A 57,671-nucleotide genomic window follows, 5' to 3' on the forward strand; every position below is an offset into this window, starting at 1 on the left:
GTGCTTCGCGCGCCTTTCCGCCGACTGGCATCGCCGGTCATGCGCGCGTGTTCGTTAAACGTATGACGTTGCTCGCCTTTATGCAAATGACAGAAATGAAAACGGTCCGTTTCAGATCGATACGGCCAGCAGCCAGTCACGCAACGCCGCGCTTGGTCCATGGTCGCCGATCGCTGACGGCGACAGCAGATGATAGGCCGTACCGTCTTCGATAAATCCGCATGGCGCGGCCAGGATGCCATTGTCGATATCGTCGCGGACGAGTTGCCAAGGCCCGATCGCCACGCCGATCCCGGCGATGGCCGCCTGAAGGCTGATATAGAAATGCTCGAAGACTTGGCCGCGCTGTTCGGGTGCGGCGCGGCCTGCCGTCGTCCCCCAGGTCTCCCACGCATTTGGCCGCGTTCGCGTATGCAAGGGGATCGCATCCTTGCGCAATTGAGGCAAAGAGCCGGCCTCAGCCTCGTTAAAAAACAGGGCGATTTTGTCCGTTCGGCAGACCGGACCTATTCGCTCCGGAAAGAGCGGCACGGCATGAGTGCCGCCCGATCGAGGAAAATCATCGCGTCGGATCGCCAGATCGATGCCACGGCCCAAGGACACCGGCCCACCTCCGGCAACGAGGTGGATAGACACCTCCGGATGCCGCGCCTGGAAATCAGGAAGGCGCGGTATCAGCCAGCGCATCAGAAGGGTCGGCTCGCAGGACACCACCAGCGCCGGCGTTCGCGCCACGTCCCTGATCTCCCGGACGGCACTCTCCACCAGACCGAAACCTTCGCGCACGGCCGCCGCCAGCTTTCGCCCCGCTTCCGTCAGGAAGACACGCCGGCTGCGGCGCTCGAACAGCGCCACGCCGAGTTCGTCTTCGATAAGCCGGACCGCGCGACTGATCGCGCCGTGCGTCAGAAGGAGCGCGTCCGCGGCGCGACTGAAGCTCTCGAGTCTGGCCGCCGCCTCGAAACAGCGCAGCGCCGCCAGCGGCGGAAGCCGCGTCGCCGACGTCTGTGAGTGCAGCTCACCAAAATGGTCAGAACTCATCGTTAGTCGCTTCTCATCGATCAAGTTATTTAGACATTAATGAAAGAGACGAACGGGAAAGACAATGACTGAACTGTTAGCTGTAGTAACCATTACAATCTTTGCCGTCATCAGTCCGGGACCGGATTTCGCGATGGTGACACGCAACAGCCTGCTTTTGTCGCGGCGGGCCGGCGTCCTGACGGCGCTCGGTATCGCCGCCGGCGTCTGGGTCCATGTCGCCTACACTTTGCTCGGCGTCGGCCTCTTGATTCGCCAGTCGCTATTTCTCTTCACAGTTCTGAAGTTCGTCGGCGCCGCCTATCTGATCTGGCTTGGCATCAGGATGCTACGCACCAAGCCAGCCGAAACGACGGGCTTGGCCGCACATCCCGCCCTCTCCGACATCGGTGCGCTGCGTGTGGGGTTTCTCACCAACGCGCTCAACCCCAAAACGACGATCTTTGTCGTCAGCCTGTTCATGCAAGTCGTCGGGCCGACCACGGCTCTGCCCGTCCAGATGGGTTACGGCGCGTTTATCTCTGCCGCACATCTGATCTGGTTCGCAATCGTTGCCCTGTTCTTTTCCTCCGGCACGGTACGGCTTCGTCTTATCGCGCTTCGCCATTGGATCGATCGCACCTTCGGCGCCCTGCTCGTCGGCTTCGGCGCGTTGCTTGCAACGGCAAGCGTGACACGCTAGGCGACGCTTGGTCGCGGGCGCGCCGCTGCATTCCCACTGTTAACACTTGCCCTCAATCGGATAACCATGCAATATCCATACAATTAGCATGAGGTAATCGCGATGACGGACGTGCGCTTGGGAATTTCGTGGCAACCGGTAATCCGTAAATCGGATGGACCGCTTTATCTCGCGATCGCCGACGCCATCGCTGCCGATATCAGCGAAGGGCGCCTTTCCGAGGGGATGCGTCTGCCGCCGCAGCGCACGCTTGCCGAGGCGCTGGGGATCGACTTCACCACCGTCAGTCGCGCCTATAACGAAGCCCGGCATCGCGGCCTCGTCGAGGGCCGAGTCGGCCAGGGCACCTACGTGAAAACGCGACGCATCCGAACCGGCCGTACGCCGGCAGGCGGCCTCATCGACATGAGCATGAACTTGCCGCCGTTGTTCGACGACCCGATGCTCGCCGCTCGGCTCTGGGACGACATGGCGGCGCTGCAGGCCGAGCATGGGCTCGAACTCCTGATGCGATACCAGCCGCCGGGCGGCACCCTGCACAACCGTGCTGCAGGCGCCGCATGGCTGAAATCCAGGCTGGGCGAGGTTCCGGCTGAGCGCGTTCTGATTGCCGCTGGCGCGCAAGGGGCTCTGCTTGCCACGCTTGGCAGCCTGACCAAGGCCGGTGACATGATTTGCGCCGAGGCAATCACCTACCCCGGCCTGCGCGCGCTCGCAGCACATCTCGGCATCAGACTGCACGGCCTCGCCATGGATCGAGAGGGCCTCCTGCCCGAAGCATTCGAAGAACTCTGCGCGAAGGAAACGCCGAAAGCGCTCTATTGTAATCCGACGCTTCACAATCCGACGACAACGACACTTTCGCTCGAACGGCGCCAGGCGATCGTCACAATTGCCCGGCGGCACGACGTAGCGATCATCGAAGACGATGCCTATGGCGCCCTTCCCGTTTCGACGCCGCGCCCGTTGGCGGCGCTGGCGCCTGACCTCGTCTACTATGTCGGCGGCCTTGCGAAATGCCTGTCGCCGGCCTTGCGCATCGCTTATCTTGTCGTGCCGGACAGCCGAAGCTCTGTCCGCGTCGAAGGCGCGATCCGCGCCACGGTCGGCATGGCGTCCCCTCTTGCGGCCGCTATCGCCACGCGCTGGATCGAGGACGGGACGGCTGACGCCGTGCTCGCAGCCATACGTAGAGAGACGGCGGCGCGACAGCGCATCGTCTCCGAGCTTCTTCCAGCCGGCGTCGCACAAACGCATCCGCACGCCTTTCACGCCTGGCTGCAGCTGCCGCCGCCCTGGACACGCGGCGAACTGAGCGCGCGATTGCAGGCAGCCGGCATCAGTGTCGTTGCAAGCGACGCCTTTGCGCTCGGCGCGCCACCGGAAGCCGTCCGCCTCGGCCTGGGCGCGGCTGCCGGCCACGCGGAGCTGCGACGCAGTCTTCTTGTCATCAACGACCTCATCGGCCAGCCCCCCGCCGCCTCAAGCTTCGTGGTGTAAATGGTCGGCGGGCGAAATTGTCGCAGACATGTATGCATACAATAAATTGACAATGTATGTTTTTCGGCGCCTAATCTTGGCGAGCCTGATGCGGCCCCAAGAAGAAGAAGCGGCCGCATATCCAGGCAATCTCGGCGCAAAACTCCAGCGCCAACCGGAACGCCTGAAAGGAACAAACATGTCTTCCGATAGTGATTGGCCGCCGATCCCGCCCATGCAGACTGGCTTGCGCGGCCGCTGCCCGCGCTGCGGGCAAGGGCACTTGTTCAACGGCTTCCTGAAGATGCGCAAGGAATGCGAAGTCTGTGGCCTCGATTACTCCTTTGCCGATCCGGCCGATGGCCCCGCTTTCTTCGTCATCTGCTTTGCCTGCGTACCGAGTGTTTTCCTTGGCGTCTGGCTGGAAGTTCAATACAGCGCACCGCTCTGGATACACCTACTGGTGACCGGGCCCTTCATGCTGCTGACCTGCATTCCGCCGCTTCGCCCCCTGAAGGGCTGGCTCGTCTCAAGTCAGTTTTTCTACAAGGCTGAGGAAGGCAAGGTCGTAAGGCGAAACGCCGAGCCGCCGGTGGCGACGCAGTAGATCTTCGAAGGCTCACTTCTGAGCGAAAGAGAAGCCCAAAGCCTCCGTGTATACCCCTAAAAAATAATTGCGCCGCCAACTGTTGATAGTTGACGGCGCTTTCACCGGAAGCCTCTCTTCTCAAAGGCCGGCTCTACGTAAAATAACAAAATCAAGACGTCAACGTGCAAACTGTGAAGTTTTTATGAGAGCATTTTGTCATATAAAGGCTTCGCTTTTAATATAATTCGGATTCATTACTATCATTCGTAAGATAAACTTATTTTAGAAATATATGATAGTTGCCGATGTGCAACAGTTTATAGTAATAGATGTTCACAAACGCTCGAAACGCGTTTGTTGCGTAACTGTCTTGTTTTTTGTGATAGCGGTGTCGCCGCTGCCCGCTGCGAGTCATCGCAGTGGTTCATTTCGTAGCAGCGCGAGCGAGGTAACCGATAAATCTCTGGGGGACACCAGGGGCGGGCCTTGTTGACCTTGATAACCATTAGAGAGATCGATCGAATGACTATCAAAAGCCTTCTTCTCGGCTCCGCTGCTGCTCTCGCAGCAGTTTCCGGCGCTCAGGCTGCCGACGCCATCGTTGCAGCCGAGCCGGAGCCCATGGAATACGTTCGCGTTTGCGACGCTTTCGGCACTGGCTACTTCTACATCCCGGGCACCGAAACCTGCCTCAAGATCGGCGGCTTCGCCGCTGATAGCCGCTACAATCAGGAAAAGTTCGGCGGCCAGTCTACATCTGACTGGGATTCCTTCTCGCGCGCTTACATCTCGTTCGACGCCAAGAGCGACACCGAATACGGCACGCTCACTGGCTTCTTCGCTGCTGAATTCAACGCCGACAACGACACCGACGCTGGCGACAGCCTGATCGACGTCGATGAAGCCTACATCCAGCTCGGTGGCCTCAAGGCCGGCTTCTTCTACAGCTGGTGGGATAAGGGCCTGAACGGCGAAACCGACTCGATCGGCAACGTCACCGAATTCAACTCGATCGCCTACCTCTATGACGGCGGTTCGTTCCAGGCCGGTATCGCCGTTGACGAACTTGAAGGCACCTCGACCAAGTCGAACGGCGTTGGTGTTGAAGCCATCGTTTCGGCTACGCTCGGTGGCGTTTCCTTCGACCTGCTCGGCGGCTACGACTCTGAATACGAAGAAGGCGCCATCCGCGCTCTGCTCTCGGCCGACCTCGGCCCGGGTGTCTTCCAGGTCGCCGGTGTTTGGGCTTCGAACCCGAACGCATACTGGAACGCTTCGGAGTGGACCGTTGCTGCTTCGTACGCCTTCAAGGCAACCGACAAGCTGAAGATCACCCCCGGCGTTCAGTACTGGGATAGCCTGCGCACGGGCAACGACTTCAACAACGACCTCTCCAAGTGGCGCGCTGGCGTAACGCTCGACTACGCGATCACCGAAGGCCTCGCGACCCGCGTATCGGTTCAGTACGAAGACACCGACAAGGTTGGTGGCGGTTCGGACGACCAGGTTCTCGGCTTCGTCCGTCTGCAGCGTAACTTCTAATCCGAATAAACTCGGATGAAAGAAGCCCGCAACATCGTAAGACGTTGCGGGCATTTTCTATGGTGGCAGTAAAATTGGCCGCTGTTCTTGTGCCACTCTTCAGAAAAGCCGAATTACTTCGATCGAAGCCGGCATGAGCGCTTTGCGCGATTGAAATTGTTCTGGAGTGCCTGCCGCTTTCTGACTGCAAACAATCGCCGCGGGTTCTGTTTCGGCCGCTCACAGGTTCGAGATGGGTCAGGTGACGCGCATGCAAAAGCCCGCAAGATCTCGATCTTGCGGGCTCGCCTATGTCTGGCGTCGGTTGCGACCGACCGCGTGTGCGGCTCAGTTTGCCGGCGTTGGCTCTCCAAGTGAGAGCATCAGCCGGTTTGCCCAATTGAAGAAGGCGGCACCATGGATGACGTCGGCGACCTCTAGTTCGTCTAGGCCTGCTGCCGAAAGTCGGCCGATGTGCTCCTCCCCAAAGGTAGGCGGGGTCGCCGTCAACGCCACAGAAGCGGCGACGATTGCATTCCAGCGTTCGCCGAGATCGGTTTCGACGCCCTCGTCGAGGAGCTTCTGCACATCCTCTGTGCGCTTTGAGTGATGCGAAGCGAAGCGCGAATGTACCGAGGCGCAGAAGATGCAGCCGTTATATCTAGACGCGGCGGTCGCCGCCAGTTCGCGCTCGGCGCGCGTCAGGCCCGAGCGGGTGTTATAGAAGATGTCCTTGTCAGTTTTCGTGCGCGCTTCAAGCACTTCCGGATCGCGCACGAGCAGGCGGAAGTAGGGCGACTTTGCGCGCCCAGCCTCGACCAGGCCTTTGAGGTGACGCTCCGTCAGCTCTTCCTCAGGCAAGGGCTGCAGCCACGGTGTCCAGCCGATCTCGGCCTGCGTGAAGGTAACAGGCGGATTTTCAACGATCGGGATGATGGCATGTTCGGTCATTCGCAGGTCCTCTTGAGTTCTTAAGCCGCAGCGCGCTTCGTGGCGGTCGACAGCAAGCCAAGACCGGTGATGACGCGGATCTGAAACGTAACGAAGGAAATCAGCTGCGACAGGGTCACGACACCATTTGTCGTCCAGCCAGCGTCGAGCAAGGCTTGCAACGCCTGCGGGCTGGCATCACGCAAATGGAAGACGAGCAGGTGGGCGTGCTCCAGCGCGGCGGACAGCTTACGGCCGAGCACCTCGCGGCTTGACCGTGATACTTGATAGAGTGGGCCGGCTTCATTCTCTCCATTAAGGGGCCCGTCCGGATAGTTGCCGTATGGCCCTGTTGCCCGTCCTGCCCCGATCTCGGCCTTGATAACCTCGATCAACCAGCGATCGTTGTCGCTATCCTCGAAAGGACTGCTGTAAAATTCGAAAATGTCCGGCTGACGGTGCAGGCCGGCAACGAAACTTGCGACCGCATGCCGCTCCGCCGCCGACACGTCGCCGAAATCCGCGGGCTGAAAGAGTGCAAGATAGCTTTTCTGCGCCTGTTCGCGGGTTTCCGGCCGTTGGGCGCGAATGCGGTCGAGCGCCGACCCGGCGGTGATGCCGGCCAGCAGATCGATGATATCCGGTGACGTGGTGGTCATGACGTCGTCTCCTTTGAAAAATGGAACCAGCTGTCCGTTTCAACCGACGGCGCCGAAACGCCGGGCATGGAATTTCTCCTGTGGCGACCAGCCGAGCGCCGGAGCGACCTTGGTGGCGATGAGCTCGATGGAGCGCAGAATCAATGGGTGCGGCGGATCAACGGAATGAACCTGGAACACCAGATCGGTGACACGCTCCAGCGTCTCATCTGCGCTGAGACTGGCGATGACATCGTCAACGGAGCCGACATGCACGTCGAAGGCCGCAATCAGATCGGCAAGTGAATTGCCGGGAACTGTATGACCGCTAGCGATCAGTCGTTCCGCACCCCGTCTCAACCCAACCTCGGCAAGCCGCAACGCTTCGGCGCGGCTGTCGGCAACGAACAGGCTGCGAGAACCGAGGATACGCGGCGCGCGGCCGGAAGGAAGCGCATGCAGATAGGCGTCGATGATCGGGTTTTGCAACGCCGCCAGCGAAGCGTGCGGATTGTCTTCTGGCCGCGGTTGGGTGCGTGACAACATCAGGCCGTCGCCGGCCCGCCCTGCCCGCTCGCCACCCGCCACCGAAAAGGTTGCCTGCCAGATACGGCCGAGGAGTTGCGGCGCTGACGGGTAGAGGCGATCTCCGCCTGGAAGGCCACGACCTGCCCAAGCGTCGAGAACCGTTTGGAGATGCCTGCCGAAGATCGCGCCGCGATCGGCGCTTTCCAAGCCAAAGGCCGTGAAGGAGGACGGCGTGCCGCCGGTCCCGAACCCGACCTCCAGTCGCCCGCCGGAGAGCAGATCGAAAACGGCGGCGTCCTCGGCCACCCGGATCGGATTTTCGAGCGGCAGCGTAATGACACCGGTTCCAAGACGGATGCGCGTCGTCTCCGCGGCGACATGGGCAAGGAAAACCAGGGGCGCCGGAAGGCCGCCTTCGTCCGCGTGGAAATGGTGCTGCGCGACCCAGGCCGTGTCGAAGCCGAAACGCTCGGCGGTGACGATCTGCTCCTTTGCGTAGTGGTAGCGGGTGCCCGCCGGAACGTCGTCGAGCAGTCGGGTAAAAAAGCCGAGGCGTTTGCGTGGCGTCGTCTCAATCATGGTCGGTCCTGTCTGTAGTCCGCTGCTTCAGGCCGCAGCCCGGCGGTTGCGTCCGGGAATGGCATTGATCAGCTCACGGGTGTAATCGCTGCGAGGGTTTTCGAAGACGTCGGAAACGGTTCCGCCGTCGACCAGCCGCCCATCCTTCAGAACCGAAACGGTGTCCGAGATCTGACGCACCACGGCGAGGTCGTGGGAAACGAAGAGGTAGGTGAGCCCGAGGTCGCCCTGCAGTTCGTCCAAGAGGTCGAGAATGCGGGCCTGCACGCTGACGTCGAGTGCGGAAACCGCTTCGTCGAGCACAACCAGTTGCGGATCGAGCACGAGCGCCCGGGCGATGGCAACACGCTGGCGCTGGCCGCCGGAAAGCGCATGGGGCCGTCGTGCAAATGCGTCCTCGGGCAAACCGACGCGGCCAAGGATCGCCCTTGCCTTCTCCTCGCGATCAGAACGCAGGAGCCCCGGGTAATTCGTCAGCGGCTCGGTCACGATCTGCAGCACGCTTTGGCGCGGGTCCAGCGAGCCGTAGGGATTCTGGTAAACGAGCTGGACCTTGCGGCGGAACTGCCGAAGCCCCTCTCCGGTCAGGCCCGAGACATTGGTGCCGTCGATCTCAATCCGCCCGGCCGTCGGCCTGTCAAAGCCGACGATGTTGCGGATCGTCGTCGTCTTCCCAGACCCGGATTCCCCGACGATTGCATGGGTCGTTCCGCGCCGGACGCGAAAGCTCAGTTCGTCGACGGCGCGTAGCGGGGACCCGCCGTCCTTGCGAACGAATTCGCGGACAAGGCCCTCGACGACGACGATATCGTCCGGAGCCTCCGCAACGGGTGGTCGAACCGTTGCCAACCTCGGGGGGGCGGTAAAGGATGGCGCGTCCGAAAGCAGTTGTTTCGTGTAGGGACTGCGTGGTGCGGCCAGAACAGCGCCCGTTGCGCCCTGCTCCTGAATCCGGCCGCCCTGTAGGACGACGATCCGATCGGCCCGGTCGGCGGCAACACCGAGATCGTGGGTCACCAGAAGCACGGCCGTACCATACTCCGTTCGCAACTCGTCGATGAGATCAAGAATGCGCTTCTGGACCGTGACGTCGAGCGCGCTCGTCGGCTCGTCGGCGATGATCAGCTGCGGCTTCAGCGCAATCGCAATCGCAATCAAGACCCTTTGGCGCATGCCGCCCGACAGTTCATGCGGATACTGCCGCGCCCGAAGTGCCGGCTCGCTCAAGCCGACGCGGGCCAGAAGAGAGAGCACCTGGGCCTCGATCTCGTCGGATCTCAGCGCGCCGTGGATGCGGAACATCTCGCCGAGTTGCGAGCCGATCGTCTTGACCGGGTTGAGCGAACTTCCCGGATCCTGAGGCACGAGGCTGATCCTCGCGCCGCGCACCGTATCCAGTTGCCGATCCGTCCAGCAGGCAATGTCGGTTCCATTCAGCTTGATGGTTCCGCGTTCCACTCGGCCATTCGCAGCGAGCAGACCGATGATCGACTGTGCGGTCGTCGTCTTGCCGGAACCGGATTCACCGACAAGGGCCACAACCTCACCTGGATTGATGCGAAACGAAACGTCATGAACGGCGCGGCGTTCGCCGCTGCTGTCAGCGTAGGCAATGCAAAGATCCTCGACCTCAAGGACGGGGGGAAAAGGTCCAGGTATGACGGTCATGCTGCGGCCCTTCCGAAAGATTGGCTGACGCGATTGGCAGCCAGCACGACGAGGACAACTACGATGCCGGGCGCGGTGGTCAGCCACCATGCGGTCGAAATGTAATTGCGCCCCTCGGCGATCAGCAGCCCCCATTCCGGGGTCGGCGGCGGCGCGCCGTAGCCGAGAAATCCAAGCGTCGAAATCTGCAGTACGGCCGATCCGAATTGCAGCGCGGCAAAGGCGACGACCGAGGTTAAGGAATTCGGCAGAATATGGCGCCACAGAACCGAGGCGAAGGTCCCGCCACTGCCGAAGGCCGCCTCGACATAATCGCTGCGACGCACGCGCACGACTTCCGCCCGCGCCAGCCGGGCAAAGCCTGCGACCGAGGTGACCCCAACAGCGATTGCCGCGTTCACAGTTCCAAAGCCGAGCAGGATAATGATGCTGAGCGAAAGCAGCAGCGGAGGGATCGACAGGAGCACGTCGACAACGCGCATGATCGCATCGTCGAAGCGACGCCGCACCGAACCAGCGACGACGCCGAGACCGGTGCCAACCGCAAGTCCCAGCCCAACGGCGACAAAAGCACCTGTCAGGGAATGAACGGCCCCGTAGACGATGCGCGCATAGAGATCGCGCCCGAGCGCATCGGTTCCGAGCAGATGATCAGCGCTCGGCCGCTGCAACTGCGCGCCACCGACGCCCTCAAGCGGGTTGTAGCCTGTGAAGAACGAGGGGGCGACCGCCCAGAGGAAAACAGCACCGAGGATAAGCCAGGAAAGGGCCAGTCCTACGGGTACACGGCGCAGCCGCGATGCCGCGCCAGAACGCCGCTCGCTCTTTGCCCTTGGCGCCGCAATAGCGTCATCGCGAAGCGTATCGAAGGTCGTCATGCAACGGCTCCCGTTTTGGTCCTGAGGCGTGGGTCGAGCACCGGATAGAGCAGGTCCACAGCGAGATTGATGATCACGAAGGCCAGCGCAGAAAGAACGACGATCGCCTGAAGCACGGCTGCGTCCTGGCTGCCCACGGCGCGTTCGGTCAGTCCGCCGATGCCGTTCAGCCCGAAGACGGTCTCGGTCACCACCGCCCCGGCAATCAGTTCGCCGAACAACACGCCGGCAATCGTCAGCGTCGGAAGCAGCGCGTTCTTCGCGACGTGCCGCCAGAGAACCCAAAGGCGAGTGGCGCCCTTAGCCCGCGCCACGGCGACGAAGGGGCGCGTCAACACCTCGTCGATATTGCGAACGAGCACCTGCGCCAGTGGCGCGGAAATCGGCACGGCAAGTGTTGCAACCGGCAGGATCAATTCCTGCCAGGGACCAGGGTTGATGACGGGCACGAGTTTCAGGCGGAAGGAGAAGATCTGGATGAGCATGATGCCGAGCCAGAAGGTCGGGATAGAAATGAGAAGCGACGGAACCGACTGCAGCGCGCCACGCAGCCACCCAAACGGCGCGAGACTGGAGAGGAAAGCGATGACGGTCGCCAGGATCGCAGCTAGCAAGAAGCCGAGCCCCGCGAGCTTCAGCGTTGCCGGCAGATGCGCAGCAAGCAGACTTGAAACCGGAACACCGGCTTGAACCGAGTAGCCGAAGTTGCCGGCCAGGAACTTGCCGATAGTCCGCGCGTATTGCACCGGCACGGAGCTGTCGACTGCATAAGAGGCGCGGATTTCGGCGACCTGTTCGGCGGTCAGGCCGAGATCGGGGTTCTGGAACTTAATGAGGATCGCATCGCCGGGCATTGCCTGCAGCAGCACGAAAGAGATCGTGAATGCGGCCCAAAGCACAAACAGAGCCTGAGCAACACGATTGAACAAATAGGCGGACATGATCCGTTCCTCGCAGGCGGATTTCAGAGACGACGGCCACCGACGTTGCGGTGGCCGCCGAACCGATCAATGTTCAGCAAGCCAGGTGCTGTAGAAGCTTGGACGCCCGACGGCCTCGAATGCCACGCCCTGGACGTAGGGCGCACCTGCATAGGCCTGCGGCTCCTCGAAGATCGGGATCGCATAGGCTTGATCGACGACGTAATCCTGAACCTCGCCGGCAATCGCGAGGCGCTTCTGGCGATCCGGCTCGGACGCGAGCGCATCGAGCAGACCATTCAGCTTGGTATCGACGAAGCTCTGGACCTTGTCGCTAAGCCCGCCCTTCTGGCGCAGCACATCGCGGTTCTTCGGATAGTACTGGCTCTTGATCACATCGGGATCGGCACGGCCGACCATGGCAGGCGACACCGGCGTCTTCAGCGGATCGAGATCATCCACCGTCTTGCTGCCGCTATCGCCGGCAAGGACGCTCAGCTTGACGCCCACCTTTCCCCACTGCTGCGCGACCAGTTGCAGCGTTTCCTTGTTCTGCGGCTGTGGCAGCGATTCATAAGCCGTCAGCACCAGTTCCTTGCCGTCCTTCTGGCGCAGACCGTTGGCGGCGACCGACCAGCCCGCTTCATCGAGCAGGGCCTTGGCCTTCGCCGGATCAAAAGCGAGCTTGGCCGAGATATCCTTGTAGCCGAGGGCCGACGACGCGATGATCGAGGTTGCCTGCGGATAATTGGCAGAAAACAATGTGGTGACGATTTCCTTGGTGTCGGTCGCATGCAGCAGCGCCTGACGCACCCTGATGTCGGACACCAACGGGTTGTCCGGGCGGAAGACGACACTGTTGTTCACCCCGCGGGTGGAAGGCGCGTAGATCTGATAGTCCTGCGCCTCGACTTGGCCCTCGTCATAGGCCTGGACCTGGCGGATGAAATCCGCCTGCCCTGCGAGCAGCGCACCGATGCGCACGCTGTCCTCGCCGGTGATGATGTACTTGATGCCGTCGAGATAGGCGCGGCCCTGGTGTTCGAGCTTGGCCGGGCCCCAGTTGTATTCGTCGCGCGCCGTCAGGTTCAGTTCCTTGCCGATCGTCTCGCTCTCGACGACGAATGGGCCGGAGCCGATGATTTTCGTGGCGTCGCCGAGTTCTTCGAAGGGCAGCGCCAGCGTGCTTGCCGCGACCAGGCCCGAGCCGATCACGGACGTTCCCTGAAGGAACCCCGGCGACGGTTTCTTGAAGTAGAATTTGACCGTCAGCGGATCGACGACTTCGCTGCGCTCGTAGTTGTTGATCACCTCGGAGACCGGCTGCTTCAGGGCTTTGTTGCCAAGACCGAAGACGTCGTAGTTCTTGGCAACCGCAGCCGCGTCAAGCGGCGAGCCATCGGAGAACGTCACGCCTGGACGGATCTTGAACGTATATTCGGTCGCATTCGCGTTGACCGTCCAGGATTCAGCGATCCAGGGCTCGATCTCGAGTGTCTTCGGGTTCTGATAGGTCAGCTTGTCGGTGATCTGGTTGAGGATGCCACCGTTCGGATAAAAGCCGCCGGCCGGCGGGTAGAGGTTCGTATGGGCCTGCTGCTCAAGATAGATCAGCGTACCGCCCTTGACCGGATCTGCCGCTTGCGCCTGCGCGTCGCTCAGATCCAGGCCAGTGGTCACAAGTGTGGCGAGCGTCAGTGCCAAGCTTTTCAGTTTCGTCGTCATGAGAGCCTTCCTTCAGAAATCTGGAGGCTATGGTACGACTGCGGCCGGCATAATCAATTAAATCTAGTAAATTAATATGCTATATGTTTTACCCGAACCGAAAGAAGCATCTAGCGCGACGTCGCCGGGGAGATAATTGTCCCTTCCCGCATTTTTCCCACCAATTTTGAAGGGCCGGGATCGACGGAAGTGTGGAAAGAAGCCCGCTGGTAACCACCGCCACATACGCGACATGGACACGTGCTTGATTGCGCGCGGCATTGACACCATTGTCGTCATCCGTTGAAGAATCTTGGCAATTTCTCTGAACCTCCCAAGGATCGTAAGCATCATGGAAAGCAATAAAGTCCTCGTCGTCGGCGGTGCCGGCTACATCGGCTCGCATACGTGCCTCGAACTCGCCAACAAGGGTTTCGAGCCTGTCGTTTACGACAACCTTTCGAACGGCCACGAAGAATTCGTCAAATGGGGCGTGCTGGAAAAGGGTGATATCCGCGACCGAAAGCGGCTCGACGAAGTCCTTGCCCGTCACAAGCCACGCGCCATCCTGCATTTTGCCGCGATGATCGAGGTGGGTGAATCGGTGAAAGACCCGGTTTCCTTCTACGACAACAATGTGATCGGCACGCTGACCTTGCTTTCGGCTGCCCTTGCCGCGGGCGTCGAAGCTTTCGTCTTCTCTTCGACCTGCGCCACCTATGGCCTGCCGGAGAGCGTGCCGATCGACGAACAGCACCGCCAGGCGCCGATCAACCCTTACGGCCGGACCAAATGGGTGTGCGAACAGGCACTGAAGGACTACGGGCAGTACAAGGGCCTGCGCTCAGTGATCCTGCGCTACTTCAACGCCGCTGGCGCCGATCCGGAAGGCCGCATCGGCGAGTGGCACGAGCCGGAGACGCATGCCATCCCGCTCGCCATCGACGCGGCCCTCGGCCGACGCCAGAGTTTCAAGATCTTCGGCACGGACTACGACACCCGCGACGGCACCTGCGTGCGCGACTACATCCACGTGCTTGATCTTGCCGACGCCCATGTGCGCGCGGTTGAACACCTGCTTTCGGGCGGCGACAGCGTCGAGCTCAACCTCGGCACAGGCACCGGCACGACCGTCAAGGAACTCTTGACGGCGATTTCCGAGGTTTCGGGACGCGAATTCCAGGTCGATCTCGTCGACCGCCGCGAAGGGGATTCGACCACCCTGGTCGCCAACAACGACAAGGCGCGCGACATTCTCGGCTGGGTTCCGAAATACGGTCTCACCGACATCACGCGCACGGCCTGGAACTGGCATTCCCGTCGTAATCAGGGTGTCTGAGATACAGACCACGTCTGGCGCGGCGGTGATCGCCGCGCCAGACGGCTCCGATTTGTCAGGCCGTGTGCTGCACCGGCCTTGAGAAAAAGCCCGAGCGCAGCCGTGTGGCCAGCGGCTTCTCGATCAGAAGATAGGCGAAAACGCCAAGCGCAGTCCCTGCAATGACCGCCAGCAGCGCCGTTGTGAGCAGCCCTATACCCATCATTCCACAAGCCTTGACCACGACCGAAATCGCAAAGGTGTGCCAGAGGTAGATCGAGTAGGATGCGTCGCCGAGCATCATCGGCAGCCTGCTGGGGCGGAACCAGCCCTGCGCTTCGAGCGCCAGCGTTCCCAAGACGAGCATGACGGCCAAAGGCCCGAGGATGAATTCGTCGAAAGGCAGGCGAAGCACGGCGACCGCCGCAAATCCTGAAAACGCGCCGGCGACAAGCATAAGGCCGGACTTTGCGCCGGGCACCCTGCCTCTCAGCCACAACTCGGCGACGACCATGCCTGCCACAAATTCAAGAATAATCGGCCGCGTATAGGTGACGAAGAGCGCGTTGTCGCTGTCGACGGCAAAGCCGATGGCAACCAGCGCCGAGAAACAGCCAGCGATCGCCGGCAACCGGCTCGACCGCGGCAACAGCAGTGTCAAGGCGAAGATCGCATAGAAGAACATCTCGTAGTTCAGCGTCCAACCCTGCACCAGCACTGGCCAGATTTCGCCGCTGCTTGGCGATCGCATGGGAATGAACAGCAGCGAGGAAAGCACATGCGCGTTGCTCAAGACCAGATTGGGAAACAGGCCAACAACGCCGCCGATGACCATGACCGCGGTTGCGAGCCAGTAGATCGGCGCGATCCTCTGAATGCGATCACGGAGGAAGGCGAGCGCTGACACCGGCCGCCGTTCGCTGATCACCCACATGATGAAGCCGCTGATGACAAAGAAGACGTCTACGCCGGCAGCACCAATTGCGAAGTGGTGCCCGGTGCGCTCGGCGGCATGAAAGACGACGACCCCGAGCGCTGCGACGGCCCGCAGATACTGAATGCCATAGATCGTCGTCGTCGGGGCGCTGATCATTGATACCTCAGTCGTAGCGGGATCTCCGATACGGCCGGCGCCGGACGATCTTCGACGCTCTGGTGCGTGCGCGCTTCCGGTAAAGTCAGCTTTCCGGCGGCGAAATAGAGCAGGAACGAGCCGATGTGATAGGGGTTCATGATGTCGATTTCGACGAAGGACCGCACCAGCAGAAGCAGCGCTATGCCGAAGAGCACGGAAGATTGCGTGTCATGATCCTGCGTCAACAACCGCTTGGTATGCCCGAGCACGGTTATCAGAAGGATGCCGGACAGAAGCACGAGCCCGATCGCGCCGGTCTCCACCATCGCTTCGATAAAGGTGTTGTGGAAGTGGAAGCCGGAGCGCGTGGCAATATAGAACTCTTCCCACAGGCGTTCGGGCTCCGAGAAGCCCTGGACCCAATAGGCCTGATAGCCGACACCGACCAGCGGTGACGACATCGCCGCCTCGATGCCCTGCTGCCACAGATAGGTCCGTCCGGTTAGGGTGGAATCCTTGCCGAAAAGCCCGAGGACAAGATCGACGCCCCCACCATAGATGGCCGCAACGGCGACCATGACGCCACAGACGGCGGCGGCGAGGAAGAGCCCCTTGCGGTGTGCCGGCGACAATAGTCCGACCAACCGCATGCCCAGCCACAGCCCGAGGATGACCACTGTGGTCAACACGGACGTCGCCGATTGCGAGGCAAAAAGTGAATAGGCCGACAGCAACGCGACCAGGCTGGATGCCGCGAACCACAGGCCGCGTTCGCCAAGCGCGATCGGCGCGACAAAGGCGAAATAGATGCCGAGCGATGCGTAGAAGCCCAGTTGGTTCTTCGAGGCGAACGCGCCGACGAAGCTGTAAGTGCCGTCGAGAGGATCGAGGTGGTAGACGCCGAAGAGGAGCGAGTAGACGAGAACGACGCCGGTTCCGGCAATCGCGCCGCGCACCAGGGTCCTGATGTCGACAACCCGCATGGCAATCAGGGCGCAGATCACGTGGGAGAGATACTGTATCCCCGTTCGCGCCGTCATTCCGGGCGCCGCCGACCAAAAGACCGACAGGCAGGCGAAGATCGCAAAACCTAAGATCCAGAGGCGGATTCCGTAGTTGCCGAGCACACGACGGTAATCGACCAGCACCAGCGGCAGCCACAGGCTATAGTAGAGTAGGATCGACGCCTGTCCGAAGCGCGAGGAATAGGCGAAGACGAAGAGCGATAGCGCGATCGCAACGGTGCCATAGACGCCATTGCGATCGGAGGAAATCAGGCTCGCCTTCGAAATTTTCACAGCCGTTCCTACTGCGTTGCCAGGTTGGCTTCGACCTTGATCACGTCACCCGGCAATACACGCGTATTTTCGTCGGCGGAGATCTCCGTCGGCTTTCCGTCGCGCTCGCGCATGATCGAATAGGCGATCGTCGCCTCCGCCGTATTGTCTTTCGACTGTGCGGCTTCGGCTGATTGCAGCAGCGCTTCGGCCATCAGGTCGCGGCTGGTGCCGAGCTTGATCGAAAGCGTGTCGAGTTCGGCCTCGGTGTTCTGCAGGTCCTGCGCCAGCTGAGCGTCCCAATCGTTGCGAAGATTGGTTTCGTCCTGGCCCGCCTTGCTGACGTCCTGTTTAGCCTTCAAAGAAGCTGTGTCGATGTCGAGAAGAGCGGCCTGCAATTCGGCAACGCGCTGCTCCAGGGACAGCTTGCGCTGGCTGAGCGCCAGGCCCTTTTCGGCAAGGCTCTCGACCTTCTCGCGGTCTTCAACGACGAGCTCGAGCTGGCGGTTCTGGGTTTCCGTCTTCTTTGCCAGCGACTGGATTTCGCTTTCGAGCAGGGACTTCAGATCGGCGAGCGACTTCAGTTGCAGCTTCTGCTTCCTATCGCGCGAGGCCATCAGCGCCGTCTCGTTTGCGAGAAGCTTGTCGATACCGGGAACGCCCTGAAGGTCCTTCGGCAGTTCGATGCCATCCTTTTCGGCGATCTCAGCCTGAAGGCGGGCGCGACGGATCAGCAGCCGGTTGCGCTCGGACGTCTGGACGCTCGAATCGCCATGCGCATTTATGTAGTCGCGCGCAAAGCGCTGGCCGCTTTCCGAACGGCGCAATCCGCCGCCAAGGCTTACGGCCTTCAGCACCGTCAGATTGGGGGCAAAAGGATATTCGCCGGGCTTCTGGACCTCGCCCGCGAGATAAACCGGGCGGTACTGCGCGAGTTCGACGGAGGCGGAAGGCCGATCGCGCAGACCGAAGAGCGTCTGCATCTTCTCGCCGATCGCTTCACCAACTTCGGTCGTCGTCTTGCCCGCCGCCGGCAGGTCGCCGATGAAGGGCAAGGAGAGCGCACCCGAAGGACCAACGGTGTACTCGCCGCTGACGACCGACCAGTCGCGGACAGCCCCCTCCGCGGTCTGCCATTCGGCCACGCGAATTCTCAGCCTATCCATAGTGCCGAGCTGATACTCATCGGCCCAAGCCGGAAAAGCACAAGTGAGCGCCGCGGCGATGAGAACCGCCCGGCGCAGGAAACGGGGTAGCGTGCGCGGCATGCGCGACTTTCCCGACAGATGATGTTCTCTCATTTGGGCTTCCCGAATGAAGGCGCCTTCCCGCGACCGGTCGCGCGGGCTTTCCAGGCGCTGTTTCGTCAGTAGCTGCCGCGCGAAAGGCAAACGGCGGGAATGGTTCTGACAACGATGGAGAAGTCCTTCAGCAGCGACCAGTTCTGGACGTACTGGGTATCGAACGCGATGCGGGTTGCGTAGGATACGTCGTTGCGCCCGCTGATTTGCCAAAGGCCGGTAAGACCGGGTCGGGATTGCAGGTAGTAGACGGCGGCGCTGTCGTAGAGCTCCAGTTCGTCCTCCACCACCGGGCGCGGGCCAACCATGCTCATTTCACCGCGCACGATGTTGACCAGCTGCGGCAGTTCATCAAGGCTTAGTTTGCGCAGGACACTGCCGACGACCGTGACACGCGGGTCGTCCTGCAGTTTGCGCGTCGCGCGCCATTCCTCGTAGGCGGCCGGATTGGCCTTGAGGTAGTCCTGCAGGATACGGTCCCCATCAGGCCGCATGGTGCGGAACTTAAGGCAACGGAACGACTTGCCGTTATGGCCGATGCGGCGGTGGCCGTAGAAGATGCTGCCGCCGTCGGAAAACTTGACCAGCGCCATGAGCATCAGGAACAGCGGGCTTAAGAAAACCAGGGCGAGGGAAGCGGCAAGCACGTCGAAGCCACGCTTCGAAACGCCACCCACGGGTGGGATTGCCGCAAACTCTGCGGCACTGAAAAACGGCGAATTGGCCGATCTGGTCGCAGACTTCATAGAGGTGACTCCATTTACGTTTGGCGATTTGTCGGTCTCCCCAGGGGGGCCTACAGCCCACACTGGGGCGCGCTCATCGTGAATAATGAACGTCCGGTAAGGATTTGCTTTTTGAAGGCGAAATAAAGGCGAGTATCCGAGCAGGGGCCAAAATGCGTATATCACCACTTTCGAATATGAAATATTTCTCGTGACAGGCGCTGTTATATTATTGCGAGAAACAGTATCACCTCGCACGTATTCCTGTATTGTTTCTGGCGAGCCAAATTACATTTCCGGAGAAGTGGCGATATCTTCGCAGGCCGATGTTTTCTTTGAGCTTCGGGAGCGTGATTTCCCCTACTCCAAAATTATCGGTCCTCCGTATTTCCCAAATTTTGCTGCATCGCACCAAGTCTTCGCGGCGCACACAAAGACTCGCAACATCATTCAAACTTGTAATAAAAGTTGATCAGAACGTGCGTGTGGCGGCAACCATTGGGCGACGTGGAGACCCTCTCCCGACGGGAGGTGGAAAATCAGCTGCCGAGCGCAGGCTCGCGTCACAATGGCGCTCGAGGTTGATCAACTGATTTTTGATTCGATCGACGCTGCTCGAAACGCGACATAAAGATTTGCCTGTTTCTATGTACCAAAGCGGCGGCTATTGCCGGTTGCAGCCGATGTCCGTCGCCAATATATTAACATTTGCAGAGGAAAGGCCGATTTTGCGATGACGTCTGCAGCGATAGAACCGATTGCGAGCTAGTGTCATGTACGCACCACGCGTCTTCGTGAGTATGATCGGCGCCCTGACGGTCTTTGCGGTCGTCACCTATTTCCTCAATGGCTCTCTCACATCCACGCTGATCCAGACGGCGATCTGTGCGGTCCTCATTCAGATCGGCTATTTCCTCGCGGTCGTCTTCCTAATCTGGAGGAAAGCGCGCGAGCACGGAAAAAAAGCGGCTGAAGTGCTGCAATCGGCCAATGACGACAAGCCGGGCAGCAATAGCCACCGCCTGGACCGGCCCGGTCACTTCAATCGTTGACCGCACGGCCGGACAAGCCTGCCTCGCTTCAAAAAAATCGCCTTTGACGCGGTTGCGACATGATCGCCCTGCATGGTGCCGCCCGTTACGGCAAGATTCCATGCCGGGCTGCATGATCTAGCGGGTCGCCAATGACCCGGCTGCGTCATGCAGCGATCGAGAACTGGTGCAGTCCACTTGGCCCCTAGGCGCCGCGCTGCCCGCGAGACACGATACTGGAGGCCCCCATGACCACAGTCGCCCGGACAGATGTCTGCGTCATCATTGCTGCGAAGAATGCCGAGGCGACCATCGCCCGCGCGGTCGCGTCGGCGTTGGCCGAACAGGAAACCGCCGAAGTGATCGTGGTGGATGACGGTTCCACCGATCAGACCGTCGCCGCGGCGCGATCTGCCGACGATCACAGCGGACGGCTGACGATCGCACGCTTTGAAAGCAATCGCGGTCCTTCAGCAGCGCGCAACCATGCGATTGCCATCAGCCGCGCCCCGGTCCTGGCGATCCTCGACGCCGACGATTTCTTTCTACCGGGCAGGCTCGGCAGGCTGCTCGCAGTAGAGGAGTGGGATTTCATCGCCGACAATATCGCCTTCATGGACGAGGCCGCAGTGACTGGTGCGGCTCCAAGGGTCGATGACTTCCCGCCACGGCCGCGCATTCTCGGCCTCATTGATTTCGTCGAGGGCAATATTTCGCAGCCGGGCGTGAAACGTGGCGAGATCGGCTTCCTGAAGCCGCTGATGCGCCGCCGCTTCCTCGATAAGCATGGCATCCGCTATCAGGAGGCGCTTCGCCTGGGGGAGGATTATGACCTCTATCTTCGCGCACTGGCCAAAGGTGCACGCTACAAGGTCATTCAAAGCTGTGGCTATGCGGCGATCGTGCGCGGCAATTCGTTGAGCGGCAGCCACCGGACCGAGGATCTAAAGCGCCTCTACGAGGCCGACCGCGTCATACTCGCGGCAAACGACCTCGACGGTGAGGCAGCGGCTGCCGTGCGACGGCATGAGCGTCACGTGCGTGGCCGCTACCAGCACCGCCACTTCCTCGACCTCAAGAAAGAGCGCGGCGCAATGGCTGCGATCGGTTACCTCATGCGGCGCCCGGGCGCCGCGCCGGCCGTCACCGCCGGTATCTTCGCCGACAAGACGGAGCGCTTCAGGCCGCGCCAGGATGCGGCACCGGCGGGCGGAGGCGCGGCAGTGCGCTACCTTCTGCCCATCGGCGCGGAGCACGCGCGCTAGCACCACGCGTTGCGGCGTCGGCGCCACGTCGAACCATCGCGAGCGGAATACGCTCCGGCATCTCGTCCGGAGCGCCGTTTGTCACATCCTAGAAGTAGGCGCGCCGTACGGCGGCCAACGCATCCTGGAAGCGTTCCTTGCGTTCGGCGAGCCGGCTGTCGCTGCTCAATTGCGGCTCTGCCCGAGTGGCCTGCCAAAGTGCAAGCGTCGACGGCGCCGCAAGCACCTGCTTGGCCGCGCTGCGCAAGAACGTCTGACGCGGTTCTCTGGCCGCGACGATCACCTCGCCGTCGGCGGATCGCAGGTTCGCAGCCTCCGGCACGGTCTGCGCCTCGAAGCCCATGCCCCAGAAACGTGCGCCCTTGATCATGGCTTCGGTGCGGCTGGAGACCGGAACATGGCGGGGACGGTATTCGACGCCGACGGTTTTTGCCCAGTCGTTCCACTTGAAGCTGTTGATGCTGTCCGACGTCGTCACCGCCACCCAGGGAACGCGGAATGCATCGGCAAGAATCGCCCCATGCATCGATTCGGCGACAATGAACTCCGATTGCGCGATCTCGCGGATCACGCTCTTGGCCTCGCCGCGCGGGTCGATGTAGTGCAGGCCGACGGTGCCGCAGGTGACGGGCCACATACCGGCGATCGCACTTTCCCAATGGGGAATGAAACTGCGCTTGTATAGCTTAGGCAGGTTTCGGAATTCCGGCATGTCGGCGACCATGACCGCGGGATCGACAATACCGCGCTCCGGCGCAAGGCCGATCTTCTCGGCTGTCAACGGCCCGCGCACGCAGCGAAGGTCCCATTCGGCGGCATCCCGCATGTCCGGCAAGCTGCCGTAGCCGAAACCGCTGCCGATAACGAGCTTGCGGACGCCATCAGGCAGAAGCGCGCGGTTGAGCACCGTGCCGACGCCGACGAGGAGGATGTCGTCGTGGACATCGCGAAAACCCGGCAGCAGGAAATCCCAAAGCCAGAGGTTGAGGTCGTCGCCGAAATTGCCGTGCTGAGATTCCCAGTAATAGGGCTTCATGGGCGGTCCCTTCTTTCAAATGCGAGATAGGTTCGATGCCGCGCCTGGCGGGCTTGTTCTTCCTCCAAAAGGAGTTTCTGTCCGGATCAGCGTGAACGGGAAAACTTGCCGACGGCAAGCTCGAATGCGCTTTGCAACAGCTTGGGATCGCGCAGGACCCAACGTGCCAGCAGTCGAAACTGCGGCGACTTCCGCCGCTTCAGCCGGCGCGCCTGGCTCCAGAGCGCCTGACGACGGGCCGTGTGCTGGTAGGACTGGATCGACGCGACGGCCGATGGCTTGCGCGAAAGCCGGTGCTCAAGCGTCTCAAGGGCAACAAAGGTGTTGAACTGCTGCTGCAGGAATTGCGGCGAATCGTTGTCGATCGAGTGGAAGATGTTGATGCCCTCCCCGCGCATGGCACCGGCTGCATCACAAAGCACGACACGATTTGCCGCCAGAATGCAGTCGCAGAAGAACAGCACGTCCTCGGCCGCGAGACGCAGCTCGGCATCAAAGCGCACCGTCTCGAAAAGCCGGCGACCAACCACCATGCAAGACAGGTGCAGGAAGCTCCAGTTCCGCAGCATGACATTGGAAAGATCGGGAATTTCGACGACAAGCGGGCTTTCCTGCAAGCGCACGACCGTATCGCTTGCCTCGAGATCGGCGATGCCGAAATGGTAGTAGAACGCCTCGCCGCCTGTTATCGACGCCCAGTAGCAGTCGGCACCAAAGCGGCTCATGCTGTCGACGGCATTCTGGAGATGATCGGTGGTCCAGATGTCGTCGGAATCGAGGAACGCGGCGAACGCGGCGTCGGCCGGAACGTTGTCGAGCCCGGTGTTGCGCGCGCCGCCTGGACCCTTGTTGTCCTGCCGGATCACCGTCACGCGCGCCCGCTCGCCATCGGCAAGCGGCCTCAACTCCTCGTCGATCGAGTAGGGAGATTGATCGTCTATCACCAGGACATGGAAGTCTTGATAGCTTTGGGCAAAGACGGACGCGAGCGCGCGCCGAAGAATACCCGGCTCCTTCTGGTAGTAGGGAATAATAACAGTCAGCTTCGCCATCTTTTCGCCCCTGCGGTTTCTCTAAAAGAGTATTTCGTGGTCTCCTCCCACCGGGTCGCGACCTCAAATCTAGCGCTTGCCCTTTGTCGGAAATCCTTCAAAGGCATCACGGGATGCTCACATGCCTTCAAACGTAAATGCCAAGTCTGTGACTCGGAACGTCGGCTGGAGCGTCCTTTCAAAGACAGGCACATTCGGGCTGAAGTTTGTCACCGTGCCGATTCTTGCCCGTATCCTGACGCCCGAGGAGTTCGGAACGGTCGCCGTCGCGCTCACCGTCGTGCAGTTTCTGGCGATGATCGGCGGCGCCGGTCTTGCCTCCGCTCTGATCATCCAGCGCGACGAGGACATGGAACTCATCCACTCCGCTTTCTGGGCCAATCTGGTGGTTTCGCTGATGATGGCGCTTGGGCTTTTCGTCTTTGCCGGACCGCTGGCGAGCCTGCTCGGTGCGCCGGAGGCAAGCCATCTGCTCCAGATCATGAGCCTGCTCATCCCGTTGCAGCTTGCCGGCGATGTTGCCTATTCACTGCTTGCCCGGCGGATGAATTTTAGCAAGGACGCGGTCTGGACCATGCTCTCCGAAATCCTCGGCGCGCTCATCGCGGTCGGGGCGGCGCTTCTCGGCTTTGGGGTGTGGTCGCTGCTTGCGCAGCTTTTCGTTTCTGCATTCATCCGTTTGGCCGGTCTCTACGCCGTCTCCGGCTATGTCCCGCGTTTCGTGTTTTCGGCACGGCGCGTACTTTCGCTCTGCCGCTTCAGCTTCGGCATGATGGGCTCCGAGATCGCCAACTTCGTCACCTTCCAATCGCCGATGGTCGTCATCAGCCGTTATCTCGGCCTTTCGGATGCCGGCGCCTATTCGGCGGCGAACCGCTTTTCCAGCATTCCGAACCAGATCGTCCTTTCAGCAGTCATGGGCGTTCTCTTTCCCGCCTTCAGCCATATGGGCGAGGATCGCCAGCGGCGCTCGCAAGCGCTGATGCTCAGCACGCAGGTCACCACCGTGCTGCTCGCGCCGATGATGTTCGGCCTCTGGGCGCTTGCCGAGCCGGCGATGCTCGTGCTCTTCGGACAGCAATGGGCCTCAGCCTGGCCGGTGCTCGGCCTGCTCGCCCTGTCGAAGGGCCTGCTGACACCCTGCAGCACCTACATTCCCTATCTCAAGGGTATCGGCCAGGGCACGACCCTCTTCTGGTGGGCGGTGATCCGGGCAATCGCCACCACTGCCGCCGTCGCCTATGCCGCGATCGGCGGCTCGCTCGTCGAAGCGATGATCGCCCTCTGCCTCGTGAACCTAGCGACGCTTGTCGGCTATTCCTGGGTTGTCTTTCGCGCCGACCAGCTGCCCTTCCTGCGCGGGTTCCTGATTTCGGTGAGGCCGCTGGTCTCGGCTTTCATCATGGCTGTCGTCGTAAGGCTGCTGCTGGACCACTACGGCATGCTTCTTCCAAGCGCGGTACTCCAGGTTCTTGTTGGCGCCACGATCGGTGCCCTGATCTATCTGGTGCTGGTACTCGTTACCGAACGGTCGCTGCTGGCAAAGCTCACCGATATGGTTCGTTCCCGTGGTGCTTCGAGCTCGGTACCAGCCGCCGCCGAGTAACGATTGGAATAGCGCTAAAGACTGCCCCACCCTTGCCGCATTTCGGCGAGGAATGAGTTCCACGGCATTGTCTCAACTGAAAAACAGAAGAAAAAGCGCACAACTTTTCGGCGTTACATATGCACTTTAACAAGCAAAGGCATCAGAAAATCAGCGGCCGTTAATATTCCGCAACTGACGCCCACGTCATGGTTTTTTCCCAGTCCAAGTGCGGGGATAGGCCTATTTTCCTAGTATTGCCGCGATTTCTAATGCTGCACCGCAGCAAACCAAGGCCGATTCGTTTGCTGCGGCGCCATATTTTGATCCGTGCCCGAGCCTAATCTTCTGGGTGCGGGCTCTGGTCTGCTCTGTTGAAACGGCCGCTTCTAAACGCGCTGCCAGATGGGGGTGACGGATATCGTTGATGTGAACGCGAATATCTCCTCGCGGATCAATCTGATGCGCATCGTGCTGATCTCAGGCATTGTCTTTGTGCATGTGCCTTACGATCCGGCGACCAGTCCGTATGTCGGCACCTATGGCGGCATCGACTGGTTGCGCATTTTCCTGGGCGACAGCCTCTTCCGTGTCGGCGTCCCTTGCCTCAGCGCGATTTCCGGTTATCTCCTGTTCCGTCGCGGTCTCGAAAATTTCGACTATGGCCGGACGCTGAAGACCAAGGCTCGGACGGTACTTTTGCCATTCCTGTTGTGGAACCTGGCGTTTCTCGCGCTGGTTTTCGTCGCGCAGAGCAAGGACATCAGTTCGGGCTATTTGCCGGAGGTCATCGGAGCCAGCCCCAGAGAGTGGCTGAGCTTTGCCTTCGCGCTCGAGGATCTGCCGATCAATCTACCGCTCTATTTTCTGCGCGATCTCCTGCTATGTATCGTTCTTTCGCCAGCGCTCGCGTGGCTGATCAAGCGCTATCCGGCACAGACGCTCGCCGTCCTCTTCGCCTATGCGGTGCTGCCCGTTCCGAACGGCATCTTTTTGAAGAAGTCGATCCTCTTCGGGTTTAGCGCCGGCATCTACATGAGCCTGCATCGCATCGATGTCCGCAGCTTCGATCGCTTTTCCTGGCCGATTACCATCGCGTTCCTAAGCGCAGCCGTGCTCCTGTCCATCCTGCTCTATCAGTTTGGCCCGAATTTTCCGGTGTGGCTCGAAATGCTGCGCAGTCTGATTGCGATTTCCGGCATCGTCGGTTCCTGGGCGGTTTCGGCACTTCTCGTGCGAACCAACATCGGCGCTCAGCTTTCGCGCGGCAGCGGTCTCAGCTTCTGGATCTTCTGCACGCACTTTCCGCTACTCGTGCTCTTCTGGATGATCTGGAACCGCTCGGACATCGGCTACTACCCGGCGTTCTACTGCGCGGTTCCGCTCATCACGATCGCCTTCCTCGCCGGCGCCTACGCTCTTTCCGCGCGCTGGCTGCCAGCCCTCACCGCTATTCTCACCGGCAGCCGGACCGGCTCCGCCCGCGACATGCGTGCGCGGACAGGGGCTGTTCGCGCCGGTCCCTCCCCCCAGCAAAGGACCTGACCATGAGATCGAAACGACCTCACCGCCTCGCCCTGCTCACCCTTGTCGCCGTCGGCCTTGCCGGTCCGGCCCTGGCCGAAGAGACCACGACGGGTGCGTCTTTCATCGACAACTTCGATACACTCGACACCGCCGTCTGGTACGTCTCGGACGGCTGGAACAATGGCGCGCATCAGAACTGCACCTGGTCGAAGAAACAGGCGAAGGTCGTCAACGGCATCGCCGAACTGACGTTTGCTGAAGGAAAACTCGGCGAGCGCAATTACGCCTGCGGCGAAATCCAGACCCGCAAGCGCTTCAGCTATGGCACCTACGAGGCGCGGATCAAGACGGCCGACGGCTCGGGGCTCAACTCCGCCTTCTTCACCTATATCGGGCCGGCCGACAAGAAGCCGCATGATGAGATCGATTTCGAAGTGCTCGGCAAGAACCCGGCAAAGGTCCAGATCAATCAATACGTCTCCGCCAAGGGCGGCAACGAGAAGCTGGTCGACGTGCCGGGCGGCGCCAACCAGGGCTTCAACGACTACGCTTTCGTCTGGGAGAAGGAGCGTATTCGCTATTACGTAAATGGCGAACTGGTCCACGAGGTCACCGACCCAGCGAAGATCCCGCCCAATCCGCAAAAGATTTTCTTCAGCCTTTGGGGAACCGATACCCTGACGGATTGGATGGGCGCCTTTGCCTACAAGGGTCCCTCGATGATGCAGGTCGACCGGGTCGCTTTCACCGCGCCGGGAGACGAGTGCCAGTTCCCCGAGTCGATTGCCTGCAAAATAAACTAGCCGACGATCGAGAGCCGCGCCGGTGGGCGTGGCTCTCGCCGCTGCAAGGCGCAAAATTTGAACCATGTCCGGCGCAGCCGGACCGAAACTGGATGTTCATGCTGCAGATACTTTACTTCGCCCAAGATCTTGCCGACCCCGCCGTTCGCCGACGCGTGCTGATGTTGCTTACCGGCGGCGCAAAGGTGACGCTTGCCGGATTCAGGCGCGACGCAAACCCGCTGGCGGCGATCGAGGGCATCGTACCTGTCGAGCTCGGCAACACCCATGACGGCCGGTTCGTCCAGCGCGTCGGTGCGGTCGCGAAGAGCTGTCTCTCGCTGAAGCAGGCGCTGCGCGGCGTCGAACGTCCAGACCTGATCATAGCCCGCAACCTCGACATGCTGGCCATCGCCAGGAAGGCCGTCAGCCTCTTCGGCGGCGACGTCCCAATCGTCTACGAATGCCTCGACATTCACCGCCTACTCCTTTCCCCCGGCATCGCTGGCAAGGCGTTGCGGACAAGCGAGCGCCTGCTCGGCCGTGACGCGCGCCTCTTGATCACCAGTTCTCCCGCCTTCGTCGAGAACTATTTCCGCCCGTTATCGGGTATCTCGGCACCGACCATGATGCTTGAGAACAAAGTGCTCGAGCTCGACGAAACCGATGCGCGACCATCGGTGACCGCTGCCGCCGCACCGACACATGGCCCATGGCGGATTGGCTGGTTCGGTGCTCTGCGCTGCCGCAAATCACTTGCGCTGCTGGCGGCCTTCTCGCGCCGCATGGAGGGTCGATTCGAGATCGTGCTGCGCGGCCGGCCGGCCTATCGCGAGTTCGACGACTTCGACGGCTTCATCCGCAACGAACCTTTCATGACGTTCCACGGCCCCTATCGCAGCCCGGAAGAGCTTGGCGCGATCTACTCCGACGTGCACTTCACCTGGGCGATCGACTTCTTCGAGGAAGGTCAGAACTCCAAATGGCTGCTCCCGAACCGGCTCTATGAAGGCTGCCGCTTCGGGCGGGTGCCGATTGCGCTTCGCGGCACCGAGACCGCGCGGTTTCTGGCCATACGTGGCCTTGGCGTGCTGCTCGAAGAAGCTGATGCCGACGCGCTTGCCGCGCTCATGGGGTCGATGACCTCCGAGATTTACGACGCCACATCCCGGCGGATCGCGGCCTGCGCGCCGGAAACCTGGATCTTCAATCGCAGCGATTGCGAGGGCCTCGTGCGCCGTCTGTCGGCCGTCACGTCCGCCGCTCCGCCGCGCATCGCGCTGGACTTCCCGCAAGCACATCAAAACACCTCAACGCCCCAAAACGAAGGTGGATTGTCATGAGCATACGTGTCCTCATCGTCATTCCCTGCCTCAACGAGGCGGAACATCTGCAGGGCCTCGCCGAAGCCTTGCTACCCGCGGCAAGGCGCCTCAACGGCGCCATCCTGATCGCCGACGGCGTCAGCACCGACGGCACCCGTGAGATCGCGGCGCGTCTCGCCGAGAAGGATCCGGCCGTGTTGGTGCTCGACAATCCGAAACGCATCCAGAGTGCTGCGATCAATCTCGCCGTCGCACGCCACGGGGCCGGCTTCGACTACATGATCCGCATCGACGCGCACGGCACCTATCCGGACGATTACTGCGAGCGCCTCGTCGAGGAGGCTCTTCTGACCGGCGCGGACTCCGTCGTCGTCGCCATGAAGACGGTTGGCTTCACGCCCTTCCAGAAGGCCACGGCCTACGCCCAGAATTCCAAGCTCGGCAATGGCGGCGCCAAGCACCGTCTCGGCGCGGCGAGCCACTGGGCCGATCACGGTCACCATGCACTGATGCGCATTTCCGCCTTCCAGGCGATCGGCGGCTACGACGAGATCTTCAGCCACAACGAAGACGCGGAGTTCGACTATCGCTTCCGCCAGGCGGGCTATCGCATCTGGATGACCGACCGGACCAGCATGGTCTACTACCCCCGCGCCAAGGTCGGGCCGCTCTTCCGCCAGTACTTCGCCTATGGGCGCGGACGCGCGCGCAATGTGTTGAAGCATCGCGCCTGGCCGAGCCTCAGGCAGTTGCTGCCGCTTGCCGTCGCTCCGGTCGCCGTCGGCGCGCTGCTCGCGGTCGTCAGCTGGCTTGCGGTCGTTCCGGTCGTGCTCTGGGCTGTGGCCTGCATCGGCTACGGCATGTGGATGGCGCTCGGCCAGAAGAACCCCTACGGCCCGCTCGCGGCCATCTCGGCAATGGTCATGCATTTTGCCTGGTCGGCCGGCTTCTGGCGGGAATTGCTCACCACGCGTAACCGGAGGGTGGCACCATGACCAACACCGTCGCCCGGACACAGATCGACATAGCGGTGTGCACGTTTCGCCGGCCGGAGCTTGCAGAAACGCTGCATTCCCTCGCGCTCATCACCGTGCCTGCCGATGTGGCGATCCGCATTATCGTGGCCGACAATGACGTGACGCCGAGTGCGGAGGCGCTCGTCAACCAGATGCGCCCGACCATGCCTTGCGAGATCCTCTACGTGCATTGCCCGGCGTCGAACATTTCGATCGCCCGCAACGCCTGTCTCGACAACAGCACCGGGCACTATCTCGCCTTCGTCGATGACGACGAGAGGGTGTCGAGGACCTGGCTCGTGCAATTGCTCGATACCGCCCTAACGACCGGCGCCGATGTCGTGCTCGGCCCGGTTCGTGCCGAATACACGCTGTCTGCCCCGAACTGGATGCGCCGCGGCGATTTTCATTCAACCCGGCCGGTCTGGGTCGATGGCGAGATCCGCACGGGCTACACCTGCAATGTTCTCATCGATCTCACTCGCCCGGTCGTCTTCAACAGGCGGTTCAATCTGGCGCTCGGGCAGACAGGCGGTGAGGATACGGAGTTCTTCCGCCACATGCATGCAGACGGCGGACGTCTGGCCTATGCGCCCGATGCGCTGGTCTTCGAACCGGTACCGGAGAAACGCGCGCGACTTGCCTGGCTTGCAAAGCGTCGGTTCCGTTCCGGCCAAACCCATGGCCGGCTCTTGAGTGAACCGGGCCAAGCCGGCAGCCGAGTTGCCGAAATCGTCCGCGCGACGGCGAAATCAGGCTATTGCGCCATCGCAAGTCTGCTGCTGTTCGGATGGCCGGTCGCCCGCTCGCGCTACGCGCTGCGCGCAATCATGCATGCGGGCGTCGTCAGCGGCCTCATCGGCGTGCGCGAGCTCCAGCAATACGGAGCGGCGACCGCTTGATGACGCAACGCGCCCTCGACGTCAGCTTCGTCATCGCGGCCTATAACGCTGCCGACACGATCCGACGCGCCATCGACAGTGCGCTTGCGCAGAAGGGCGTCGACGTCGAGGTGATCGTCGTCGACGATTGCTCAAAGGACGAGACCTGTGCGGTCGTCGAAGAACTCGCTGATCCGCGCGTGCGGCTGCTGCGACTTGACGAGAACCGCGGGCCTGGCGGCGCGCGCAATGCCGGTCTCGAAGCGGCCCGTGGCGACTGGATCGCCATTCTTGACGCGGACGACACGGTTAGCCCTCAGCGGCTGTCGCGCATGATTGGCCTTGCTTCCTCGACCGAAGCTTCGATTGTGGTCGACAACATCGACGTCCTCAATCTCGATGGGCGGCTGGAGCGCATGTTTCCCGAAGCCGAGCTTGAGCGCCGTCGGACGCTGACGCTTGCGACCTTCATCGGTTCCAACGTGCTTTTCCGCTCCACCTTCAATTTCGGCTACATGAAGCCGATCTTCGAGCGCCGGTTTCTGAACGAACACCGCTTGCGCTTTGAGGAAACGATCCGCATCGGCGAGGACTACATCCTGCTCGCCTCGGCGCTTGCCCATGGCGGCCGCTGCGTTGTCGATCCCTCGGCCGGCTATTGCTACCACATCCGCGAGGGCTCGATCTCGCGCGTGCTCGAACTGCGCCACATCGAAGCGATGATGACGGCCGACCGGGAATTCCTTGCCAGGCACACGCTCGATGCCGAGGCGCTGGCTATGCAGCGCCGGCGCGAGAAAAGCCTCGTGGAGGCGCACGCCTTCCTTCGCCTTGTCGAACACCTGAAATCCAAATCGTTGGCCGGAGCCACCCAGGTGGCTCTGACCAACCCCAGAGCGCTTCGGCACCTCAGAATGCCGATCGCCGTGCGATTGCGCCGGCTACTTGCGCCAATCGCACGCATGAAGCCTGCCACCTCGACGGTGGCGGCCGAACGACCCACCTCGGGCGAAAGCCCACACGTAAGTAAAGGATAAGACCATGGACCGTATCAGGACCGTCAGGAAAGCTGTGATCCCGGTCGCCGGCAATGGAACGCGGTTTCTTCCCGCGACGAAGGCGATACCGAAGGAGATGTTGACGATCGTCGATCGTCCGGTCGTGCAATATGCGGTCGATGAAGCCCGTGAAGCGGGCATCGAGCACATCGTTTTTGTGACCAGCCGCAACAAGCAGGCGATCGAAGACCACTTCGACGACACGCCTGAACTCATCTCGTCGCTGACCCGCTCCGGTAAGAACGCCCAGATTTCCGAACTGGAGCAGATGCTGCCGCGCGCCGGTTCCGTCAGCTTTACCCGCCAGCAGGCGCCGCTCGGCCTCGGCCATGCCGTCTGGTGCGCCCGCGATCTCATCGGCGACGAGCCCTTTGCACTGCTCCTGCCGGACATGCTCTGCCACGGCGGACGCGGCTGCATGGCCGGTCTTGTCGACCTCTACCGTCAGACCGGCGGCAACGTTGTCGGCGTCGAGCAATGCGCTCCGGAAGATGCCTCGAAATATGGCATTGTCGGCAAGGGTACGGCCGTCCCCTATGGCTTCGAAGTCACCCAAATGGTCGAAAAACCGCTTATGGGCGAAGCCCCGTCCAATTTTTATCTGAATGGTCGTTACATCCTGCAGCCGCAGATCTTCGACATACTCGCCCATCAGCCGCGCGGCGCCGGAAACGAGATCCAGCTAACCGACGGCATGCTGAAACTGTCGCAAAATCAAGCGTTTCACGCTCATCCCTATGATGGGCGCACGTTCGACTGCGGCTCCAAGGAAGGCTTCATCGCGGCCAATGTCGCTTTCGCGCTGGCGCGTTCCGATCTCGGCGACGCGGTCTATGCCTCGGTCAAGGACATGGTCCTGTCTCACGAAGGCCGCATCCGCGCCGCATAACTGGCTTCGGCGCCTCTTTTGAAAACAAGAGGCGCCAGCCTTCGGACTAATGGGAAACGGACAGAGCGACCCAATGAACCAAAGAAGTCTCCCCTTCAACAGTGTCGTACCGCGCAACGTGGACGAGCCCGACGGCTTCATCGACCTCGATCGTCTGTTTTCGGTCGTCTTGCGTCGCGCCAGAATGGTCGGCCTGTTTGTGGCGCTCTTCATCGCGCTCGGTGTCGCCTACCTGGTCTTCGCAACACCGCTCTACACATCGGCAACGCAGGTCCTTCTCGACGAGAACCTGTCGAAATTTGCCGAAGAACAGGCGCCGCCGCAAAACAGCGCCCTGCTCGACACCCAGATTGCCAGCGCCGTGGAAATCCTGAAATCCGGCGAACTCGCCCTGCGTGTCGTCGACAAGATGAACCTTGCCGACAACGATACCGTCCTCAATCCGCCGCGCTCGCCGTTCGACGTCGTCAAGGACGGGCTGAAGTCCGTTACGGGCATCTTCTCGAGCGGGCCGGAGATTTCCGAGGATATGGCCCGCAACGGCCGGAGGCAAAAGGCGGCGGCACTGCTCCAGCAGGGACTGGCCGTCGAACGCGTGACGCGAAGCTCCGTCGTCTCGCTTGCCTATCGCTCCAGCGATCCGCAGCTTGCCGCCGGCATCGTTCGCACCTATGCCGACGCCTATCTCAACGACCAGCTCAACGCCAATTTCGAGGCGACGGAACGGGCCTCGGTCTGGCTGCAGGAACGTCTTGCAGACCTTCGGCAGCGCACGCAGACCGCGTCGCTCGAGGTCGAAAAATACCGCAGCGAAAACGGCCTGACGCTTGCGCGCGGCGAACTCATGTCGGAACAGCAGCTGGCCGATCTCAACAGCCAGCTGATCATTGCCCAGGCCGATAGCGCAAGCGCTTCGGCGCGCTACAAGCAATTCCAGGCGATCGTCGACCAGGGACCGGAGACGGCCGTCAAGAACGCCACGATTTCCGCCAAGGAAGGCGACAACTCGGTCATCCGCGATCTACGCACGCGCTACCTTGCGGTCAGCAAGCGCGAACAGGACGTGAGCCAGAGCTTCGGCGCCGACCATCCGCAGGCCGTGTCGCTGCGCAAGGAGAAAACCGATGTCGGCCGCCAGATCTTCCAGGAGCTGCAGCAGCTGACGGCAAGCTACCGCAACGAATACGAGGTTGCGCGCTCACGCGAAGCGTCGCTGCGCGAAAACATAGAAGGCACCACCGGCCGCAACGCAAATGCAAATGTCTCGCTCGTGCACCTGCGCGAACTGGAGCAGAGAGCGGCTGCGCTGAAGACGCTCTATGAGACCTATCTGAACCGCTACGAGCAGGCCTCGCAGCAACGATCCTTCCCGATCGCCAAGGCGCGGGTGATTTCCAGCGCCGGCGTCCCGGCCTCGCCTTCGAGCCCGAAGAAGACGATGGTGCTGGCGCTTTCGGCGGTACTCGGCCTGATGGCGGGCGGCGCGTTTGCGGCCTTCCAGGAGTTCCGCGAGCGGACGTTCCGGCTCGAAGGCGACGTGCGCGCGATCCTCGGTCATCGGTCGTTCGGCTACATTCCGTTGGTCGGCCCGCGTCACCCTGGAACGACGGATCTCGTTCGCGCCAAGCTGATGAAGAACAAGATGCCGCCACCGGTAACGCAGGGGGCGCCGTCGTTCGAGCGCCTCAGCCGCATCGTGCTCGACGCTCCGCGCTCGTCCTTCACCGAGACTTTCCGCAACGCCAAGCTTGCCTGCGACCGGATGCTAACCGGCAACGGTTCACGCGTCATCGGCATCGCTTCGGCGGTGCCCGATGAAGGCAAGTCGATCATTGCCGCGAATTTTGCGGCCCTTCTTGCCGCAAGCGGCAAGAAGACCCTTCTGATCGATGCCGACATCCGCAAGCCGGGTTTGAGCAAGATGATCAATCCTCCGCCGAAGGCGGGTCTGGTGGAAGCGTTGACCGGGCAGGCATCCTGGCCGGCGGGCATCAAGATCGACCAGCAGACGAAGCTTGCGATCCTGCCGGTCGGAGGTGACGCAGTGGACGGCAACGGCCCGTATGACAGCCATGAGCTGCTTGCGTCGCCGGCCATGGCCGAGCTTATCGACAATGCACGCAAGTCCTTCGACTATGTCGTAGTCGACCTCGCGGCACTCGCCCCGGTCGTCGATGCCAAGGCCTTCGCGCCGCTTGCGGACGGCTTCCTCTATGTCGCCGAATGGGGCCGGACGCCGTCGCGCCTGGTGCGCGACCTCTTGCATTCGGAGCCGCAGATCAATGCCAAGATCCTCGGCGTGATCCTCAACAAAACCGACATGCAGGAACTGGCAAAGTACAGCGACTTTGGCGGTGCCGAGCATTACCGCCACCGCTATGAGAAGTACTACATCGAAAGCGCCAGCACGCGCCGCAAGACCGAGGCCGCCTGAAAGGGCGCGGCCTCGTTTCGACCTGTCGCTCAGTCCCTCCAGAAGAGCGGTGTCAGGATGACCAGGACCGTCAGGATTTCCAGACGGCCGAGCAGCATCATGAGCGACAGGAGATAGAGCGCCGGGTCGGTCAGCGTGGAGAAGTTGCCGGCCGGCCCGATGATCGGGCCGAGCCCGGCGCCAACATTTGAAAGCGCCGTTGCGACCGCCGACACCGCCGTGACGAGATCATAGCCCATCGCCCCCATCGCTAGGCTGCCGAAAGCCCAGATGAACATGTAGGCGGTGAAGAACATGAACACGGTGCGCTGCACGTCTATGTCGACAAGTGTCTTGCCGTATCGCACGGTGTGGATTGCATCGGGGTAGATCAGCTTGAAGATACCGGCGCGGATCGAATTGAAGATGATAATGAAGCGGTAGGCCTTCATGCCGCCCGCCGTCGAGCCGGAGCAGCCGCCCATGAAGGTGGCGGCAAAGGCAAGTGCGACGATGAACTCACCCCAGAGCATGTAATCGTCGCTGGCAAAACCGGTCGTCGACAGGATGGACGAGACGGTGAAGAAGCCGTGCGCCAATGCCTCGTGCGCCGAGACCCCGTTGACGATCCGCTGGTAGAGGCTTGCGGCGAGCGCAAGTGCCGTCAGATAGGACAGAAAGACGATGATCTGCGGATCCTTCAGCGTATCGAGCCGGCCACGAACAATAAAGAGGATGAGCACCGAAAACGGCAGGCTGCTCAACGTCATGAAAAAGGTTGCGACCCAGAGGATCGGCAGGCTGTTGAAGTAGCCGAGCGAGGCATCGTGAGTGGAGAAGCCACCGGTTGCGACCGTCGACATAGCGTGGTTGATCGCGTCGAAACGGCCCATGCCCAGATAAGAGAAGATGATCGTGCACGTCACCGTCATCACGACATAGATCAGGATGAAGGCGCGCGTGAAGGTGACGATGCGGGCGAAGGGCTTTTCGGTGGTGTCCGAGGACTCCATCTTGAAGAAGGACATGCCGCCGACCCGAAGATACGGCATGACGAAGACCCCGAGCGCCACGATCCCGATACCGCCGAGCCAGTGCAGAACCGAGCGCCAGAGAAGGATACCCGGAGGCGCATGGTCGAGGCCGCTGATGACGGTCGAGCCCGTTGTCGTGATGCCGGAGACCGCTTCGAAGAAGGCCTTGGCGAAATCGAGCTTCAGCGACGACAGCCAGAAGGGCACGGCGCCAACGAGAGACACGACAATCCAGAGAAGATTGACGACGAGAAAGCCCATCTTGCGGCTGAACAGCGGCGAGCCGCCCTGCGTGGCAGCGATCGCCAGAAGCGACAGACCGCCAGTCGCAAAGGCCGAACCGGCAAACACTCTCCAGTTGGGATGACCATAGAACAGATCGACTGTGGCCGGCAGCAGCATCGCGAGCGACAGATAGAACGCGGCCTTCGCGGCGATGTTGATCGCGGTCTGGTAAAGGGGTGCATGCAACGGTTGATCGCCTCAGCGCTTTGTCCAGGACCGAATCGGTCCTCTGCATTTGCGGCCATTCAACCTCAAAGGCGCGCGATTCGCACCGGCTCGGGGCAGAGAACCCTCTGGTGAGCGACAGTCAGTCCCGTATTTTCGTCGATTTTGTCCCATGGGCGCGGTAATCGCGTCCAGGCGTTCCCGGCAAATACCGCGCGAAAGGCGCCATTTGCGTGCTGCACTGCGGCATTTTGCCCAATCAATTCTAACTGACGAAAAGATCACGGCTTTTGGCCGCGGCAAGTCATCACCTTGACTTATTTCCCCGTGTAAAGCCTGCTTCATCCATTCCACATGCAACCTTGAGCACAACCGATGACCCCCGCCCGTTTCACCCAATGCCTTCTCGTTCTTCGTTGGACGCCGATCAATCTGGCAAGCGCCCTCCATTGCAACCTGGCATGGATCGAGGCGATGGAGACCGGGGACGAAATGGTTCCGGAGGAACTGGCAACCTGGCTGGAAACGCTGGCGCGGACCCACGAGGAGCTCGGTATTCCCGTCACCTACCGCGGTAAGGGGCTTGAGCCTGCGACGAGCCGCGCAACGCGGCGCTGATCCCGCGGAACGATGTTCTGTGCAACTCGCAGCCGAAAGCGCCCTGCATCAATCGCCCTTGGCCGGTTCGATCGCAAGCGCGCCGGCCGGGCTCAGAGCTCCGCAGCGCCATAGCCGGTAGTTCTGCTGGGTGTCCCAGTCGTAGTAGTAGGCGGCATCCAGGCGTTTTTCTTCGGAAAGCCGCTCGAACACCGTCCGCATGGCCGTCATCGCCCCTTCGCGTTCGCGATCATCGACGGGGCAGCTACGCGCCGTGTTGGCAATCCCCCATTCCGTCACCCAGCAGGGCCGCCCCCGGTCGGCAGGCGCGCAGAAGTCGAGAAGTTTGGTGACGATCGACGTGATCGCCGGCTTATCCTTGCGCGCCGGGTAGATGTGAATGCCATAGGCATCAACAAGTGCGTCCATGCCTCGCGCCTTCAAAAGGGCGATCACCTCGCCGGGGTCCAGCCGCTCCATTCCCTGGCGGTCCGCTTCCTTGGCTCCCATGTCGGAGAGCCCGGCGGAGACGATGATCGCCTTGTTGTTGGCGCTCGCTCTTGTGGCGTCGCGGGTGATCTTCAGCGCCGCGACATATTTGTCTAGACCTTTTCCAAATGCCTGGGGATCCCTGAGTTCACTGAGAAGTCGCGGCGTCGCTCGGCCCGGCTTCTCGTAGACGGCGAGGTCGCCGTTATAGCCGGCGAGGTTGATCTCGTTTCCCGGTTCCACCGCGTCCAGACGGATGCCAAGGGTATCGATGCGCTGCAGAGCTGATGTCAGGCCCGTGCGGTAACGATCAAGGTCCAGATCGGACAATCGGTTGATATCCCAGATGCGCCCGAAGCCGGTGCGCGGGCGAACGCTGTCCGGATAATAGCTTTTGTTCGACAGCTGGATTTCGAGCAGGATCCGCAGACCCAGCCGGTTGGCAATCTCCAGCGCGTCGATGCTTTTGTCGACAGGGCGCGACAGCGATAGCCGCACATGCGTGGCGCCGCTGTCGGCGATTTCGCGAAGGATGCGTTCCTGATCCGTGCGCTCCAGCCAGGCGAGATTGAGCCGATTGACGCCGTAGCGCGCAGCCGCAGTCTCGCCCGCAAACGCCGGAGCGCCACGCGAAAGCCCCGCCCAGGCGACCAGGGCGGCCAGGAGCAGCGCCAAGGGCGCTGCCCGGTTCAGGGGCAGATTAAATGCCAACCTGTTTAAGCGCACTTTGGAAGTTCGCCTCGCATGCCGAATAGCGTTCGGTAACCGCCTGCGCATCGATCTTCGACAGGAAGTTGGCGAGATGCGCCTTCTTGTCCGCCTCACGATTCCAGACGCCCGCCTCGATATAGGGGAAGCCGATGAATTCGAGCATCTCGCGCATACGGTCGTCGACGGCGATCATCAGCGAAGGCGTGCCCGCCTGCATGCCAATGACGCAGCCATGGAAGCGCCTGCCGATGCAGAGGTCCCGGGTTGATGACCAGGCGCGCCACTGGTTGGTGTCGAAGAACACCATCAGTTCGTTCTGCCGCTGCCACTTTTCCTGATGCTTGTATTCGGTCTTGCCGGTGATGCGGCCGCTGGAGCGGTCATAGACCGGCGCGTTGTCATCCACGGGAAGGGTGAGGTTATAGGCGACGACTTCGTCCTGGATGACGTAGCTGGCCACGCTCTCCGGCTTCAAGAGCGCGTGGGCATCGACGATGGTGTCGGCGACGCTACCGAGATAGCCGCCGAGCGCGAGCTTCTGTGCCGAGGCAAGGTCTGCGTTGGCAAGCGACGTCAAGGAGTGGCGCATCTCGTTGGGAGCGAAGAAGAGCGAGGGGCAGCCGGTCGGCTTGACGAACTTCATGCCCTCCGCGCGCAGGAACTCCGCGGTGAAATAGCCGCGGGTCAGGAAGAAGCTTTCCTTCTGCTTCAAGACCTCGAGGAACCGCAACGTACCGGCCGGCAGGTTTTCTTTCAGACCTTCACGCTTCTGGATGCCGATGCCCATCACCAGGACCGGCATCTTCAGCTTCTCGAACACATCCGCTTCGAGATCGGCCGAGTATCCCGGACGCAGCAGGTTCGCCGAAGCGAAGACGCACATGTCGAATTCCTTGTTCAGGGCATCGTAGACGTCGTTGGCGCCGCGGCTGTTGACCAGATGCCAGAACGGCACATAGGTCACGTCATGACCGCGCAAGGCATAAGCTGCGCCCTCGCCGATCAGGTAGTTGCCGGTGTTGGCGATCTTCTTGACCTGGTCGACCAGATCCTTCTTGCTTCGGATATCGTCGAAGTAGGGTTTGTGATGAACCGTCGCACCGGAAACGCGCGCCACGGTACGCTGGAGGTAGGAAGGGATTCCGGTGAGCAGGATACGCATCGATACACCTGGTTTGTGGACTGGCCCACAGAGTTGAGGAAGAGGGAGGGCGGCACGAGGAAGCGGATCTGCAAACCTCACCGTGCCGCCCGAACTCATGAATTGAGCGCCTCGGATCGAACGCGTCCGAGGCATCACGGTTTAGAGGCCGATGCCGATCTCCCGCAGCACCGTACGGAAATTGCGTTCGCGATCGGAGTAGCGGTCGACCAGTTCCGACGCGTTCAGCCCGGCCAGATGGCTGGCAACGAACTCCGCCCGGTTTTCCGCCTTTTCGAGCTCTTGGACGTCGACCGACGGCAGGCCGGTGAAGCCCAGCATTTCGCGCATGCGATCGTCGACAGCCACCATCAGGCTCGGCACGCCTGCCTGCATGGCGATGATCGAGCCATGGAAACGACGGCCGAAATTGAAGTCCATGTGCGAGGCCCAGGCGCGCCACATGTTGGTATCGAAGAAGGTGCGTACATCGAAGGGCACCTTCTGGCGCTCCGCGCCCGGGAAAGCGAGCTCGCCGAGCATCTTGCCCGAGCAGGAATCGAAGACCCTGCCATCGGCATCCGGCTCGACCTTCATGTCGAAGTGCAGGAATTCGTCCTGGATGATGTATTGGGGCTTGGCGCCTTCCGGGTTGAGCGCGATCGCATCGACGATACAATCGTGATTGGCGCCGAGATAGCCCGAAAAGATCGTCTTTGCCTGACCAATCTTGACGTCGGGCAGCTTCTTCATTGACGCGCGCATGTTGTTCGGCGCGAAATAGACCGAGGGGCAGCCGGTTGGCCGGACGTACTTGAATCCCTGGTCCTTCAGGTAGCCGGCGGTTTCGTAGCCGCGCGTGAGGAAATAGTGCTCGCGGTCCTTGAGAACGTCGAGCAGCCGCTTCGTCCCCTCCGGCAGGCCGGTCTCCAGATCCTTGCGGTTCTGGTGGCCGATGCCGAGCATGACAATCGGCATCTTCAGCTTGCTCAAGACATCAGCCTCGGCATCGGCGGAGAGGCCCTTGCGCAACAGGTTCGCGCAGGTGAACACGCAGATGTCGAAGTTGTTGTTGAACTCGTCGAAACCGGTGCCGTTCTTATGGCAATTATAGAGGTGCCAGAACGGGATTTGCTTGGCATGGGGAGCAATGGCGCGCAAAGCCCCTTCACCGATCAGATAGTTACCGGTGTTGCTGATGTTGCGAAGCTCCTGAAGAAACTCGTCCTTGGATTCGGGCTGTTTCTGCCGTTCCGAATAGGAAACCGACAGGCCATTCGCGCCGTTTGCGAGGCGCGTGTAATGACCAGGAATACCCGTCAGGAGGATTCTTGGACGCATGCGTAAGTCCCTTCTCTTTGAAAAGTCGTACGGGTCGATCAGCCTGCAGCTGCGACGCCGGTATTGGATGTGTCTCGCGCCCGGATGACCTTGGCACGCGAAAGCGAGGAATTGTTCACGGCGCCGTCGCACCAGCCGAGGAACTCCGAGAAGGAGTTGGACCAGGCGCGGCGCGCCGCTGTTCTCAGGCAACCTTCCATGATCGGCGCCAGCAGGTTGCGATCGCGCGAAACCTCGGCGATCGCCTTGACCATGTCGCGCACCACCTGGGGATCGGACGAGGCATCGATTAGGATGCCGTCCTCGCGATCGACGATCAGTTCGTCGACGGCGCCAACCGCGGTTGCGATCGGCACGCAGCCGAGCTGTTGGGCTTCGGCGATCATCAGCGGGGCACCTTCCCAGCGCGAAGGCATGATCAGAACATCGGCCCAGCCGAGCGCCTTGATCAGGTCGCGGCTGGCAAAGACCGGTGGGCGCACGTCGACGCCCAGTTCCTTGAGCCGGTCCGTCCAGGAGAACGAGGCATCCGCCAGGATCTCGCCACCGATCGCCCGCGCATCGAACGACACGTGTGCGGCCCGCAGTTCGGCGATCGTCGCGGCCAGGCGGTCGATGCCCTTCTGCTGGTCAAGACGACCCATGTAGAGCAGCCGCAGCCGGTCGTCCTTGCGCTCGATCCGCCGCACCTGCAGCACGTCTGCAAGCACCTTGGGCGGCACGGAGAAACTTGCGCCGTTCGGAACGGCAAAGATCTTCTCCAGCGGCACGCCGAAGCTGTGCAGGTAGAACTTCAGTTGTTCCGAGCAGGTGAGGAAGGCGTCGTAGCAATGCTCGTGGGCGATGGCTGCAAAGGGCTGGCCGGCCGGGCGCTTGAACGGCGTGTTGTCGACGACGTGCAGATAGCAAGCCGTGCGTGTCCCTTCCGAGCGCAGCCGTGCGATCAGCGGATGCATCGCCATCACGTGGTTGTTGATGACGAGATCGAAGCCTGAGAGCTGACCTTTAAGCGCACCCCAATCGACTTCATGATGGTCGGCAATGAAATCCTGGCCGAGGAACGAGCCGGAGCCGCCCCAGGCCGGGATGCCCTGATCCCAGAAGTGAACATAGTCGAAGCTCGAATCGAACTCGTCGATCACGTCCATCCGGCTGGTGCCGAGCACGAACAGATGCGTCTCGTAGCCCGCGGCCCTAAGTTCACGCGAGGCGGCGTAGATGACCTTCTCGGCGCCGCCAAACGACGCGTTCGGCACGAGAAGCGCTGCAGTTTTCTTGCCGGCTTCGCTGTGCCCGAGCGGCAGCACCGGCGAGCCGCCGATTTCCGTTCGCAAGGCCTTGTGCAGGTCGGAATAGGGCATGAGCCGCGCGGGGCGCCAGGTCCAGCGACGGCCGGCCGTGCGGCGAAGCGGACTGGTGGCGATCGCGTTGACGCAGTTGATCATCACCTGTTGCGGCGTGATCAGCGTGCGGCGCGGCAGGGCGCGCGGGAACGGGAAGCGCACATTGAGAACCGCCGAGGTCGGCCATACCTGCTGCGTGCCGATAGAAGCAAACCAGTCGAGCGCATTGTTGCGGATGACGTCGCGCAAGAGCGCCGTCGAAATGAAGATGAGATCCGGTTGGCCGAGATGCTGGGCGCCGGCGTCGAGGAAGGTCGGCTCGATCTTGCGCTGCGTCGCGTCGTTGCCGAGATGAACGAAAACGACGTTGGCTTTCTCACTCAGGCGCTCCAGGTGACAAAGCACGTTGGGCAGCATGCGCGAGCGCAAAAGCAGATCGATCGTCGCACCGCTGCCGGCCATGACGAAGGGCGGAAAATGCACGTTGTCGGGCTCGCCGGTGCTGGCCCAGAAGGCTGGGATGATGTCGTCGAGGCGCAGCCGCTTCGGTTGCTTCGTCGGATCTGTGAAGAACGAGATCGCCGCGTCTTCGGTGCGCGCGAAGAGATAACGCGGGCACTCCTCATGCTCGAAATCGACGAGCATCGGCCGCTGGAACAGCGCCTTGTGGCGCTTTCTGAGGAAGCTCACGGATGTCGCGCGGTCGCGGTTGGCTTCCTTGAAACGGCTTTCGGCGCGCAGGCGGTATTCGAACGTCGTGTCATGGCAGGGCGTTCCGACAAAGCCGTGCTCGACGCAGGAAAGCCAGAACTCCCAATCCTCAAAACCGTTCTGTCGGTCGTCGTTGAACCGAACGCCTTCCTGGAAGACCTCGATCGAGATCATCGACCCGGTGTCACAGATGTTGTCCGTGATGCAGTGGACGAGCCGCGAATACTGGTTGCCGTAGTGAGCCCGCCAGCTCACCGAGAAGGTGTCAATGTTGGTATAGACCCAGCCGGCGCCGCTTTCGTGCAGGCGCCGATAGAGGGTCTCGATCGTTCCCGGCAGGACTCGGTTGTCGGCGTCAAGGAAATAGACGGCCTTCGCCTCGGGCAGATTTTCGAGCACGTAGTTGATGGCGCGGTTGCGCGCGCCGCCGGGGCCGGCGTTTCGCCCGAAGACCACATGGATATCAGGGTGGGCCCCGGAATAGAGCAACAGTTGATCGAAGGTTTCCTGCCGCGGGTCGCCGTCGACCGAAACGACGATGGCAATACGGCAGCCCTCGAGGTCCGATGCAAGCGCGGATTCGAGCGCTTCGAGCGCCAGCGCCGCATGGCCATAGAGCGGCATGGCGATCGCAACGAGGTCCCTTGGATCGCTATTGCTGGACATGAGACGCACCACTCGACTGCTTGACCATCCGGAAGCCCGACACCTTGAGCCAGGAGAAATCGACCGAGTCCGTCACAGCGCGGCTGAGGATCATCAGATCCATGGACTGGCGCACCGGCTCGTCGAGTTGGAAATTGATGTTGATCGGCTGCTCATTGGTGACCTCGCGCCAGCCGCTGAAGAAGGCGGACGGCTTGACAGCCCCCTTGCGAGCCAGTTCCGCCACTTCGGAGCGCGCGTTCGAGCCCGCCGGAGCGAGCAGGAAGCTGACGGCCGCCGGGGCGCCCTTGGGATGATCGACCACAGCGCTTGCGGAAAACGATATGGTGCCGGGTTCGACAGCGCGACCGACGGCGCCGGCCGATACCCCATTTGCAAGCGGATGGCAGACGACGGCGTGTTCGTGTTCGAGAAAGCGCACGGTCTGGAATTCCGGGACGACCGGCGTCACCGATACGTCAACGATCTGGCTGAGCAGATCGACCGAAAGCCGGTAGTCCTCGATGAAGTGGCCGTCGAGCAGCGCGGTCGGCGCGATCATGTTGGGCATGCGCGTCGGCTTGACGCCGGGCAGGCCGGTGTAGACGCGGAACGCTAGAGGGCGCAGATCAAGGTCGGCGTGTCGGGTCTCGGACCGAGCCGTATAGTGTTCACTGGCGATGGGATAGCCGAGCGAAAGCCCGATCGTTTCACTACCGGTCGTCGAAACGCGAAGCCGCAGTGTCTTCGCGCCACCCCCGCAGGTGCGCGGCAGGGCAAAGAAGTTCCAGCTCGGAACGAGCTGCGAGAATGGAACAGCCCACTCTGCAACCCCCTCGCCGCTCTCGACATAGCTCAAGACAACGACCAGTTCGCCGCCGTCCCGCGGGACCGAGTTGAAGTGAAGCCCGATGCCGGCGACGCCATGGCTGGAGACCGGCAGGAGCTGTTCGACAAAGGCATTGGCAATCAGATGGCCGATGCCCTCGTCCTTGGGATCGACATAGGGGTCGTGCGCAAAGACTTCGGCGACCGGTTCCCAGTTGCGTGCCTGGAACGCATCTTCGAGCGCGCGGTAGTTTTCAAGCAGCGTTTCACGCTCGCGGCGAAGCAGCGCAAGCTCGGATGTGATTGCCGACGAGAACCGGGCAAGCCGCCCGACACCACCATCGACCAGCGCCTGAATGAGACCAGCGCTTTCGCTGACGGCCTCGGCGCTCAAGCGCTTGATCGGGATATCCGGGACGGTGCCAAGCGCTCGCAGCGAGACGATGCCGTCGGCCAGATCCGCCTCGCCCTCCCTAGAAAAGGCGAGCCCGATCAATGGAAACACGTTTTCCAGGGTCGCATCAGGCCGATCGCCTGCCGGAAGAAAATGAACCAGGTGCTCGATGCCACTGCCCTGGACACTCGCCCTATCGTGATCCGAGGCCAACACCAGCTTTCTCTTCGCCTGCGAATACCTCACGCCAGAAGACACCAACCCTTGCACGCGCCACCCTCAATTCAACCGAATTCTCTCTGTAGTTGAATCCCCCGATCCGAAATAAACCGGCGAATTCAACGACCTACAGAAAGCATATCAAGGTTATTTGCACTGCACAATAAGTTATATTTGCGTTTATCGTGAAATAATAGTTCAGGTTTTGAAGTATTATGCAGATGAGACCCGTAATATTTGAGTGGATCCGGGGGTTCCCATTGCCTTATCCAGCAATGTCATCTGTCGTGCAATGCAATCGCCCAGACGGAACCTTTGCTCGACGGTGCGGCGGGCGGCCGCACGCAAGTCGGAATACTTCTCCGGTTGCTGCAAAGCGCCAGAGATCGCCTCCGCGAGCGCATCCGTATCGAAGAACGGCACGAGCAGGCCGTTGCGGCCGGAGCTCAACACCTCCTGCATCGGCGCGGTGTCCGATCCAATGACGAGAGCGCCGCAGGCCATGGCCTCCAAGACCGACCAGGAAAGCACGAAAGGATAGGTCAGATAGATATGGGCGGTTGAAATCTGGAACAGCTGCTTGAGGACACCATGCGGCACCACGCCTGGAAACAGGAACCGGTCGGCCGGGATATTCAGGGATTGAAGCAGATAGTCCTTCCACGAGCCGCCACCGGGCGGTGGGGCGCCGTAACTGACGCCGTCGCCACCGACGAAAACGAAAAGCGCATCGGGATGGCGCTTCGCGACCTTTGCGGCCGCCTCCAACGCCTGCGGGAAGCCGCGATAGGGCTCGAGATCGCGGGCGACGAAAGTGACGATCGGCGGATCACCCGCCTTTAGCACCCGTCCGTCCGGAAGCTTCAACGATGCCGACGGATCGGGACGGAAGACGCGAGTGTCGACGCCCTCGTGGCAGACGGCGATACGGGCGCGATGCTCCGCCGGATAAAGGCTCCGTTGCCATTGGGTCGGGCTGAAGCCGCCATCGATCGCATCAAGCGTCAGGAGTTGCGCCATGTTGCGCAGCCGCAGTCGCTTACGCGTATCCTGGTCGGGCTTGTCGTCGGGGGCAAAGCCGATATCGGCCCCTTCGGCGCGGTAGAAAAACTCGCAATAGCCGAGTGCCGGGACATTCGGCAACACATCCTTGACGAAGGTCATACCGCCCCAGCCGATGTGCCCGACGATAACGTCGGGCACCTGCCCCTGGCGGGCCATGGCATCGAAGGTTTCGGCGACCCGGTGACCGATCCGGACATGATGGTCAGGCACACCAAGGTGCCTTCCCATCTGCGAATTGGCCTGCGGGCCGGGTTCTGCTCTGTGGCGAACGACACGCGTTGCCGGAATCCGCTGATCCACGGTTTCCGTCACGAGTGTCACTTCATTTCCGGTCTGCGCCAAATGAGACGCGAGAGCGGCGAACTGGCAGAAGCCGCGCCGGTGTACAAATGCTACGTGCATATTCCCTGCCTATAGCCGTTGAAAGGACAGCCTGTGCGCGGGCATCTCAGATGCCGTAGCGCGTTGCATTCCCCCAAACCAGCTCGAGCCGGTGCAGTGTTTGAAATGCGGTTTCGAGATTGCGCCGGTCCTGCTCGCCGTGGCTGAGGACACGTTCATAGGCGCCAGCCGCCTTGCGTAAGGAATCGCACAATTGCTTGCCCTTCTCCGAAAGCTTGATGCGGGCCGAGCGCCGATCGCGCTGGGAGGCGGCCCTGTCGATATACTCTCCGTCGCCCAACTGCTTCAGGTAGTAGGAAACGTTGGAGCCGACATAGTGGCCACGGTCCAAAAGCTCCGCCACCGACACTTCCGCGTCGCCGATCGCCAGAAGGACCATCGCCTGTGCCGGGCCGATATCGTCGACGCCAAGCTTCGTCAGCTCGGCACGCAACAGGCCGGTAAAGCGCCGGCTGGCCCGCTCCATCATCCGTGCCAACTCGAAGTATGTGACCACGGACGCTTCGCTCTCCTGGTCAATATTGTCATGTTCAGGGGCACTTCCAGCTGCGTCATCCCCGGGGCGGATGGCAACAGCGCCGCCAAAATCTGCGAACGGATAGAGAATCCTTTGATTCATCCCTCTCTCCAACTGAGCATTACTACAATATTCAAAAATTACTTCAAATTTTGAAGCAATTTTTCGCCCCCTTTACTCCCCCCGAATACGACTATCTTGAGCATTCCACCATTATTGTGTCACACTTATCACGGCAACACTGTGATTTAAGTGATAACAAACAAAATAGCTTCCTCAAGACCCCAACGAACTTATCCAGAAAATCGCCACGCGTGACAGCAAACGAGGCAATATGATTAGCAAGAACCAAATTGGGCCAAAGAAGGCACAAAATGGAGCAAAGGATCCGCGGCTGCTTATTTTGAAGGCGCGCCGCGTGTTCGTTTTGGCACTTATTTATGCAGCCGTGCTGAGTGCTTGCATCGGCATATTGCAGCTCTCGACACCACTCTACATGATGCAAGTTCATGACCGCGTTTTGAACAGCCAGAGCATGGACACGCTGACCATGCTGACGATTCTCGTCATCGGCGCGCTCGTGATCTACGGCGTACTCGAATACATCAGGGCTTTGACGTTCCAGGCGATGGGCAGTGCGGTCGTGCGCTGGCTTAATCTGCCGGTGCTGACCGCCGCCGTTCAGGCCGCCGCCGATCAAGGGCTGACCCGAGCGACCCAGTCGCTGCGGGACCTGGCAGAATTGCGCAGCTTCCTCACAACCTCTGCCGTCAGCGCCCCACTCGATGCCGCCTGGTCGCCGATCTTCCTCGGGGTGCTCTTTGCGCTGCACCCGATGTTCGGCCTTCTTGGCGCCATTTCCATTGCCCTGCTCGTATGCTGTGGATTGCTGACTGATTTGCTGACTCGCCGGCTGATGAAAGAGGCCAATCAAGCCAATATCGAGGCCATTTCGAAAATTGGTTCAAGCTTGCGCCATGCCGAGGCGATCGAAGCGATGGGCATGTTGCCAGCACTTGCCCGCCGCTGGCGCACCGCCCAGCTGCATGCGCTCGACGCTTTGGAAACCAGCGGAAGTCGCAGCAAGGCGATGGCTTCGATTACCCGTTCGCTGCGCTTCATGATCCAGGCGGCTGCACTGGCAACCGGCTCTATCCTCGTGATGAAACAGGAGATTTCCCCCGGTGCGATGATGGCGACGACCATTCTCATCGGACGCCTGCTCGCCCCGTTTGATTCGATGATCGAGAACTGGCGTCAGTGGGTGCTGGCGATTGCAAGCTGGCGCCGGATAGAGACTGCGCTCAACCAGGATCTGGCCGTACGCCAGACCATGCCGCAGCCGCGCACGCAGGGCGATCTTGTTGTGGATAAGCTCGTTTACGCGGCGCCGGGCCTCGATGTGCCGATCATCAAGGGCGTTTCCTTCTCGCTCTCGCCCGGCGAAGTTCTCGGCATCGTCGGCCCGTCGGCGGCGGGCAAATCGACTTTGGCCCGGCTCCTTGTCGGAATTCAAAAGCCGACCACCGGCGGCGTCTTCCTCGACGGCAACAATGTCTATCTGTGGGAACGCGCTTCCTTCGGCCAGATGACCGGCTACCTGCCGCAGTCGGTCTCGCTGCTCGAAGGAACGATCCGCGACAACATCTCGCGCATGGAGGAAGGCGAACCCCAAAAAGTGCTCGAGGCGGCTCGGCTTGCTGACGTGCACGACATGATCGGGCGCCTGCCGCTCGGCTACGACACTCCGGTCGGCGATGGCCACCTGACGCTTTCGGGCGGCCAGCGCCAGCGCATCGCTCTTGCCCGCTGCCTTTACGACCATCCTCGCCTGATCGTTCTCGACGAGCCGAACGCCAATCTCGACGCCATCGGCGAGCGCGCATTGATCCGCGCGATCGAGCGGGCGCGCAACGACGGTGCGATCGTCATCATGATCGCCCACCGGCCGACGATCATGCAGGCCGCCGACAAGCTGCTCGTTCTTGAAAACGGGCGCATCACCCAGTTCGGCCCGCGCACCGACGTGGTCGCATCCATGACACCCGGCGAGCCGAGACGGGAAGGCGTATCCGCATGACGAACAAACAGAACCTGCCAGCCTCTCGCGACGCACGCACACTCGTGGCCAAGGACGACCGCGCGAACTTGCCCGCGATCCCCGAGCGGCCCCACCCTCTGCACGGGCTGGATGCGGACGCAGAAGGAAGCGCCACCGCGCCGCTGCGCGGCGTGGTCCTTGCGGGCCTGACGACGATCCTCGTCGCCTTTGGTGGCTTCTTCGGCTGGGCGTTTTCAACGGAACTCAGCAGCGCGTCAGTCGCAAGCGGCACGATCGTGGTCGATTCGAAGCGCAAGACCGTCAGCCATTTCGAAGGCGGCATCTTAAACCGGCTCCTGGTCCAGGAGGGTGACCGGGTCGCAGCCGGCCAGCCGTTGCTCAAGCTCGAAGATACGCGCGCCCGCTCCGACCTTCAGGCACTGCAAAGTCGCCGCATCGGCCTGATTGCAAAGCTCGCGCGCCTACGCGCGGAGCAGAGGGGATCGCAATCAATCGCTTTTCCTGATGACCTGACCGCAACATCTGACGCTACGGCCGAGGACGCGATCAAAGCGGAAACGAACTTCTTCGACAGGCGCCGTGAAGCCAAAACCGGTCGCCTGGAGATTCAGCGCAAGACGATCGAGGAATTCTCGGAAAAAGCGAAATCGCTGACGGAGCAGATCCGCGCAACCGATCGGCAGGTCGAACTTATTACCGAGCAGCGAACATCAATCGCAACGCTGGTCGCGAAGGAATATGCACAGCGCTCGAAGCTGATCGAGATCGATGCAAAGCTCAGCGAGTTGGCCGCAACCCGCGGTGAGCTTGCGGGCAACAAGGCCCAGGCAGAAAAGGCGGAAGCCGGCGCCGAGCTCGGCTTGACCGGGATCGAGAATGAGTTCCAGTCCGAGATCGCCGGGGAAATCACCACGGCCCGTCTTGAGCTTTCCGATGTCGAAGAACGATTGGTGTCAGCCAAAGACATCCTGACGCGCCTCGACATTCGCTCGCCGCAAGCGGGTATCGTCACCAACATCCAGCTACGCACGGCAGGCAGCGCCGTCTCGGCGGGGCAACCGCTTCTCGATATCGTGCCCGAGGACGAGCCACTGCTGGTAGAAATGCATGTCGGCACCCGTGACATCGACAGCATCGATATCGGTTCGAAGACGCAGATCAGGTTGACAGCCTACAACCAACGCACGCACCTGCCTCTCGACGGCGAGATCAGCTATGTGGCGGCCGATCAGTCGGTGGATGAGAAATCGAACGTCTCCTACTATGTGGCGCGTGCCCGCATTGCGGCCTCGTCGCTCAGCGCCAACCCGGACATTCGCCTCTATCCCGGCATGCCCGCCGAAGTCCTGATCGTCCATAAGCCGCGCTCGGCGATCGACTACATGGTCTCGCCGATTGCGGACAGCCTGAACCGCGCATTCCGGGAAGACTGAACCAGATCTTCAAAGAGCATCCGAAGCCGGCGAAATTTGAATTCGCCGGCATTTTATTTCTATTTTTGAATTGAATTCCAAGTAATACTGAAGATACTTACCCCTTATATCGTGGGGATAATCATCAAAAAGATACAAAATATACATCACAGGTAGAGCTTTATAATACACCACAGCCGAATTTCTTTTGTTTTTGCTGTTGCCATATGTTTTTTTGCAGTGCAATGTCCCGGCGCTCATCCAAGGTTTGAGGCCAGAGATGGGCGTAAGCAACAACTAAGAGGAGTAGCATATGGCCACGTTGGAAGGCGGCGCGTATGATGACGCCCTTTTTGGCTCACGCTTCGACGACTTCATCCACGCTCGCGCTGGAGATGACTTCGTGAACGGAGGCAATGGCGACGACACCATCTTCGGTGATGAAGGTGATGATCTGCTGTTTGGCGGTAACGGAAACGATGCCCTGTTTGGCGGCTGGGGAGACGACGTTATCCATGGCGAGAACGGGAACGACGTCCTGTTCGGCGGCCAGGGTGATGACCTGCTTTACGGCGACAACGGGAACGACATTCTCATTGGCGGCGGCGGCAGCGACCTGCTGATGGGCGGCCGAGGCAGCGACATCCTGTTTGGTGGTGCCGACAACGACATCATCAACGGCGGCCAGGGCGACGACGTCATGACCGGCGGGGAAGGCAGCGACGTGTTCGTGTTTGACGGCGGTGGCGGCAACGACGTCATCCTCGACTTCACGCCCGGCGAAGACCTTCTGCAGATTTCGAAGGACATCAACGGCCTCGACATTTCGTCGCCGGAAGATCTGGCATCGCGCGTCACCCAGGTTGGTGGCAACGTGGTCATCGACTTCGGCCATGGCGATACGCTGACGCTCGTCAATGCGGACGCCGACGACATCCAGGCGAACCCGAACCACTACTTCACGATCCATTGAGATTGACTGGCGCGCCCCACTTCCTCCCGTGGGGCGCCCTCCCTTTTCGTCCTTCAGGAGTAGCGCGTGACGGCAGACGACCGTATCAGAAGCTTCGGCCTCGACTTCACAAGCGCCGCAGCATTCAGGCTCGGCTTCGACGTTGCTGTGCTGATCTGGGACGCACCTTCCGAACTTCCGGCAAAGACCAAATACGCTCTTTCCGCGTCGCGGTCCCTCGTCCCTCTCGTCAGCATGGCGCTTCCGCGCGCTCTAGGTGGCCAACGGATCTTCTGGGCGATGCGCCCCGGAACCGAGCGTGAGCTCGCCGAAATCGCCGCGGATGGCGCGGTTTTGCAGACGGTGGTTCTGGAACCAACCGCCAAGCTCCCGTTCCTCGATCTGGCGGCCCAGCTTTCCGATCTTAAGCCCGAAGGTCGTCTCAAGTTTCTCAACAATCTGTTGACGGTCTGGCGAAGCGCGTTTCGCCTGTCTCGTGACGAGTTCTTTATTGGCCTCGTCGATGACGTGATCCACGCCCTGAACCTTGGGCAGCGCCCCGCAACCATCGCCTGTCGGCTCGCGCATGGACGCTATCTGGCGGAGACGACCGTCAATGCCGAGCTCGGCGAGATCAACGCCATCTATGCGCTCGGCGCCGAGGCAATTTTGCCGCTACCGCAGCAATTCGCCATCACCGGCCGAACCGAGCGCGGTCAGCGCCGCTGCCATTTCGTTCTTGAATCGCCGCGCGCGCCCCAGGCGCTCTCACTCATCATCATGGGAAAGCGCGGTATCGCCGTGCGCGAGCTTTCGCCGCGCGGTTCCCGATATCCCAACCTCCAGCAATGGTGGCCTGAGCACGGCGCAGCGCCGGGCTTGCGCGAGTTCGTCGTGCGGTCCTTGAGCGAGGTTCCGGAGAGCGGCACGGCCCTCGCGATCGACCTGCAGCTTCGCTCCGCCCTGCCGGCAAGGCAGGCCGGCAAGTCCGCACTCCATCCAGGTGCTGAGATTGACCTCGCCCTTGCTATGTCGGAAGGCCTGCTCATCGGCGGATGGACGCGGGACGCGAACGGCGTCCTTGCCGGCATCGACTATCTCCAGGAAGACGGCACGGCCTTGCCGCTCGATGGCAACTGGTATGAATTTCCGGGCTGGGCCCGCGGCGCCGAAGAAGGCTCCAAGACCGACGTGACCGGTTTTGTCAGCTGGCTGCCGATGCGCGATCCGCTTGGTCCCCTTCTTCAGCCGCGCTTCCAGTTGCGGCTGGCGTCCGGCGCAGTCAAGCCGCTGGTGCCAAAACCGCAACCCTTCGATCCTGCAACGCAACGCAACCGCATCCTGCGTGCCGTTCCGCCCCAGCACGCCAACGATCAGGCATTCCGCACGATCCTTGCGCCGGCGCTGAGAGACGTGGAACAGCGGCTGGGCAAGACGATCAGGGTCGACCAGACCAAGGACTTCGGCCCGATGATGGCCGCGCCTCTCGTCTCGATCGTCGTTCCCCTCTACCGCGTGCTCGACTTCCTGCGCTTCCAGCTGTCGGGACTTGCGACCGATCCTTTCGTCGCGGCCAACGCCGAGATCATCTACGTGCTCGATTCCCCGGAGATCCACGACGAGACGGAGCACCTGCTCGGTGGCTTCCATCTGCTTCACGGGCTTTCGATGAAGCTCGTGGTGATGAACCGCAACGGCGGCTATGCCCGCGCCTGCAATGCCGGCGCACGCTTTGCCCGCGGTTCTGTCATCGTCATGCTCAACTCGGACGTCGTGCCCTGTGGGGCCGGCTGGCTGGAAAAGCTTGCGCTGCCGGTGCTGAAGGAAAAGTCGATCGGCGCCATCGGCCCGAAACTGCTGTTCGAGGACGGCTCCCTGCAGCATGCGGGCCTCTATTTTGCCCGTAACAAGCAGGACATCTGGCTCAATCACCATTTCTACAAGGGCATGCCGGGCGCCTATGCGCCGGCGCAGGAAATGCGGAGCGTGCCCGGCGTCACCGGCGCCTGCCAGGTGATGCGCAAGGAGGTGTGGGACCTCGTTGGCGGCTATGCCGAGGACTTCGTCATTGGCGACTACGAGGACAGCGATCTCTGCCTCAAGATCCGCCAAGCCGGCTTCGACATCGTCTATGAGCCGGCAGCCTGTCTCTATCATCTGGAGCGGCGCTCGATCAGCCGCAGCCAGGATTACACGCGCGGCGTCGCCAGCCAGTACAATGCATGGCTGCATACCGAGCGCTGGAACCAAGACATTACCACCCTGATGCCATCCTACCTCGGCGCCGAAGAGGCGGCAGCGCCGAGCACCCGTAAGCCTGCCGCCAGGAGCGCCGCATGAACCAGCCCGCACTTCGCCACGCAGACAACCTGCAGCCGGCCTGGCAACAGAACGAAGACCGTATCGAAGGCATGCTTCAGACGGTTCTCACTAATCGTTTCTTGCCGCAGCCGGACCAAAACAGCGTCTTCGTCGGAGATGGCAACTACCGGGCTGTCGGCGCGGAGTTTCTCGGCCACTTCATCCGCATGGGCGGATTACAGCCGAAATGCAGCGTGCTCGACATCGGCAGCGGCATCGGCCGCATGGCCGTTCCGCTGACGCAGTATCTCGATAGCGATCACGGGCGCTACGTCGGTATCGACCCGGTGGAAGGCGGCGTCACCTGGTGCCGTCAATCCGTCACGCCGGTCTATCCGAATTTCACCTTCCAGCATGTCGACATCGCCCACGAACTCTACAACCCATCAGGCAGGATCAACGGCAAGGCGCTGAAGCTGCCCTACCCCGATCGACAGTTCGACTTCGCCATCATGACGTCGATCGTCACCCATCTGCCGCCGGACGAAGTGCTCGTCTATTTCAGCGAGATCAACCGGATGCTGAAGCCCGGCGGACGGCTCTTCGTTACCGCCTTCGTGGTCGATAGCATCGCCGCGAAGGATGAACACGGCCGGCGGGATCCCCGTCTTGCCTTCGTTCGCAGCGGCGACGGCCCCTGCTGGTTCGTGCCCGGCCTGCCGCCGCTTGCCGCCGTCGGTTTCGACGACGGCTTCCTCGACCGGGCGCTGGAGCGGGCAGGCTTCACGACGGTCCTGAAATCGCTCGGTCACTGGCGGGGCCAAAGTGCCGGTCACTACCAGGATGTCTTCGTCGCCGAACGCCGGAGTGTGAGCGGATGAAGAAGCGCATTCTGGTCGCCGCGCACAATCATCCGGCGCTTCACCCCGGCGGCACGGAGATTTTCGCGCACGACCTCTTCCGCGCCTATCAGCGGGCCGGTCACGAGGCGCTCTTCCTCGGCGCCACCAACCAGACCCACCGCCAGGTGCGGCCCGGCACGAGCTTTCAGGCGATCGGCCCCGAAGGCGACGAGGTGCTGTTGTGGTCCGGCCATTTCGATCGCTTCTTCATGAGCCAGATCGACCTCTATGGCGTCGTGCCTGACCTTACCGAGCTTTTGCGCGATTTCCGGCCGGATGTGGTTCACATCCACCATCTCCTGCTGCTGGGCGCCGAGTTTCCGCACATCGTCCGCCGCACCTTGCCCGACTGCCGGATTGTGATGACCCTGCACGACTACTATCCACTTTGCCATCACGATGGCCTGATGGTGCGCACCAGTGGCAAGGAGCTTTGTCACAAGTCGAGCCCCGACCGTTGCCATAGCTGTTTCAAGGACATTCCGCTCGATCGTTTCGTGCTGCGCGAGCAACATCTCAAGGCCTTGCTCCGGACCGTTGATCGCTTCATCTCGCCGAGCCAGTTTCTGAGGCAACGCTTTATCGACTGGGGTCTTAACGGCGACCAAATCGACGTGATTGCCAATGGCCTGCCGCCACGAGACGCGCCGTCGCGCAAGGGCCAGCCGGAAAACGATCGGCCGGTCTTCGGCTATTTCGGCAATCTCAATCCGTGGAAAGGCACGTCCGTGCTTCTCGAGGCTGCGCGGCAGTTGATCGACGAGGGCCTGCGTTTTGAGCTGCGGGTGCACGGGGGCGCCCCCTTCCAGGCCGACAGTTTCAAGGACGAAATCGCCCGGCTCTTCAAGAAGACGGCGCCCTCCGTTCAGCAGCGCGGCGCCTACAGGCGCGAAGACATCGGCGACCTCATTGCCGCCGTTGATTGCACCATCGTGCCTTCGATCTGGTGGGAGAACGCCCCGCTCGTCATCGGCGAGGCGCAGTCCCAGCGCAAACCGGTGATCGCCAGCAATATCGGCGGGATGGCCGAAATGGTGCAGGACGGCGTCAACGGCATCACCGTCTCGCCGAACGATCCGCGTGCGTTGGCTGCCGCCATGCGCCGCATGGCGGAAAGCCCTGACCTTCGGCGCCGCCTTTCGGCCAATGCCCGCAAGCCCAACGATATCGATACCACTGCCCGGCGCTATCTCACGCTCATCGACGCGATCGAGCCCCGAGAAACCGTCGCCGCCTAGAGGGAAGACCATGTCTGTAGCAGCCGACAAACCGGACGTCGCACCGGAGCAAAACAATGCAAAGCCGCTGAAGGGCCGCGTGGACGCGATCGACCAGGGCCGCGTCTTCGGCTGGGCATTCGACCCGGAAACTCCGGAAAAGCGGCTTGCCATTCGCGTGCTTCTCGACGGCAAGGTGATCGCCGAGGCGCTCGCCGACCGCAACCGGCCCGATCTCAAGCGCAACGGCATTGGCGACGGCAACCACGCGTTTGAAATCGCGTTGCCCGAGATGGCGAGCGCGCGCAGCGGCGAACTCGTCGTGCTTGCGGCGACCGGCAAAGGCGGCGAACTGCCGCTTCGTGTTCCCAAGCCCGACGAACAGGCGGCCGAAGCGCTGATTGCAGCACCGCTTGCAAAAGTGCTCGACAAGCTCGACGTGCTGATGGCAGCGCAACGGCAATTGCAGGTCTCGCAGCGTTCCGCCCTGCGGTCGAAAGTTGACGACGGCGATGAAGCCGAAAGCCCCGGACTTGCAGCAATCAGCGATGATGTCGCGAACCTCCGCGGAGAAATCACCCAGCGACTGACCGATCTCGACGTTCATCTGATGCGGCTCGACGGTGTAATCGCGGGTATGGAAAAGAGCCTCAACGCACTGAAGCAGCGCTCGAATGGCGATTTGAAGCCGGCGTTTCTGCTTCTCTTTGTCCTTGCAGGCTTTGCGGCAGGCGCGATCCTTTCCGTCTTCCTTCGGACCTGAGGCGCATCTCATGCCCAGTACGGAACTCAGCCTGTCCGCAAGCCCTGCACCGCTTGGCCGCATTGCGCGCAGTGGACGGATCATCGCCTGCCCGATCGACGAAACACTGCTGCTGGTTATCGGCACCGGTGGCCCGATGGCCGATCAGTTGCCGGTCGAGATCAATGAAGATGCGTCAAGCCAGGTCATGGCGTCGGTCGTCGGCTGGCGGCTGGCGACACCCCAGTCTTCCGCCACGCATGGCTTTGCCGCGCTGTTGTCGGTCGAAGGTACTGAGCGGCTGCCGACTACGCTGCGCTTCGGCAAGGCGGGTAACGGCAAGCGCTATATGGTTGCGCCACGCACCGTTTCGATCGGTGAAGTCACGGCGATGCTGAAAGATTTCGCCGGTCCGCAGCTGGTACACGTGCTCGGTCGTCTGGTGGACGTGCTTATCAAGCCGCCGCATGCCGATCAACGGCTCGCGGCCATTACGACCCTGCTTAAGACCGGATCGGCGAGCGACGGATATATCGAACTGCTCGGCGAGGGGCATGATGGAACCATCGCCCTGAAAGGATGGGCGCACGACCTGCCCGCCGGCGTCTGCCGGGCGATCGTCAAGAGCGAGGATACCTTCCTTGCCGATTGCAACGTCGCCATTTTCGAGCGCAACGACGCGCCTGACGGCTCGGCCGGCTTTGTCGGCCTCCTGTCCGCAAACGATCTGCCCCGAGCGCGCGACATCAAGGGCATATTCTATCGCGGCCGCGGCGCCTGGCGTTATGTGGGGCTCCACGAACGCCGGGTCGTGACAGGTCCGCTCGAGACACCCGGCCATATCCGCGCGATGCTGCTCCAGAGCCAGAGTTCGCCCCAGGTCATGCTTCGCCTGCGCAATGCAGCGAGCGGATACGATGGCACCGAGACGATCTCAAGCCTTCCGGTTCCTGTCCGCCTTGGCGTGGATGCACTCTACCAGGGTGAGGATGGTGCCTTCCTGATTTCGGGCTGGCTTTTAGACGCGGAAGGCCATGTTGAAAGCGTACGACTTTGCCGGCAGGGCGGCGGCGCAAGGCTGGACGCGAGCTGGACCCGAACCGAACGGTCCGACGTCGAAGAGGCCTTCGTCGATCGGCCGGAGTTCAAAAGCGCGATTTCCGGCCATCGCCGGTCCCATGGCTTCATCGGTCAAGTCGAGCCGCTTGGTGGCGAGGCAGAAGGGCCAGTTCACCTCGAACTCACCCTTCGCGATGCCCGCCGCGCCTACATGCCACTTTTCCCCGTGCGGCTGCCCGCACGCGCCGCCGCCCTACGGCTTCTTGCCTCGATCGATCCGACAAGCTGGGCCCTGCCCGATATTATCGACCAGCAGATCGTCCGTTTCCTGACGGCGGCGCGCAGCACCGCACCGACCATCGAGACCGTTGTCGACATGGGCCCCTTCGACCAGGCCGAGGGTACCGCCATCCTTCTTGTCGCC

Annotated in this window: 47 protein-coding genes (1 of these 47 running past the window's edge); 25 read left to right on the plus strand and 22 right to left on the minus strand. The window is 61.5% G+C overall.

From position 1 onward, the window contains the following. Positions 1-111 precede the first annotated feature (111 nt). Entirely contained in the window at positions 112-1,065 is a 954-nt protein-coding gene (locus tag ASD01_RS21930) for a LysR substrate-binding domain-containing protein (RefSeq protein WP_244495280.1), read from the minus strand. A gap of 40 nt (positions 1,066-1,105) precedes the next feature. Here ASD01_RS21930 and ASD01_RS21935 point away from each other — a divergent pair, with 40 nt between their 5' ends. The 4 genes from ASD01_RS21935 to ASD01_RS21950 all read left to right on the plus strand — a co-directional run bounded on the left by ASD01_RS21935 (position 1,106) and on the right by ASD01_RS21950 (position 5,333). Further along, positions 1,106-1,723, plus strand: a complete 618-nt coding sequence (locus ASD01_RS21935) for a LysE family transporter (RefSeq protein WP_060644374.1) — start codon at positions 1,106-1,108, stop codon at positions 1,721-1,723. A 102-nt stretch (positions 1,724-1,825) separates the two neighbouring features. Further along, the gene (locus tag ASD01_RS21940; protein ID WP_060644375.1) at positions 1,826-3,223 is read left to right on the plus strand and encodes an aminotransferase-like domain-containing protein; all 1,398 of its coding nucleotides are present in this window, start codon (positions 1,826-1,828) and stop codon (positions 3,221-3,223) included. A gap of 178 nt (positions 3,224-3,401) precedes the next feature. After that, positions 3,402-3,809 (plus strand): DUF983 domain-containing protein, encoded by a 408-nt coding sequence (locus ASD01_RS21945; RefSeq protein WP_060521096.1) that lies wholly within the window; start codon positions 3,402-3,404, stop codon positions 3,807-3,809. Between the two features lie 504 nt (positions 3,810-4,313). Then, positions 4,314-5,333 carry a porin gene (locus ASD01_RS21950; protein WP_060644376.1) on the plus strand — a complete coding sequence of 340 codons (1,020 nt, stop codon included), beginning with the start codon at positions 4,314-4,316 and terminating at the stop codon, positions 5,331-5,333. A gap of 327 nt (positions 5,334-5,660) precedes the next feature. On the opposite strand, the gene ASD01_RS21955 is transcribed toward ASD01_RS21950, so the two are convergent. The 7 genes from ASD01_RS21955 to ASD01_RS21985 all read right to left on the minus strand — a co-directional run bounded on the left by ASD01_RS21955 (position 5,661) and on the right by ASD01_RS21985 (position 13,178). After that, on the minus strand, positions 5,661-6,263 hold the full coding sequence (locus ASD01_RS21955) for an alkylhydroperoxidase domain protein (RefSeq protein WP_060644377.1): 603 nt from the start codon (positions 6,261-6,263) through the stop codon (positions 5,661-5,663). A 20-nt stretch (positions 6,264-6,283) separates the two neighbouring features. Continuing rightward, complete coding sequence (locus tag ASD01_RS21960) at positions 6,284-6,901, minus strand: CMD domain protein (protein WP_060582941.1); 618 nt, start codon at positions 6,899-6,901, stop codon at positions 6,284-6,286. 39 nt (positions 6,902-6,940) lie between these two features. After that, a complete protein-coding gene (locus tag ASD01_RS21965; protein ID WP_060644378.1) occupies positions 6,941-7,987 on the minus strand; it encodes a putative FMN-dependent luciferase-like monooxygenase in 1,047 nt (348 codons plus the stop codon). 27 nt (positions 7,988-8,014) lie between these two features. After that, positions 8,015-9,655, minus strand: coding sequence for a dipeptide ABC transporter ATP-binding protein (locus tag ASD01_RS21970; RefSeq protein ID WP_060644379.1), 1,641 nt, complete (start codon positions 9,653-9,655; stop codon positions 8,015-8,017). Continuing rightward, on the minus strand, positions 9,652-10,533 hold the full coding sequence (locus ASD01_RS21975; RefSeq protein ID WP_060644380.1) for an ABC transporter permease: 882 nt from the start codon (positions 10,531-10,533) through the stop codon (positions 9,652-9,654). Before ASD01_RS21975 ends, ASD01_RS21970 begins: the two co-directional genes overlap by 4 nt. Continuing rightward, entirely contained in the window at positions 10,530-11,474 is a 945-nt protein-coding gene (locus ASD01_RS21980; RefSeq protein ID WP_060644381.1) for an ABC transporter permease, read from the minus strand. The genes ASD01_RS21975 and ASD01_RS21980 overlap by 4 nt, the downstream gene beginning before the upstream one ends. Before the next feature lie 66 nt (positions 11,475-11,540). Next, a complete protein-coding gene (locus ASD01_RS21985; RefSeq protein WP_060644382.1) occupies positions 11,541-13,178 on the minus strand; it encodes a TIGR04028 family ABC transporter substrate-binding protein in 1,638 nt (545 codons plus the stop codon). Positions 13,179-13,509: 331 nt separating this feature from the next. On the opposite strand from ASD01_RS21985, the gene galE reads away from it, so the two are divergent. Then, a complete protein-coding gene (galE, locus tag ASD01_RS21995; RefSeq protein WP_060521088.1) occupies positions 13,510-14,496 on the plus strand; it encodes a UDP-glucose 4-epimerase GalE in 987 nt (328 codons plus the stop codon). A 55-nt stretch (positions 14,497-14,551) separates the two neighbouring features. Here the strand turns inward: galE and ASD01_RS22000 are convergent, their stop codons facing one another. The 4 genes from ASD01_RS22000 to ASD01_RS22015 form a co-directional block, all read right to left on the minus strand. Continuing rightward, the gene (locus ASD01_RS22000) at positions 14,552-15,568 is read right to left on the minus strand and encodes an acyltransferase family protein (RefSeq protein WP_060644384.1); all 1,017 of its coding nucleotides are present in this window, start codon (positions 15,566-15,568) and stop codon (positions 14,552-14,554) included. Further along, positions 15,565-16,848, minus strand: a complete 1,284-nt coding sequence (locus ASD01_RS22005) for an O-antigen ligase family protein (protein WP_060644385.1) — start codon at positions 16,846-16,848, stop codon at positions 15,565-15,567. Before ASD01_RS22005 ends, ASD01_RS22000 begins: the two co-directional genes overlap by 4 nt. An 8-nt stretch (positions 16,849-16,856) precedes the next feature. Beyond that, the gene (locus ASD01_RS22010) at positions 16,857-18,128 is read right to left on the minus strand and encodes a polysaccharide biosynthesis/export family protein (protein ID WP_060644424.1); all 1,272 of its coding nucleotides are present in this window, start codon (positions 18,126-18,128) and stop codon (positions 16,857-16,859) included. A 65-nt stretch (positions 18,129-18,193) separates the two neighbouring features. Beyond that, positions 18,194-18,874, minus strand: coding sequence for a sugar transferase (locus ASD01_RS22015; RefSeq protein ID WP_034797965.1), 681 nt, complete (start codon positions 18,872-18,874; stop codon positions 18,194-18,196). A gap of 752 nt (positions 18,875-19,626) precedes the next feature. Between ASD01_RS22015 and ASD01_RS22020 the strand changes: the two genes are divergently transcribed. Then, positions 19,627-19,905: an exopolysaccharide production repressor protein gene (locus ASD01_RS22020; protein ID WP_034797967.1), complete on the plus strand. Its 279-nt coding sequence runs from the start codon at positions 19,627-19,629 to the stop codon at positions 19,903-19,905. A gap of 227 nt (positions 19,906-20,132) precedes the next feature. After that, entirely contained in the window at positions 20,133-21,149 is a 1,017-nt protein-coding gene (locus tag ASD01_RS22025) for a glycosyltransferase family 2 protein (protein WP_060644386.1), read from the plus strand. Between the two features lie 88 nt (positions 21,150-21,237). Here ASD01_RS22025 and ASD01_RS22030 read toward each other — a convergent pair whose 3' ends face one another. Together ASD01_RS22030 and ASD01_RS22035 are read right to left on the minus strand one after the other, a co-directional pair. Beyond that, complete coding sequence (locus ASD01_RS22030; RefSeq protein WP_060529216.1) at positions 21,238-22,185, minus strand: polysaccharide pyruvyl transferase family protein; 948 nt, start codon at positions 22,183-22,185, stop codon at positions 21,238-21,240. An 86-nt stretch (positions 22,186-22,271) separates the two neighbouring features. Continuing rightward, entirely contained in the window at positions 22,272-23,237 is a 966-nt protein-coding gene (locus ASD01_RS22035; RefSeq protein ID WP_060529217.1) for a glycosyltransferase family 2 protein, read from the minus strand. Positions 23,238-23,358: 121 nt separating this feature from the next. Here ASD01_RS22035 and ASD01_RS22040 point away from each other — a divergent pair, with 121 nt between their 5' ends. The 9 genes from ASD01_RS22040 to ASD01_RS22080 all read left to right on the plus strand — a co-directional run bounded on the left by ASD01_RS22040 (position 23,359) and on the right by ASD01_RS22080 (position 34,734). Further along, positions 23,359-24,843 carry a lipopolysaccharide biosynthesis protein gene (locus ASD01_RS22040; RefSeq protein WP_060644387.1) on the plus strand — a complete coding sequence of 495 codons (1,485 nt, stop codon included), beginning with the start codon at positions 23,359-23,361 and terminating at the stop codon, positions 24,841-24,843. A 408-nt stretch (positions 24,844-25,251) separates the two neighbouring features. Further along, positions 25,252-26,367 carry an acyltransferase family protein gene (locus ASD01_RS22045; RefSeq protein WP_090297405.1) on the plus strand — a complete coding sequence of 372 codons (1,116 nt, stop codon included), beginning with the start codon at positions 25,252-25,254 and terminating at the stop codon, positions 26,365-26,367. 2 nt (positions 26,368-26,369) lie between these two features. Beyond that, complete coding sequence (exoK, locus tag ASD01_RS22050) at positions 26,370-27,152, plus strand: endo-1,3-1,4-beta-glycanase ExoK (protein WP_060644388.1); 783 nt, start codon at positions 26,370-26,372, stop codon at positions 27,150-27,152. Positions 27,153-27,250: 98 nt separating this feature from the next. Further along, positions 27,251-28,474 (plus strand): glycosyltransferase family protein, encoded by a 1,224-nt coding sequence (locus ASD01_RS22055; RefSeq protein ID WP_060644425.1) that lies wholly within the window; start codon positions 27,251-27,253, stop codon positions 28,472-28,474. Continuing rightward, positions 28,471-29,451, plus strand: a complete 981-nt coding sequence (locus ASD01_RS22060) for a glycosyltransferase family 2 protein (RefSeq protein WP_060644389.1) — start codon at positions 28,471-28,473, stop codon at positions 29,449-29,451. Before ASD01_RS22055 ends, ASD01_RS22060 begins: the two co-directional genes overlap by 4 nt. Continuing rightward, the gene (locus ASD01_RS22065; RefSeq protein WP_060644390.1) at positions 29,448-30,374 is read left to right on the plus strand and encodes a glycosyltransferase family 2 protein; all 927 of its coding nucleotides are present in this window, start codon (positions 29,448-29,450) and stop codon (positions 30,372-30,374) included. The genes ASD01_RS22060 and ASD01_RS22065 overlap by 4 nt, the downstream gene beginning before the upstream one ends. After that, entirely contained in the window at positions 30,374-31,390 is a 1,017-nt protein-coding gene (locus ASD01_RS22070) for a glycosyltransferase family 2 protein (RefSeq protein WP_060644391.1), read from the plus strand. The genes ASD01_RS22065 and ASD01_RS22070 overlap by 1 nt, the downstream gene beginning before the upstream one ends. Before the next feature lie 4 nt (positions 31,391-31,394). Next, a complete protein-coding gene (locus tag ASD01_RS22075) occupies positions 31,395-32,300 on the plus strand; it encodes a UTP--glucose-1-phosphate uridylyltransferase (RefSeq protein ID WP_034798018.1) in 906 nt (301 codons plus the stop codon). Between the two features lie 73 nt (positions 32,301-32,373). Next, positions 32,374-34,734, plus strand: coding sequence for a polysaccharide biosynthesis tyrosine autokinase (locus tag ASD01_RS22080; protein ID WP_280138785.1), 2,361 nt, complete (start codon positions 32,374-32,376; stop codon positions 34,732-34,734). 29 nt (positions 34,735-34,763) lie between these two features. On the opposite strand, the gene ASD01_RS22085 is transcribed toward ASD01_RS22080, so the two are convergent. Further along, entirely contained in the window at positions 34,764-36,218 is a 1,455-nt protein-coding gene (locus ASD01_RS22085) for a TrkH family potassium uptake protein (protein WP_060644393.1), read from the minus strand. A 354-nt stretch (positions 36,219-36,572) separates the two neighbouring features. Between ASD01_RS22085 and ASD01_RS22090 the strand changes: the two genes are divergently transcribed. After that, positions 36,573-36,815, plus strand: a complete 243-nt coding sequence (locus tag ASD01_RS22090; RefSeq protein ID WP_034798024.1) for a hypothetical protein — start codon at positions 36,573-36,575, stop codon at positions 36,813-36,815. A gap of 48 nt (positions 36,816-36,863) precedes the next feature. Here the strand turns inward: ASD01_RS22090 and ASD01_RS22095 are convergent, their stop codons facing one another. From ASD01_RS22095 to ASD01_RS22125, 7 genes are all read right to left on the minus strand, one after another. Beyond that, the gene (locus ASD01_RS22095; protein WP_162251026.1) at positions 36,864-37,937 is read right to left on the minus strand and encodes a glycoside hydrolase; all 1,074 of its coding nucleotides are present in this window, start codon (positions 37,935-37,937) and stop codon (positions 36,864-36,866) included. Positions 37,938-37,983: 46 nt separating this feature from the next. Then, positions 37,984-39,156 (minus strand): polysaccharide pyruvyl transferase family protein, encoded by a 1,173-nt coding sequence (locus tag ASD01_RS22100; RefSeq protein ID WP_034798026.1) that lies wholly within the window; start codon positions 39,154-39,156, stop codon positions 37,984-37,986. Positions 39,157-39,297: 141 nt separating this feature from the next. Further along, entirely contained in the window at positions 39,298-40,476 is a 1,179-nt protein-coding gene (locus ASD01_RS22105; RefSeq protein ID WP_034798028.1) for a polysaccharide pyruvyl transferase family protein, read from the minus strand. A gap of 38 nt (positions 40,477-40,514) precedes the next feature. Then, complete coding sequence (locus ASD01_RS22110) at positions 40,515-43,196, minus strand: glycosyltransferase (RefSeq protein ID WP_034798031.1); 2,682 nt, start codon at positions 43,194-43,196, stop codon at positions 40,515-40,517. Beyond that, entirely contained in the window at positions 43,183-44,655 is a 1,473-nt protein-coding gene (locus ASD01_RS22115; RefSeq protein ID WP_162251023.1) for a DUF6212 domain-containing protein, read from the minus strand. The genes ASD01_RS22110 and ASD01_RS22115 overlap by 14 nt, the downstream gene beginning before the upstream one ends. Before the next feature lie 174 nt (positions 44,656-44,829). Beyond that, positions 44,830-46,083, minus strand: coding sequence for a glycosyltransferase family 4 protein (locus tag ASD01_RS22120; RefSeq protein WP_060644395.1), 1,254 nt, complete (start codon positions 46,081-46,083; stop codon positions 44,830-44,832). 46 nt (positions 46,084-46,129) lie between these two features. Then, a complete protein-coding gene (locus ASD01_RS22125; RefSeq protein ID WP_034798035.1) occupies positions 46,130-46,702 on the minus strand; it encodes a MarR family transcriptional regulator in 573 nt (190 codons plus the stop codon). A gap of 232 nt (positions 46,703-46,934) precedes the next feature. On the opposite strand from ASD01_RS22125, the gene ASD01_RS22130 reads away from it, so the two are divergent. The 8 genes from ASD01_RS22130 to ASD01_RS22165 form a co-directional block, all read left to right on the plus strand. After that, a complete protein-coding gene (locus tag ASD01_RS22130; RefSeq protein WP_060644396.1) occupies positions 46,935-48,680 on the plus strand; it encodes a type I secretion system permease/ATPase in 1,746 nt (581 codons plus the stop codon). Next, a complete protein-coding gene (locus tag ASD01_RS22135) occupies positions 48,677-50,095 on the plus strand; it encodes an HlyD family type I secretion periplasmic adaptor subunit (RefSeq protein ID WP_060644397.1) in 1,419 nt (472 codons plus the stop codon). The genes ASD01_RS22130 and ASD01_RS22135 overlap by 4 nt, the downstream gene beginning before the upstream one ends. 292 nt (positions 50,096-50,387) lie before the next feature. Further along, the gene (locus ASD01_RS22140; RefSeq protein ID WP_060644398.1) at positions 50,388-51,047 is read left to right on the plus strand and encodes a calcium-binding protein; all 660 of its coding nucleotides are present in this window, start codon (positions 50,388-50,390) and stop codon (positions 51,045-51,047) included. Positions 51,048-51,113: 66 nt separating this feature from the next. Next, positions 51,114-53,366 carry a glycosyltransferase family 2 protein gene (locus tag ASD01_RS22145; RefSeq protein ID WP_060644399.1) on the plus strand — a complete coding sequence of 751 codons (2,253 nt, stop codon included), beginning with the start codon at positions 51,114-51,116 and terminating at the stop codon, positions 53,364-53,366. After that, on the plus strand, positions 53,363-54,208 hold the full coding sequence (locus ASD01_RS22150) for a class I SAM-dependent methyltransferase (RefSeq protein ID WP_060644400.1): 846 nt from the start codon (positions 53,363-53,365) through the stop codon (positions 54,206-54,208). Before ASD01_RS22145 ends, ASD01_RS22150 begins: the two co-directional genes overlap by 4 nt. Then, complete coding sequence (locus ASD01_RS22155) at positions 54,205-55,467, plus strand: glycosyltransferase family 4 protein (RefSeq protein WP_060644401.1); 1,263 nt, start codon at positions 54,205-54,207, stop codon at positions 55,465-55,467. Before ASD01_RS22150 ends, ASD01_RS22155 begins: the two co-directional genes overlap by 4 nt. A 10-nt stretch (positions 55,468-55,477) precedes the next feature. After that, the gene (locus ASD01_RS22160) at positions 55,478-56,209 is read left to right on the plus strand and encodes a hypothetical protein (RefSeq protein ID WP_034798045.1); all 732 of its coding nucleotides are present in this window, start codon (positions 55,478-55,480) and stop codon (positions 56,207-56,209) included. A gap of 10 nt (positions 56,210-56,219) precedes the next feature. Then, positions 56,220-57,671, plus strand: partial view of a hypothetical protein gene (locus tag ASD01_RS22165; protein WP_060644402.1) — the 5' portion only. Its footprint extends 768 nt past the window's final position; 1,452 of the gene's 2,220 nt are visible here — the first part of the coding sequence; the start codon lies at positions 56,220-56,222; its stop codon lies beyond the right edge, outside the window.

Origin of the sequence: Ensifer sp. Root423, assembly GCF_001426275.1 — a bacterium.
In the GTDB taxonomy this organism is placed as follows: domain Bacteria; phylum Pseudomonadota; class Alphaproteobacteria; order Rhizobiales; family Rhizobiaceae; genus Ensifer; species Ensifer adhaerens.

What these genes read in the sequence shown, in the direction of transcription:
- ASD01_RS21935 (WP_060644374.1), top strand. Translation starts at nt 1,106, where the DNA reads ATGACTGAACTGTTAGCTGTAGTAACCATTACAATCTTTGCCGTCATC.
- ASD01_RS21940 (WP_060644375.1), top strand. Translation starts at nt 1,826, where the DNA reads ATGACGGACGTGCGCTTGGGAATTTCGTGGCAACCGGTAATCCGTAAA.
- ASD01_RS21945 (WP_060521096.1), top strand. Translation starts at nt 3,402, where the DNA reads ATGTCTTCCGATAGTGATTGGCCGCCGATCCCGCCCATGCAGACTGGC.
- ASD01_RS21950 (WP_060644376.1), top strand. Translation starts at nt 4,314, where the DNA reads ATGACTATCAAAAGCCTTCTTCTCGGCTCCGCTGCTGCTCTCGCAGCA.
- ASD01_RS21955 (WP_060644377.1), bottom strand. Translation starts at nt 6,263, where the DNA reads ATGACCGAACATGCCATCATCCCGATCGTTGAAAATCCGCCTGTTACC.
- ASD01_RS21960 (WP_060582941.1), bottom strand. Translation starts at nt 6,901, where the DNA reads ATGACCACCACGTCACCGGATATCATCGATCTGCTGGCCGGCATCACC.
- ASD01_RS21965 (WP_060644378.1), bottom strand. Translation starts at nt 7,987, where the DNA reads ATGATTGAGACGACGCCACGCAAACGCCTCGGCTTTTTTACCCGACTG.
- ASD01_RS21970 (WP_060644379.1), bottom strand. Translation starts at nt 9,655, where the DNA reads ATGACCGTCATACCTGGACCTTTTCCCCCCGTCCTTGAGGTCGAGGAT.
- ASD01_RS21975 (WP_060644380.1), bottom strand. Translation starts at nt 10,533, where the DNA reads ATGACGACCTTCGATACGCTTCGCGATGACGCTATTGCGGCGCCAAGG.
- ASD01_RS21980 (WP_060644381.1), bottom strand. Translation starts at nt 11,474, where the DNA reads ATGTCCGCCTATTTGTTCAATCGTGTTGCTCAGGCTCTGTTTGTGCTT.
- ASD01_RS21985 (WP_060644382.1), bottom strand. Translation starts at nt 13,178, where the DNA reads ATGACGACGAAACTGAAAAGCTTGGCACTGACGCTCGCCACACTTGTG.
- galE (WP_060521088.1), top strand. Translation starts at nt 13,510, where the DNA reads ATGGAAAGCAATAAAGTCCTCGTCGTCGGCGGTGCCGGCTACATCGGC.
- ASD01_RS22000 (WP_060644384.1), bottom strand. Translation starts at nt 15,568, where the DNA reads ATGATCAGCGCCCCGACGACGACGATCTATGGCATTCAGTATCTGCGG.
- ASD01_RS22010 (WP_060644424.1), bottom strand. Translation starts at nt 18,128, where the DNA reads ATGAGAGAACATCATCTGTCGGGAAAGTCGCGCATGCCGCGCACGCTA.
- ASD01_RS22015 (WP_034797965.1), bottom strand. Translation starts at nt 18,874, where the DNA reads ATGAAGTCTGCGACCAGATCGGCCAATTCGCCGTTTTTCAGTGCCGCA.
- ASD01_RS22020 (WP_034797967.1), top strand. Translation starts at nt 19,627, where the DNA reads ATGTACGCACCACGCGTCTTCGTGAGTATGATCGGCGCCCTGACGGTC.
- ASD01_RS22025 (WP_060644386.1), top strand. Translation starts at nt 20,133, where the DNA reads ATGACCACAGTCGCCCGGACAGATGTCTGCGTCATCATTGCTGCGAAG.
- ASD01_RS22030 (WP_060529216.1), bottom strand. Translation starts at nt 22,185, where the DNA reads ATGAAGCCCTATTACTGGGAATCTCAGCACGGCAATTTCGGCGACGAC.
- ASD01_RS22035 (WP_060529217.1), bottom strand. Translation starts at nt 23,237, where the DNA reads ATGGCGAAGCTGACTGTTATTATTCCCTACTACCAGAAGGAGCCGGGT.
- ASD01_RS22040 (WP_060644387.1), top strand. Translation starts at nt 23,359, where the DNA reads ATGCCTTCAAACGTAAATGCCAAGTCTGTGACTCGGAACGTCGGCTGG.
- exoK (WP_060644388.1), top strand. Translation starts at nt 26,370, where the DNA reads ATGAGATCGAAACGACCTCACCGCCTCGCCCTGCTCACCCTTGTCGCC.
- ASD01_RS22055 (WP_060644425.1), top strand. Translation starts at nt 27,251, where the DNA reads ATGCTGCAGATACTTTACTTCGCCCAAGATCTTGCCGACCCCGCCGTT.
- ASD01_RS22060 (WP_060644389.1), top strand. Translation starts at nt 28,471, where the DNA reads ATGAGCATACGTGTCCTCATCGTCATTCCCTGCCTCAACGAGGCGGAA.
- ASD01_RS22065 (WP_060644390.1), top strand. Translation starts at nt 29,448, where the DNA reads ATGACCAACACCGTCGCCCGGACACAGATCGACATAGCGGTGTGCACG.
- ASD01_RS22070 (WP_060644391.1), top strand. Translation starts at nt 30,374, where the DNA reads ATGACGCAACGCGCCCTCGACGTCAGCTTCGTCATCGCGGCCTATAAC.
- ASD01_RS22075 (WP_034798018.1), top strand. Translation starts at nt 31,395, where the DNA reads ATGGACCGTATCAGGACCGTCAGGAAAGCTGTGATCCCGGTCGCCGGC.
- ASD01_RS22080 (WP_280138785.1), top strand. Translation starts at nt 32,374, where the DNA reads ATGAACCAAAGAAGTCTCCCCTTCAACAGTGTCGTACCGCGCAACGTG.
- ASD01_RS22090 (WP_034798024.1), top strand. Translation starts at nt 36,573, where the DNA reads ATGACCCCCGCCCGTTTCACCCAATGCCTTCTCGTTCTTCGTTGGACG.
- ASD01_RS22100 (WP_034798026.1), bottom strand. Translation starts at nt 39,156, where the DNA reads ATGCGTATCCTGCTCACCGGAATCCCTTCCTACCTCCAGCGTACCGTG.
- ASD01_RS22105 (WP_034798028.1), bottom strand. Translation starts at nt 40,476, where the DNA reads ATGCGTCCAAGAATCCTCCTGACGGGTATTCCTGGTCATTACACGCGC.
- ASD01_RS22110 (WP_034798031.1), bottom strand. Translation starts at nt 43,196, where the DNA reads ATGTCCAGCAATAGCGATCCAAGGGACCTCGTTGCGATCGCCATGCCG.
- ASD01_RS22120 (WP_060644395.1), bottom strand. Translation starts at nt 46,083, where the DNA reads ATGCACGTAGCATTTGTACACCGGCGCGGCTTCTGCCAGTTCGCCGCT.
- ASD01_RS22125 (WP_034798035.1), bottom strand. Translation starts at nt 46,702, where the DNA reads ATGAATCAAAGGATTCTCTATCCGTTCGCAGATTTTGGCGGCGCTGTT.
- ASD01_RS22130 (WP_060644396.1), top strand. Translation starts at nt 46,935, where the DNA reads ATGATTAGCAAGAACCAAATTGGGCCAAAGAAGGCACAAAATGGAGCA.
- ASD01_RS22135 (WP_060644397.1), top strand. Translation starts at nt 48,677, where the DNA reads ATGACGAACAAACAGAACCTGCCAGCCTCTCGCGACGCACGCACACTC.
- ASD01_RS22140 (WP_060644398.1), top strand. Translation starts at nt 50,388, where the DNA reads ATGGCCACGTTGGAAGGCGGCGCGTATGATGACGCCCTTTTTGGCTCA.
- ASD01_RS22150 (WP_060644400.1), top strand. Translation starts at nt 53,363, where the DNA reads ATGAACCAGCCCGCACTTCGCCACGCAGACAACCTGCAGCCGGCCTGG.
- ASD01_RS22155 (WP_060644401.1), top strand. Translation starts at nt 54,205, where the DNA reads ATGAAGAAGCGCATTCTGGTCGCCGCGCACAATCATCCGGCGCTTCAC.
- ASD01_RS22160 (WP_034798045.1), top strand. Translation starts at nt 55,478, where the DNA reads ATGTCTGTAGCAGCCGACAAACCGGACGTCGCACCGGAGCAAAACAAT.